General features: G+C 59.4%; 57 protein-coding genes (2 of these 57 cut by a window edge). 37 read left to right on the top strand and 20 right to left on the bottom strand.

Annotation, left to right across the window (positions count from 1 at the left end; translation table 11 throughout):
- The 3 genes from ACM6IV_RS02155 to ACM6IV_RS02145 all read left to right on the top strand — a co-directional run.
- Positions 1-272 carry the 3' portion of a CheW domain-containing protein gene (locus ACM6IV_RS02155; RefSeq protein ID WP_414868536.1) on the top strand. The gene continues 682 nt to the left of window position 1, outside the view, so the window shows 272 of its 954 coding nt (coding positions 683-954); the start codon falls outside the window, past its left edge; its stop codon occupies positions 270-272.
- 91 nt (positions 273-363) lie between these two features.
- Positions 364-849, top strand: coding sequence for a chemotaxis protein CheW (locus tag ACM6IV_RS02150; protein ID WP_003222936.1), 486 nt, complete (start codon positions 364-366; stop codon positions 847-849).
- Between the two features lies 1 nt (position 850).
- Positions 851-1243: a DUF2802 domain-containing protein gene (locus ACM6IV_RS02145; protein ID WP_093103420.1), complete on the top strand. Its 393-nt coding sequence runs from the start codon at positions 851-853 to the stop codon at positions 1241-1243.
- Between the two features lie 112 nt (positions 1244-1355).
- Here ACM6IV_RS02145 and ACM6IV_RS02140 read toward each other — a convergent pair whose 3' ends face one another.
- A complete protein-coding gene (locus ACM6IV_RS02140; RefSeq protein ID WP_123452755.1) occupies positions 1356-1685 on the bottom strand; it encodes an EscU/YscU/HrcU family type III secretion system export apparatus switch protein in 330 nt (109 codons plus the stop codon).
- Positions 1682-3256, bottom strand: coding sequence for a flagellar hook-length control protein FliK (locus tag ACM6IV_RS02135; protein WP_414868535.1), 1575 nt, complete (start codon positions 3254-3256; stop codon positions 1682-1684). The genes ACM6IV_RS02140 and ACM6IV_RS02135 overlap by 4 nt, the downstream gene beginning before the upstream one ends.
- 197 nt (positions 3257-3453) lie before the next feature.
- Here ACM6IV_RS02135 and ccmA point away from each other — a divergent pair, with 197 nt between their 5' ends.
- The 10 genes from ccmA to ACM6IV_RS02085 all read left to right on the top strand — a co-directional run bounded on the left by ccmA (position 3454) and on the right by ACM6IV_RS02085 (position 10834).
- The gene (gene ccmA / locus ACM6IV_RS02130) at positions 3454-4089 is read left to right on the top strand and encodes a cytochrome c biogenesis heme-transporting ATPase CcmA (RefSeq protein WP_016987486.1); all 636 of its coding nucleotides are present in this window, start codon (positions 3454-3456) and stop codon (positions 4087-4089) included.
- Positions 4086-4754: a heme exporter protein CcmB gene (ccmB, locus tag ACM6IV_RS02125; RefSeq protein WP_034151525.1), complete on the top strand. Its 669-nt coding sequence runs from the start codon at positions 4086-4088 to the stop codon at positions 4752-4754. Before ccmA ends, ccmB begins: the two co-directional genes overlap by 4 nt.
- A gap of 78 nt (positions 4755-4832) precedes the next feature.
- On the top strand, positions 4833-5588 hold the full coding sequence (locus ACM6IV_RS02120; protein WP_016987487.1) for a heme ABC transporter permease: 756 nt from the start codon (positions 4833-4835) through the stop codon (positions 5586-5588).
- Complete coding sequence (gene ccmD / locus ACM6IV_RS02115) at positions 5585-5761, top strand: heme exporter protein CcmD (RefSeq protein WP_003222944.1); 177 nt, start codon at positions 5585-5587, stop codon at positions 5759-5761. Before ACM6IV_RS02120 ends, ccmD begins: the two co-directional genes overlap by 4 nt.
- Positions 5758-6213, top strand: coding sequence for a cytochrome c maturation protein CcmE (ccmE, locus tag ACM6IV_RS02110; RefSeq protein ID WP_034151526.1), 456 nt, complete (start codon positions 5758-5760; stop codon positions 6211-6213). Before ccmD ends, ccmE begins: the two co-directional genes overlap by 4 nt.
- Before the next feature lie 3 nt (positions 6214-6216).
- On the top strand, positions 6217-8205 hold the full coding sequence (locus tag ACM6IV_RS02105; RefSeq protein ID WP_414868534.1) for a heme lyase CcmF/NrfE family subunit: 1989 nt from the start codon (positions 6217-6219) through the stop codon (positions 8203-8205).
- Entirely contained in the window at positions 8202-8738 is a 537-nt protein-coding gene (locus ACM6IV_RS02100; protein WP_414868533.1) for a DsbE family thiol:disulfide interchange protein, read from the top strand. Before ACM6IV_RS02105 ends, ACM6IV_RS02100 begins: the two co-directional genes overlap by 4 nt.
- Entirely contained in the window at positions 8735-9205 is a 471-nt protein-coding gene (locus tag ACM6IV_RS02095; RefSeq protein WP_414868532.1) for a cytochrome c-type biogenesis protein, read from the top strand. Before ACM6IV_RS02100 ends, ACM6IV_RS02095 begins: the two co-directional genes overlap by 4 nt.
- A complete protein-coding gene (ccmI, locus tag ACM6IV_RS02090) occupies positions 9202-10404 on the top strand; it encodes a c-type cytochrome biogenesis protein CcmI (RefSeq protein WP_414868531.1) in 1203 nt (400 codons plus the stop codon). The genes ACM6IV_RS02095 and ccmI overlap by 4 nt, the downstream gene beginning before the upstream one ends.
- A gap of 25 nt (positions 10405-10429) precedes the next feature.
- Complete coding sequence (locus ACM6IV_RS02085) at positions 10430-10834, top strand: hypothetical protein (protein ID WP_414868530.1); 405 nt, start codon at positions 10430-10432, stop codon at positions 10832-10834.
- Positions 10835-10900: 66 nt separating this feature from the next.
- On the opposite strand, the gene ACM6IV_RS02080 is transcribed toward ACM6IV_RS02085, so the two are convergent.
- The 3 genes from ACM6IV_RS02080 to ACM6IV_RS02070 form a co-directional block, all read right to left on the bottom strand.
- Entirely contained in the window at positions 10901-11779 is an 879-nt protein-coding gene (locus ACM6IV_RS02080; protein WP_414868529.1) for a LysR family transcriptional regulator, read from the bottom strand.
- A 145-nt stretch (positions 11780-11924) separates the two neighbouring features.
- Complete coding sequence (locus ACM6IV_RS02075) at positions 11925-12644, bottom strand: SDR family oxidoreductase (RefSeq protein ID WP_414868528.1); 720 nt, start codon at positions 12642-12644, stop codon at positions 11925-11927.
- A 27-nt stretch (positions 12645-12671) separates the two neighbouring features.
- The gene (locus tag ACM6IV_RS02070) at positions 12672-13328 is read right to left on the bottom strand and encodes a peroxiredoxin-like family protein (protein WP_414868527.1); all 657 of its coding nucleotides are present in this window, start codon (positions 13326-13328) and stop codon (positions 12672-12674) included.
- 225 nt (positions 13329-13553) lie between these two features.
- Here ACM6IV_RS02070 and ACM6IV_RS02065 point away from each other — a divergent pair, with 225 nt between their 5' ends.
- Positions 13554-13766: a type II toxin-antitoxin system HicA family toxin gene (locus tag ACM6IV_RS02065; protein WP_414868526.1), complete on the top strand. Its 213-nt coding sequence runs from the start codon at positions 13554-13556 to the stop codon at positions 13764-13766.
- On the top strand, positions 13766-14170 hold the full coding sequence (locus ACM6IV_RS02060) for a type II toxin-antitoxin system HicB family antitoxin (protein ID WP_414868525.1): 405 nt from the start codon (positions 13766-13768) through the stop codon (positions 14168-14170). The genes ACM6IV_RS02065 and ACM6IV_RS02060 overlap by 1 nt, the downstream gene beginning before the upstream one ends.
- A gap of 67 nt (positions 14171-14237) precedes the next feature.
- Here ACM6IV_RS02060 and ACM6IV_RS02055 read toward each other — a convergent pair whose 3' ends face one another.
- On the bottom strand, positions 14238-15425 hold the full coding sequence (locus ACM6IV_RS02055) for an MFS transporter (RefSeq protein ID WP_414868524.1): 1188 nt from the start codon (positions 15423-15425) through the stop codon (positions 14238-14240).
- Positions 15426-15667: 242 nt separating this feature from the next.
- On the opposite strand from ACM6IV_RS02055, the gene ACM6IV_RS02050 reads away from it, so the two are divergent.
- Positions 15668-16288: a hypothetical protein gene (locus tag ACM6IV_RS02050; protein ID WP_414868523.1), complete on the top strand. Its 621-nt coding sequence runs from the start codon at positions 15668-15670 to the stop codon at positions 16286-16288.
- A 240-nt stretch (positions 16289-16528) separates the two neighbouring features.
- On the opposite strand, the gene ACM6IV_RS02045 is transcribed toward ACM6IV_RS02050, so the two are convergent.
- The 8 genes from ACM6IV_RS02045 to gcl form a co-directional block, all read right to left on the bottom strand.
- Positions 16529-17527: a sulfate ABC transporter substrate-binding protein gene (locus ACM6IV_RS02045; RefSeq protein WP_126361321.1), complete on the bottom strand. Its 999-nt coding sequence runs from the start codon at positions 17525-17527 to the stop codon at positions 16529-16531.
- A gap of 104 nt (positions 17528-17631) precedes the next feature.
- Positions 17632-18456 (bottom strand): ion transporter, encoded by an 825-nt coding sequence (locus ACM6IV_RS02040; RefSeq protein WP_414868522.1) that lies wholly within the window; start codon positions 18454-18456, stop codon positions 17632-17634.
- A gap of 21 nt (positions 18457-18477) precedes the next feature.
- Positions 18478-19392: an urea transporter gene (locus ACM6IV_RS02035; protein ID WP_414868521.1), complete on the bottom strand. Its 915-nt coding sequence runs from the start codon at positions 19390-19392 to the stop codon at positions 18478-18480.
- 147 nt (positions 19393-19539) lie between these two features.
- Entirely contained in the window at positions 19540-20955 is a 1416-nt protein-coding gene (gene pyk / locus ACM6IV_RS02030; protein ID WP_414868520.1) for a pyruvate kinase, read from the bottom strand.
- Entirely contained in the window at positions 20952-22226 is a 1275-nt protein-coding gene (locus ACM6IV_RS02025) for a glycerate kinase type-2 family protein (RefSeq protein WP_414868519.1), read from the bottom strand. Before ACM6IV_RS02025 ends, pyk begins: the two co-directional genes overlap by 4 nt.
- Before the next feature lie 155 nt (positions 22227-22381).
- The gene (locus ACM6IV_RS02020; RefSeq protein WP_414868518.1) at positions 22382-23275 is read right to left on the bottom strand and encodes a 2-hydroxy-3-oxopropionate reductase; all 894 of its coding nucleotides are present in this window, start codon (positions 23273-23275) and stop codon (positions 22382-22384) included.
- 160 nt (positions 23276-23435) lie between these two features.
- Positions 23436-24218, bottom strand: a complete 783-nt coding sequence (gene hyi / locus ACM6IV_RS02015) for a hydroxypyruvate isomerase (protein WP_095050211.1) — start codon at positions 24216-24218, stop codon at positions 23436-23438.
- A 193-nt stretch (positions 24219-24411) separates the two neighbouring features.
- Complete coding sequence (gcl, locus tag ACM6IV_RS02010; protein ID WP_041479607.1) at positions 24412-26187, bottom strand: glyoxylate carboligase; 1776 nt, start codon at positions 26185-26187, stop codon at positions 24412-24414.
- 268 nt (positions 26188-26455) lie between these two features.
- Between gcl and ACM6IV_RS02005 the strand changes: the two genes are divergently transcribed.
- The gene (locus tag ACM6IV_RS02005) at positions 26456-26896 is read left to right on the top strand and encodes a GlcG/HbpS family heme-binding protein (RefSeq protein WP_414868517.1); all 441 of its coding nucleotides are present in this window, start codon (positions 26456-26458) and stop codon (positions 26894-26896) included.
- A 212-nt stretch (positions 26897-27108) separates the two neighbouring features.
- Positions 27109-27567 carry an REP-associated tyrosine transposase gene (locus tag ACM6IV_RS02000; RefSeq protein WP_150692209.1) on the top strand — a complete coding sequence of 153 codons (459 nt, stop codon included), beginning with the start codon at positions 27109-27111 and terminating at the stop codon, positions 27565-27567.
- A gap of 112 nt (positions 27568-27679) precedes the next feature.
- Here the strand turns inward: ACM6IV_RS02000 and ACM6IV_RS01995 are convergent, their stop codons facing one another.
- Positions 27680-28285 (bottom strand): TetR/AcrR family transcriptional regulator, encoded by a 606-nt coding sequence (locus ACM6IV_RS01995; protein WP_414868516.1) that lies wholly within the window; start codon positions 28283-28285, stop codon positions 27680-27682.
- Positions 28286-28420: 135 nt separating this feature from the next.
- Between ACM6IV_RS01995 and ACM6IV_RS01990 the strand changes: the two genes are divergently transcribed.
- A complete protein-coding gene (locus ACM6IV_RS01990) occupies positions 28421-29335 on the top strand; it encodes a DUF808 domain-containing protein (protein ID WP_414868515.1) in 915 nt (304 codons plus the stop codon).
- A 176-nt stretch (positions 29336-29511) separates the two neighbouring features.
- Here ACM6IV_RS01990 and ACM6IV_RS01985 read toward each other — a convergent pair whose 3' ends face one another.
- The gene (locus ACM6IV_RS01985; RefSeq protein WP_414868514.1) at positions 29512-30300 is read right to left on the bottom strand and encodes a VacJ family lipoprotein; all 789 of its coding nucleotides are present in this window, start codon (positions 30298-30300) and stop codon (positions 29512-29514) included.
- Entirely contained in the window at positions 30293-31591 is a 1299-nt protein-coding gene (locus tag ACM6IV_RS01980) for a serine/threonine protein kinase (RefSeq protein ID WP_414868513.1), read from the bottom strand. Before ACM6IV_RS01980 ends, ACM6IV_RS01985 begins: the two co-directional genes overlap by 8 nt.
- A gap of 224 nt (positions 31592-31815) precedes the next feature.
- On the opposite strand from ACM6IV_RS01980, the gene ACM6IV_RS01975 reads away from it, so the two are divergent.
- On the top strand, positions 31816-32184 hold the full coding sequence (locus ACM6IV_RS01975; RefSeq protein WP_414868512.1) for a hypothetical protein: 369 nt from the start codon (positions 31816-31818) through the stop codon (positions 32182-32184).
- A 98-nt stretch (positions 32185-32282) separates the two neighbouring features.
- Here ACM6IV_RS01975 and ACM6IV_RS01970 read toward each other — a convergent pair whose 3' ends face one another.
- Positions 32283-33878, bottom strand: coding sequence for a glycosyl hydrolase family 17 protein (locus tag ACM6IV_RS01970; protein ID WP_414868511.1), 1596 nt, complete (start codon positions 33876-33878; stop codon positions 32283-32285).
- 288 nt (positions 33879-34166) lie between these two features.
- On the opposite strand from ACM6IV_RS01970, the gene ACM6IV_RS01965 reads away from it, so the two are divergent.
- The 3 genes from ACM6IV_RS01965 to ACM6IV_RS01955 all read left to right on the top strand — a co-directional run bounded on the left by ACM6IV_RS01965 (position 34167) and on the right by ACM6IV_RS01955 (position 37226).
- Positions 34167-35018: a glycine betaine ABC transporter substrate-binding protein gene (locus ACM6IV_RS01965; protein WP_414868510.1), complete on the top strand. Its 852-nt coding sequence runs from the start codon at positions 34167-34169 to the stop codon at positions 35016-35018.
- A 241-nt stretch (positions 35019-35259) separates the two neighbouring features.
- Positions 35260-35571, top strand: coding sequence for a DUF485 domain-containing protein (locus tag ACM6IV_RS01960; RefSeq protein ID WP_047600264.1), 312 nt, complete (start codon positions 35260-35262; stop codon positions 35569-35571).
- Positions 35568-37226, top strand: a complete 1659-nt coding sequence (locus ACM6IV_RS01955; RefSeq protein WP_414868509.1) for a cation acetate symporter — start codon at positions 35568-35570, stop codon at positions 37224-37226. The genes ACM6IV_RS01960 and ACM6IV_RS01955 overlap by 4 nt, the downstream gene beginning before the upstream one ends.
- Before the next feature lie 1034 nt (positions 37227-38260).
- On the opposite strand, the gene gltA is transcribed toward ACM6IV_RS01955, so the two are convergent.
- The gene (gltA, locus tag ACM6IV_RS01950; RefSeq protein WP_003222994.1) at positions 38261-39550 is read right to left on the bottom strand and encodes a citrate synthase; all 1290 of its coding nucleotides are present in this window, start codon (positions 39548-39550) and stop codon (positions 38261-38263) included.
- A gap of 362 nt (positions 39551-39912) precedes the next feature.
- Here gltA and sdhC point away from each other — a divergent pair, with 362 nt between their 5' ends.
- The 12 genes from sdhC to ACM6IV_RS01890 all read left to right on the top strand — a co-directional run bounded on the left by sdhC (position 39913) and on the right by ACM6IV_RS01890 (position 54310).
- Positions 39913-40287, top strand: coding sequence for a succinate dehydrogenase, cytochrome b556 subunit (sdhC, locus tag ACM6IV_RS01945; protein ID WP_034156251.1), 375 nt, complete (start codon positions 39913-39915; stop codon positions 40285-40287).
- A complete protein-coding gene (gene sdhD / locus ACM6IV_RS01940; protein WP_007919900.1) occupies positions 40281-40649 on the top strand; it encodes a succinate dehydrogenase, hydrophobic membrane anchor protein in 369 nt (122 codons plus the stop codon). Before sdhC ends, sdhD begins: the two co-directional genes overlap by 7 nt.
- Positions 40650-40652: 3 nt before the next feature.
- Complete coding sequence (gene sdhA, locus ACM6IV_RS01935) at positions 40653-42425, top strand: succinate dehydrogenase flavoprotein subunit (protein WP_414868508.1); 1773 nt, start codon at positions 40653-40655, stop codon at positions 42423-42425.
- Between the two features lie 11 nt (positions 42426-42436).
- On the top strand, positions 42437-43141 hold the full coding sequence (locus tag ACM6IV_RS01930) for a succinate dehydrogenase iron-sulfur subunit (RefSeq protein WP_038364054.1): 705 nt from the start codon (positions 42437-42439) through the stop codon (positions 43139-43141).
- 252 nt (positions 43142-43393) lie between these two features.
- Positions 43394-46225 carry a 2-oxoglutarate dehydrogenase E1 component gene (locus ACM6IV_RS01925; RefSeq protein ID WP_414868507.1) on the top strand — a complete coding sequence of 944 codons (2832 nt, stop codon included), beginning with the start codon at positions 43394-43396 and terminating at the stop codon, positions 46223-46225.
- A gap of 44 nt (positions 46226-46269) precedes the next feature.
- Positions 46270-47496 (top strand): 2-oxoglutarate dehydrogenase complex dihydrolipoyllysine-residue succinyltransferase, encoded by a 1227-nt coding sequence (gene odhB, locus ACM6IV_RS01920; protein WP_024012151.1) that lies wholly within the window; start codon positions 46270-46272, stop codon positions 47494-47496.
- Between the two features lie 97 nt (positions 47497-47593).
- Complete coding sequence (lpdA, locus tag ACM6IV_RS01915) at positions 47594-49030, top strand: dihydrolipoyl dehydrogenase (protein WP_414868506.1); 1437 nt, start codon at positions 47594-47596, stop codon at positions 49028-49030.
- A gap of 182 nt (positions 49031-49212) precedes the next feature.
- Complete coding sequence (gene sucC, locus ACM6IV_RS01910; protein WP_186551046.1) at positions 49213-50379, top strand: ADP-forming succinate--CoA ligase subunit beta; 1167 nt, start codon at positions 49213-49215, stop codon at positions 50377-50379.
- Complete coding sequence (sucD, locus tag ACM6IV_RS01905) at positions 50379-51263, top strand: succinate--CoA ligase subunit alpha (RefSeq protein ID WP_186551045.1); 885 nt, start codon at positions 50379-50381, stop codon at positions 51261-51263. The genes sucC and sucD overlap by 1 nt, the downstream gene beginning before the upstream one ends.
- Positions 51264-51663: 400 nt before the next feature.
- Positions 51664-52977, top strand: a complete 1314-nt coding sequence (gene brnQ / locus ACM6IV_RS01900) for a branched-chain amino acid transport system II carrier protein (RefSeq protein WP_414868505.1) — start codon at positions 51664-51666, stop codon at positions 52975-52977.
- Between the two features lie 194 nt (positions 52978-53171).
- Positions 53172-53909, top strand: a complete 738-nt coding sequence (locus ACM6IV_RS01895; RefSeq protein WP_414868504.1) for a DUF599 domain-containing protein — start codon at positions 53172-53174, stop codon at positions 53907-53909.
- Positions 53909-54310 carry an MAPEG family protein gene (locus ACM6IV_RS01890; protein ID WP_414868503.1) on the top strand — a complete coding sequence of 134 codons (402 nt, stop codon included), beginning with the start codon at positions 53909-53911 and terminating at the stop codon, positions 54308-54310. The genes ACM6IV_RS01895 and ACM6IV_RS01890 overlap by 1 nt, the downstream gene beginning before the upstream one ends.
- Before the next feature lie 77 nt (positions 54311-54387).
- On the opposite strand, the gene ACM6IV_RS01885 is transcribed toward ACM6IV_RS01890, so the two are convergent.
- A complete protein-coding gene (locus tag ACM6IV_RS01885) occupies positions 54388-54624 on the bottom strand; it encodes a hypothetical protein (protein WP_007959016.1) in 237 nt (78 codons plus the stop codon).
- A 158-nt stretch (positions 54625-54782) separates the two neighbouring features.
- Between ACM6IV_RS01885 and ACM6IV_RS01880 the strand changes: the two genes are divergently transcribed.
- Both ACM6IV_RS01880 and ACM6IV_RS01875 read left to right on the top strand, forming a co-directional pair.
- The gene (locus ACM6IV_RS01880) at positions 54783-55259 is read left to right on the top strand and encodes a PaaI family thioesterase (protein WP_414868502.1); all 477 of its coding nucleotides are present in this window, start codon (positions 54783-54785) and stop codon (positions 55257-55259) included.
- Positions 55256-55376, top strand: partial view of a PaaI family thioesterase gene (locus ACM6IV_RS01875; protein ID WP_414868501.1) — the beginning only. It continues 332 nt past the right edge of the window; the window shows 121 of its 453 coding nt (coding positions 1-121); the start codon lies at positions 55256-55258; its stop codon lies off the right edge, out of view. The genes ACM6IV_RS01880 and ACM6IV_RS01875 overlap by 4 nt, the downstream gene beginning before the upstream one ends.

Genomic DNA, 55376 nt, shown 5'->3' with positions numbered 1-55376 from the left:
GCTACCGCGATGACTTCCGTCAGGGCTTGCAGTATGTGATTTCGGTACAAGGTTACGAGTGGGGGCTGGCGGTGCATCAGGTCAGCCGCTCGTTGCGCCTGGACCCGAATGAAATCAAATGGAGAAGTCACCGGGGTCAGCGGCCATGGCTCGCCGGCACCGTGATTGAGCACATGTGTGCATTGCTTGACGTTTCCGCGCTGGCCGAGTTGATCGCCAGCGGTGGGGCAAAGCACTTGGGCGGCCAAAAGCCGCTACATAAACCGACATAGCAGCCGACATAACAATCAGGCGATGGCATTTTTCAATGCCACCACACAGAACACACACCGCCCAGAGCGGTATTTTTCGAGGGGTCAGGGTATGAGTAGTCAGGCGACGAATGCAAAAGGTTCTGAAGATCCGATCCTGCAATGGGTGACCTTCAAACTGGACAATGAAACCTACGGCATCAACGTGATGCGCGTGCAGGAAGTGCTCCGCTACACCGAGATCGCTCCGGTGCCGGGCGCGCCGAGCTACGTGCTGGGCATCATCAACCTGCGCGGTAATGTGGTCACCGTGATCGACACCCGTCAGCGCTTCGGCCTGAACAGCGGCGAGATCAGCGACAACACCCGTATCGTCATCATCGAAGCCGACAAACAAGTCGTCGGCATCATGGTCGACAGCGTGGCCGAAGTGGTTTACCTGCGTCAGTCGGAAATCGAAACCGCACCGAACGTCGGTAACGAAGAGTCGGCCAAGTTCATCCAGGGCGTGTGCAACAAGAACAACGAGTTGCTGATCCTGGTCGAGCTGGACAAGATGATGAGCGAAGAAGAATGGTCGGAACTGGAGAGCATCTGATTTGATTCTCGAGGTTGCGGTTATTGTCCTGTTCCTCTTCTGGGCAGGCACGCTGGCAATGTTTGTGTCGTACATCAAGGCGCAGCGGGTCATCGCTGCGCAACAGGCTCAGGGCGATGCACTGCGTGATCAGCGCATCAAGGACCTGGCCAAGCGTGTCGACGATTACCAGAACGGCAACGTGCGTATGGGTGAAGCCCTGCACGAGTTGCGCGCGGTGGTAAGTCCGTTGCCGGACAAGATTGTTGCGCTTGAACAGCGCGACCCGTCGAGCCTGTCATTCGCCCAGGCGGCGAAACTGGTGGGCATGGGCGCAAGCGTCGATGAACTGACTCAGTCCTGCGGTTTGACCCAGGCTGAGGCGGAGTTGATGCGCAAGTTGCACAAGAACTGATTTTTGCGCTCTGGCTGATGGCCTATTCGCGAGCAAGCCCGCTCCCACGTTAGATTTGGCGTACGCCGAACAATGTGGGAGCGGGCTTGCTCGCGAAGGCGTCTTCGAAGGCTCAGTAATCATCCCCGCGATCGGTGACGTCCTTCTCGACCATCGGCGCGTTCGGGTCCTGCCCCTCGGGAAATTTGCCCTTCAGATTCCACGCAAACGCGATGATCTCGGCGATCGTGCGATATAGCTCCTCGGGAATGCTGTCGCCCAATTCCATCCGCGCCAACAGTCGCACCAACTCGGCATTTTCATAAATCGGCACTTCGCAATCGCGGGCAATGCGCAGGATTTCTTCGGCCAGTTCTTCGTCGCCCTTGGCGGTGAGGGTCGGGGCGTGGTTGCCGTCGTATTTGAGGGCGATGGCCTGGCGTGGTGCGGTGGAGTCGTTCATGCGGTTTCATCAACCCAGCGGTGGTCGAGGCGGGTTTGGTTGCCTTGCGGCGGAGTGCCGTGGTGGCAGTCGATGTCGCCGACGTTCAGTCCGCGATCAAGCAGGCGCTGGCGCAGGGCGAACAGGTTGTTTTCGATCAGGTCGGCGGTGTACGGCCGTTCGGCCCACAGTTGGCCGGACAGGCTGCCGGCGACCAGTTGCGCCTGAATCTGCAGCGGCCCGAGCGGTTCCATGTCGAACGCCAGATCGACGCGCCACAGTTGTTGTTTGGGCTCGCGCTCATCGCGACGTTCGTTCGGTTGCGGTTCTCGCTCTGGCGCTTCCTCACGCTGGAATTTGACCTGCAACGGCACGATGTCCTGCAAGTTGCGCATGGGGATTTCCAGCTGCCAGGTGCTGAGCAGGCGACCGTCGTCGGTGACACCGGTCTGCTCCAGGCTCGACAGTTGATGGCTTTGCAGGCGTGATACAGCCGCAGCGGCGAGGCGCAGCAATTGTTCCAGATCGCCTTCGCCCTCCATGCTTTGCAGCAAACGTTCGGGCAGCGGGAAGCTGCTCGGCACCAGTTTGGCGCTGACCTGGCCAAGCATGCCGAGGGCATTGCGCACGAAGCTGGGCAACGCTTGCGCCAGAGTGTTGGCAGCGATAATCGCGTTGAAACTGGTACTGCTCGGCAGACCCGGGGTCAGTTGTGCGATCAGCTTGAGTAGATCGGCCTTCATATCCGGGGCCAGCGTCGGGTGTTGTCCGGTCAGCAGTTTGGCTTCGAGGAACGCGCCGCTGTTGGCCAGGGCCAGGGCCACGCCTTTGGCGGTGCTCAGTTGTTGCACGTCCGGGAGGCTGGCGAGCAGTTTGTCGACCACTGCGCGCAAATCCGGCGATGTCTGATCGGTGTCGCTCGGCAGATTTTGCAGCGCATTCAGCAAACCTGTCAGTGAGGCCTGGCGACTTTGCTGGCCGAGCAGTTGCTGGCTCACCGCCAGTTGTTCCTGGCGGCTGCTCATCGGCAGGAATTTCAGGGTTTGTGAGTCTTCCACCAACGCCGACAGTAAAGTGCCGATGCGCAGCGGCTGTGGGCTGTCGATGGTCAGTGTGCTGCCGCTCTGTGCGGTATTGAGCAGAGTGACCAGCGAACGGAATACCGCGGCTTGCCCCGGCGTCTGCGGCAGCGCCTGCGAGGTCAGCACTTTGCCTTGCAGCAGCGTGCCGACCGGCAATTGCGCGGTGTCGAGGCGGGTGAGGGCGGCGACGCTGCTGGCAATGGCCTGCTGCACGGTGATCGCCAGGTTGTCCGCCGAGGGCTGCGTGATCGCCAGGCTGGTGCCCTGGAGCAGCGGCAGATTGCTGGTCGCTTGCACGGTGGTCTGGCGGCCACTGTCCAGCGTCACCTTGAGCAGCAGTTGAAAGGTTTGATCCGCCTGCTTGAGCGACAACACCTCGGCCTTGGCGCTTTGCCCGGCGCCGATCAGGCCTTCGACCGGGGTCAGCAGCTTGAGCAGCTCACCGACCTGCGGGCGAACGGTCGCCGGGGTGGAGGGCGGGAGCGGGAGGATGTTCATTTCGCCTGTCATACGCGGACACAACCTGAGGAAATTGCACTCTTGAGAGTAAGGCACGGCATGTATAATGCCGCCCGTCTTGCGCTTCGTTCAAAAAACATAGCAATTGTTTGACCCAGCTCTCTAGATCGAGCCGTCAATGCATCTATGCTGCATCTCTTTAACGGCCGCGCCAGAGCCGACTTGAACCGTATAAGGCCCGTGATCCCTTGACCAGTCCTGTCCTGCAAACCGTTGCCCTCGCGTGTGAACGTGATCTGCGGCTGCTCTTCGAAAATCTCGAATTGAGACTGGCCAGTGGCGATATGGTGCAGATCAGCGGCCCCAACGGCAGCGGCAAGACCAGCCTGTTGCGTCTGCTGTCCGGGCTGATGCAGCCGACCGCCGGGCAGGTGCTGCTCAATGGCCAGCCGCTGACCGAACAGCGCAGCGAACTCGCACGCAACCTGCTGTGGATCGGCCACGCCGCCGGGATCAAGGATTTGCTCACCCCGGAAGAGAATCTTTCATGGCTGTGTGCCCTGCATCATCCCGCCGAACGCGAGGCCATCTGGCAAGCGCTGGCAGCTGTAGGATTGCGCGGCTTCGAAGATGTTCCCTGCCACAGCCTGTCCGCCGGTCAGCAACGCCGAGTGGCGCTGGCGCGCTTGTATCTGGATAGCCCGCCGCTGTGGATTCTCGATGAGCCGTTTACCGCGCTGGACAAGCAAGGTGTGGCGCAGCTCGAAGAACACCTGGCCGGGCACTGCGAGCGCGGCGGTCTGGTGGTACTCACCACGCACCACACGCTGAGCCGGATGCCGGCCGGTTATCGCGACATCGATCTGGGGAACTGGGCAGTATGAGTGTGTTTGGCCTGCTGGTTGCCCGTGAATCCCGACTGCTGTTTCGCCGCCCGGCGGAACTGGCCAATCCGCTGATTTTCTTCGCCATCGTTATCGCGTTGTTCCCGCTGGCCGTCGGCCCGGAAACTCAAGTGTTGCAAAACCTGTCCCCCGGGTTAGTCTGGGTGGCGGCGCTGTTGTCGGTCCTGCTCTCGCTGGACGGGCTGTTCCGCAGTGATTTCGAAGACGGATCCCTGGAACAGTGGGTCCTTTCGTCGCACCCGCTGCCACTTCTGGTCCTGGCCAAGGTGCTGGCACACTGGCTGTTCTCCGGTCTGGCACTGGTTCTGCTCTCACCGTTGCTGGCATTGATGCTCGGTTTGCCTGTCGCCTGTCTGCCGGTTTTGCTGCTTTCGTTGCTGCTGGGAACACCGGTGCTGAGTTTGCTCGGCGCGGTGGGCGCAGCACTGACAGTCGGTTTGAAACGCGGCGGCCTGTTGCTGGCGCTGCTGATTCTGCCGTTGTACATCCCGGTGTTGATCCTCGGCAGTGGCGCCTTGCAGGCCGCCTTGCAAGGCATGCCGGCGACCGGGTATCTGCTGTGGCTGGGTAGCCTGACCGCCCTGGCGATCACCCTGACACCGTTTGCAATAGCGGCTGGCCTGAAGATCAGCGTCGGCGAATAATGAGGTCTGGTTAAAATTTAACCAGCAAAGACCCTGAGACTGCTCACACCGATGAGCGGCACCCGTGATGGAAACAGTATGAACTGGACCTGGTTTCACAAGCTCGGCTCGCCCAAGTGGTTCTACGGCATCAGCAGCAAGTTCTTGCCATGGCTGAGCATCGCAGCGTTGCTGCTGATCGGCGTCGGCGTCGTTTGGGGCCTGGCGTTCGCACCGCCGGATTATCAGCAAGGCAACAGCTTTCGCATCATCTATATCCACGTACCTGCCGCGATGCTCGCGCAGTCGATCTACGTGATGCTGGCGGTGTGCGGGGTGGTCGGGCTGGTGTGGAAGATGAAGCTGGCCGACGTCGCCCTGCAATGCGCCGCACCGATCGGCGCGTGGATGACCGCTGTAGCGCTGGTCACCGGGGCAATCTGGGGAAAACCGACCTGGGGCTCGTGGTGGGTCTGGGATGCGCGCCTGACCTCGATGCTGATTCTGCTGTTCCTGTATTTCGGCGTGATCGCGCTGGGCAATGCCATCAGCAACCGCGACAGCGCCGCCAAGGCCTGCGCCGTGCTGGCCATCGTCGGCGTGATCAACATCCCGATCATCAAATACTCGGTGGAGTGGTGGAACACCCTGCACCAGGGCGCGACCTTCACCCTCACGGAAAAACCGGCGATGCCGGCGGAAATGTGGCTGCCACTGTTGCTGACGGTGCTGGGTTTCTACTGTTTCTTCGGCGCCGTGCTGTTGCTGCGCATGCGCCTTGAAGTGCTCAAGCGTGAAGCCCGCGCCAGTTGGGTGAAAGAAGAAGTGCAGCACAGTCTGGAGGCCGCTCGATGAGTTTCGCTTCATTCGGCGACTTCCTCGCCATGGGCCATCATGGCCTGTATGTCTGGTCGGCCTACGGCATCTGTCTGGCGGTGCTGATCCTCAATGTGGTGGCGCCGATCGCGGCCCGCAAGCGCTATCTGCAACAAGAGGCGCGTCGTCTGCGCCGGGAGAACGGCAAGTGAATCCGCTGCGCAAGAAACGTCTGATCATCATTCTGGCCATTCTGGTCGGGGTCGGTGCTGCCGTCGGCCTGGCCCTCAGCGCCCTGCAGCAGAACATCAATCTGTTCTACACGCCGACCCAGATCGCCAACGGCGAAGCGCCGCAGGACACACGCATCCGCGCCGGCGGCATGGTCGAGAAGGGTTCGCTGCAGCGCTCGCCGGACTCGCTGGACGTCAAATTCGTCGTTACCGACTTCAACAAATCCGTGACCATCGCCTATCGCGGCATCCTCCCGGACCTGTTCCGCGAAGGGCAGGGCATCGTCGCCCTCGGCAAGCTCAACGCCGATGGTGTGGTGGTGGCCGATGAAGTGCTGGCCAAACACGACGAGAAGTACATGCCGCCGGAAGTGACCAAAGCCTTGAAAGATAGCGGTCAATCGGCACCAACGCCTGCGAAGGAGGGCTGATCGATGACCTCGGCGATTTTTATTCCTGAGTTGGGCCATCTGGCGATGATTCTGGCCCTGTGCTTTGCGCTGGTGCAGGCCGTGGTGCCATTGGTCGGTGCCTGGCGCGGCGACCGTTTCTGGATGAGTCTGGCCCAGCCGGCCGCGTGGGGGCAGTTTGCGTTTTTGCTGTTCGCCTTCGGCATTCTGACCTACGCGTTCATGACCGATGACTTCTCCGTCGCCTATGTCGCCAATAACTCCAACACCGCGTTGCCGTGGTACTACAAATTCAGCGCCGTGTGGGGCGCCCACGAAGGTTCGTTGCTGTTGTGGGCGTTGATCCTCGGCGGCTGGACCTTTGCCGTGTCGGTGTTCTCGCGGCAGTTGCCGCAAGTGATGCTGGCACGGGTGCTGGCGGTGATGGGCATGATCAGCACGGGATTCCTGCTGTTCCTGATCCTCACGTCCAACCCGTTCAAACGCATCCTGCCGCAAATGCCGAGCAATGGCGCCGACTTGAACCCGTTGTTGCAAGACATCGGCCTGATCGTTCACCCGCCGATGTTGTACATGGGTTACGTCGGTTTTTCGGTGGCGTTTGCCTTCGCCATCGCGGCGTTGATGGGCGGTCGCCTTGATGCGGCGTGGGCGCGCTGGTCGCGTCCGTGGACCATCGTTGCCTGGGCCTTCCTCGGCATCGGTATCACCCTCGGTTCATGGTGGGCGTACTACGAACTCGGCTGGGGCGGCTGGTGGTTCTGGGACCCGGTGGAAAACGCTTCCTTTATGCCTTGGCTGGTCGGCACCGCGCTGATCCACTCGCTGGCGGTCACGGAAAAACGTGGCGTGTTCAAGAGCTGGACCGTTTTGCTGGCGATTGCCGCGTTCTCCCTGAGCCTGCTCGGTACGTTCCTGGTGCGTTCCGGCGTGCTGACCTCGGTGCACGCGTTTGCCTCCGATCCGGAGCGCGGCGTGTTCATTCTGATCTTCCTGCTGTTCGTGGTTGGTGGCTCGCTGACGTTGTTCGCTCTGCGCGCACCGGTCGTGAAGAGTCAGGTCGGTTTCAACTTGTGGTCGCGGGAAACCCTGCTGCTGGGCAACAATCTGGTGCTGGTCGTGGCCGCGTCGATGATCCTGCTCGGCACGCTGTACCCGCTGATTCTCGATGCCCTGAGTGGCGCGAAAATGTCGGTCGGCCCGCCGTACTTCAATGCGCTGTTCATTCCGTTGATGGCATTGCTGATGATGGTGATGGCGGTCGGTGTGATCGTGCGCTGGAAGGACACCCCGGTGAAATGGCTGGCGAGCATGCTGACCCCGGTGCTGCTCGGCAGCGTTGCGCTGGCGGTGGTGGCCGGAGTTGCTTACGGCGATTTCAACTGGGCGGTGATTGCGACCTTCCTGCTCGCCGCGTGGGTGTTGCTCGCCGGTGCACGCGACATCGTCGACAAGACTCGCCACAAAGGCCTGATCAAAGGTTTGCCGACACTGACCCGCAGCTATTGGGGCATGCAGATCGCCCACCTCGGCATCGCCGTGTGTGCGCTGGGCGTGGTGTTGTCGAGCCAGAACAGTGCCGAACGTGATCTGCGTCTGGCGCCGGGCGAATCGATGGATCTGGCCGGTTATCACTTCATCTTCGAAGGCGCCAAACACTTCGAAGGGCCGAACTTCACGTCGGACAAAGGCACGATTCGGGTGATCCGTGACGGCAAGGAAATCAGCGTGCTGCACCCGGAAAAGCGCCTGTACACCGTGCAAAGCTCGATGATGACCGAAGCCGGGATCGACGCCGGTTTCACCCGCGATCTCTACGTGGCCCTCGGCGAGCCGCTGGACAACGGCGCGTGGGCGGTGCGCGTGCACGTCAAACCGTTCGTGCGCTGGATCTGGTTCGGCGGTTTGCTCACAGGTGTCGGTGGGTTGCTGGCAGCGCTGGATCGACGTTATCGGGTCAAAGTGAAAGCCAAGGTGCGTGAAGCACTGGGCATGACGGGAGCGGCTGCATGAGACGTTGGTTGATGCTGGTGCCACTGGCGATTTTCCTGCTGGTGGCGGTGTTTCTGTATCGCGGTCTGTACCTCGATCCGGCGGAGCTGCCGTCGGCGATGATCAACAAACCGTTCCCGGAGTTTTCCCTGCCAAACGTGCAGGGCGACAAGACCCTGACCAAGGCAGACCTTCTCGGCAAACCGGCGCTGGTCAACGTGTGGGGCACCTGGTGCATTTCCTGCCGGGTCGAGCATCCGGTGCTGAACAAACTCGCCGAGCGCGGCGTGGTGATCTACGGCATCAACTACAAGGACACCAACGCCGACGCCTTGAAGTGGCTGGCCGAATTCCACAATCCGTACGTGCTGGACATCCGTGACGACGAAGGCTCGCTGGGCCTCAATCTCGGCGTATACGGCGCGCCGGAAACCTTTTTCATCGACGCCAAGGGCATCATCCGCGACAAGTACGTCGGCGTGATTGACGAACAAGTCTGGCGCGAAAAACTCGCGGCCAAGTATCAGGCGCTGGTCGATGAGGCCAAGCCATGAAGCGCTTTTTAGCCGCTGCCGTATTGGGCCTGAGTCTGGTCGGTGTCGCCCATGCGGCCATCGATACTTACGAGTTCGCCAAAGAAGGTGATCGCGAGCGTTTCCGCGAGTTGACCAAGGAACTGCGCTGCCCCAAGTGCCAGAACCAGGACATCGCCGACTCCAACGCGCCGATCGCCGCTGACTTGCGCAAAGAGATTTTCCGCATGCTCGGCGAGGGCAAGGACAACCAGCAGATCATCGACTTCATGGTTGATCGTTACGGTGATTTCGTCCGCTACAAACCGGCGCTCAATGCCAAGACCGCTCTGTTGTGGTTCGGCCCGGCCGGTCTGCTGCTCGGTGGATTCGTGGTGATCGCGGTCATCGTCCGCCGTCGTCGCGGCCAGCGTGCCGAGACTCCGCAAGCGCTGTCCAGTGAAGAGCGTCAGCGCCTCGACCAACTGTTGGATAAAAACCAAGAATGATTGATTTCTGGCTTGCCGCAGGGCTGTTGCTTCTGGTCGCCCTGAGTTTTCTGCTGATCCCGGTGCTGCGTGAACGTCGCGCTCAGCGTGAAGAGGATCGTACGGCCCTGAACGTTGCGCTGTATCAGGAGCGTGTCGCCGAGTTGCAATCGCAACAGGCTGAAGGCGTGCTCGACGCCGCGCAAATGGACAGTGGCCGCGCCGAGGCGGCGCGTGAGTTGCTGGCGGATACCGAGGGTGTTGCCGCGCCGCGTGTGTCGAAACTGGGTAAGCCGTTGCCGCTGCTGGCAGCGGTGTTGGTGCCGGTATTGGGCCTGGGCCTGTATCTGCATTTCGGTGCCGCCGACAAGGTTGAACTGACCCGCGAATTCGCCCAGGCACCGCAGTCGATGGAAGAGATGACGCAGCGTCTGGAACGTGCTGTTGCGGCGCAACCGGACTCTGCCGAAGGCCTGTATTTCCTCGGCCGTACTTACATGGCGCAAGAGCGTCCGGCGGATGCGGCGAAGCTGTTCGAACGCGCCGCCAACCTGGCCGGTCGTCAGCCGGAACTGCTCGGCCAGTGGGCGCAGGCGCAGTACTTTGCGGATGGCAAGAAATGGTCGGCGAAGATCCAGGCCCTGACCGACGAAGCGCTGAAGGCTGATCCGAAAGAAGTTACCAGTCTTGGTCTGCTGGGCATCGCCGCGTTTGAAGGCGAGCGTTATCAGGAAGCCATCGATTACTGGAACCGCCTGCTCGCGCAATTGCCGCCGGACGACAACTCCCGCGCCGCGCTGCAAGGCGGGATCAACCGCGCCGCCGAGCGTCTGCAAGCCAGCGGTGGCAAGGTTGCTCAGGCGCCGGTAGCCGCGAAAGCTGCGCTGTTGAAAGTCAGCGTCGATCTGGCCAGCGATCTCAGAAGCAAGGTGCAACCGGGTGACAGCGTGTTCATCTTCGCCCGCGCCACCTCGGGCCCACCGGCGCCGCTGGCGGCCAAACGCCTGACCGTGGCCGATCTGCCGGTGACTGTCGAACTGGGCGATGCCGACGCAATGATGCCGCAGTTGAAACTGTCGAACTTCCCTGAAGTCCAACTGGTTGCGCGCATCTCCCGCGCCGGCCAACCGACTGCCGGCGAGTGGGTCGGTCGCAGCGGCCCTCTGGCCAGCAGCACCACTGCGCTACAAAAACTGATCATCGACAGCCCGGACAAGTAGCCGGACCCAACAGGAAAGCACCGCCATGCACACCATCGCCCGAATCACAGTCCTCACACTGGCCCTGGGCTTGAGTGCATGTGCGGTGCAACGACCGGAACCGACCACCAACCTGCCGCCGATCCCGCCGTCACAACCGAGCCCGACCCCGTCGACCTCGCCGACGCCAGGCAAAAGCATCCCGGCCAAACCGGCGAAACCGGTGCCGCGCACCTCGGCCAGCTTCGCCCCGCCACCGGGCGGTAACAGCCACTGGGACCAGAAACTCGGCGTCTACGTCCTCGACGACCAGACCAACACCTTCTACCGCCAGCGCACCTACTACCGCTGGAACAACGGCTGGAGCCGCTCGATCAGCCCCAACGGCCCGTGGGAAGATACCAACATCCACGGCGTGCCACCGGGATTGGGCAAAAAGTTCGGGCAGTGAATGAAAACGGCGATCTTCGGATCGCCGTTTTGTTGTCCGTTGTTTGAAACTATTCACGGGCATTCGCTAGGTCAACAACCCCTGCACATACTCGACAAACGCCCGCGCCTTGGCGCTCGCCATTCTTCCCGTCGGAAACACCGCCCATAAATCCAGATCGGGCAACGTCCAGTCGTGCATGACGGTTTTCACAGCGCCGCTGGCCAGTTCCGGGGCGAACATCCATTCGGAGGCCAGGGTCAGGCCCTGATCGGCCATTACCGCTTCGCGTACACCCTCGGCCGCGCTGATGCGCAAGCGTCCGCTGAGGATCACCGATTGTTGTTCCGCGCCTTTGGCGAACTGCCAGGTGGTGCCGCCGCCGAGGTTATAGACCACAGCTTGGTGTTTGCTCAGTTCGGCGGGGCAGCTCGGCTCGCCGTGCCTGGCGAAGTAGGCCGGTGTGCCGAGTACCACGCGGCGGCAATCGGCGATCTTGCGTGCGGTCAGACCGGAATCGGTGAGTGCGCCCATGCGCAGGGCGACGTCGATGCCCTCTTCAACCAAATTGATGTTGCGGTCGTCGAGCATCAGGTCGATGTTCAGTTGTGGATGCTGATCAAGGAACGGCCCCAGTTGCGGCACGATGTGCAGGCGGCCAAAGGTCACGGCAGCGCTGATGCGCAAGTGGCCGCTCAGACCACCGGCGGCGCCTCGGGCAGCGTTGTCGGCCTCGTCGGCTTCTTCGAGGGCGCGTTTGGCGCGTTCGAAGAAGGCGAGTCCGGCTTCGGTCGGGGTCAGGCCGCGAGTCGAACGCAGGAGCAGGCTCACCGCCAGGCGTTTTTCCAGGTGAGCGATGGTTTTCGAGACGGCGGGCTGCCCGATATTCAGGCGCCGGGCGGCGGCGGAAAAAGAACCGGTTTCCACAACGCAGATGAAGGTTTCCATGGCGGCGAGGCGGTCCATCAATGCTCCTGTAAAAGTCTGGAAGTTATCGTGGAACCCTGTGGGAGCGAGCCTGCTCGCGAAAGCGGTGTATCAGCAACATCAATGTGTCTGACATACCGTATTCGCGAGCAGGCTCGCTCCCACAGGGGATTCGGTGTGTTGATTAGAATGCGGCTTTGCCGACTGAGGCGCCGCCATCGACAAACAGGGTTTGTCCGGTGATGAAGCCGCTTTGCTCCGAAAGCAAAAACGCAATCGCCGCCGCAATCTCTTCCGGCTGCCCCAGCCGTCCCATCGGCACTGCGGCCAGATACCGCGCTTCACCCTCGCTGCCCGGTGGATTGTTGGCACGGAACAGTTCGGTTTCAGTCGGCCCCGGCGCCACGGCGTTCACCGTAATGCCGGTCTGCGCCAGCTCCAGCGCCCACGAGCGGGTGAAGCTGACCAATGCCGCTTTTGCCGCCGCATACGCCGTGCGCTGAGTGATGCCCAACACCGTCAGGCTGGAGATGTTCACCACCCGGCCCCAACCGCGCGTGCGCATGCCCGGCAACAGCGCCTGCGTCGCCTGCAACGCGGAATGCAGATTCAGCCGCATCACGTCGTCGAAGGCGTCCAGATCGATATCGCCCAACGCTTGCGGGCGCACCAATCCTACGTTATTCACCAACCCGTCGAACTCGTGGGTTCGCGCCAGTTCCGCGAGGACTTCACCCGTCAGCTTGCGATCGCTGAGGTCCAGTGGAAACAGCATGCCCGGAAAGCCCAGGTCTGGCTGGCGAGCAATCCCCACCACGCGATGCCCGGCGCGGTCCAGCTGTTCGGCCAGTGCCCGGCCAATGCCTTTGCTGGCGCCGGTGATAAGGAAAGTACGTCGGGTCATGGCAACTCCAGGGCTTGGGTCATCGGTTCAGCCGCGCAATGCATCCAGCATCGCTTCAGGCTCGGGACGCTGAGTGTAATCCGGGTTGACCTCGGCGTAACGGATCACGCCATCCTGGCCGATCACATAGCGCGCCGGCATCGGCAAGGTCCAGGCGGGATCATCGTTGAAGGTCGGCAGATCATTGCGCAGGTTTTTGTACAGCTCGATCAGGTAGGGCGGCAGTTCGAAGCGCAGCCCGAACGCTGCCGCCACGTCATTGCGCGGGTCGCTGAGGATCGGGAAGTGCAGTTCGTTGATGCGTTGCGACTTGCGGCTGTTGGCGGCGACCTGCGGTGAAATCGCCAGGAGGCTCGCCCCGGCCTGCTGAATGGCTGGCAAAAACGCCTGCAGCGCTTGCAACTCCATGTTGCAGTACGGGCACCAGACGCCACGGTAAAACGTCAGCACCAACGGCCCCTGCGCCAGCCGGTCGGCGGACGATGTCGGATGACCGTCAGGGTCTTTCAGGGTGAACAACGGCGCCAGGTCGCCGACTTTCAACGCCCGGCTGGCAGCGCCGGACGCGATCAATTCGGCAGTGGCGCGTTCCATCACCGGGTGGATGTCGGCCGGGGCGTTATAAGGTGGTTTGCCTGCCTTGAAGTCGGCTTTGAAGGCATCGAGTTTTGCTTGCAGCGTCATGGTCGGAAGTCCTGAAGTAGCGCCGGTAGTGGCTGGGTTCAAGAGTGACCGTCAGGCACGGTGAGGGGAACGCCGCTGCGGGGCATAGCATCCATGCTTGGGGGGAATGGGTTGGCTCGCTCATTACATTCGGTAAAACAACCGGACGTCACTCTGTGGGTTTCTGTGCTTGAGTAAAGATAACTCTAGGGTTACTTTTAATGGGCCGAGGCAAGGAGGCGGTTGGTGCAGAGCAGGCTATTGATCAAGGAGCTGGAGGAGGCGGGCTGGACGCTGGACAGGGTCACCGGCAGTCATCACATTTTCACTCATCGATACAACCCGTACACGATTCCCGTTCCCCACCCCAAAAAGGATTTGCCATTGGAGACGGTCAAAAGCATCAGGCGGCGTGCCGGGTTGTACGACCCGGCAGCCAGTTACGAAGGAGATCCGTAATGCAATATCCAATCTGCATTGAATGGGGGGACGAGAACACCGCCATCGGTATTCAGATCCCCGATATCCCTGGGGCCGTGACAGCCGGGGATAGTTTTGAAGATGCCTATAAGGCTGCGGTTGAAGTCGCCCACATCATGCTGCAGGAGATCGCAGCGGGTGGGCAGCCGATTCCCATGCCGACGTCGGCAGCGACTCATCGCAGTCATCCGGAGTTCGCCGATATGGGATGGGGCATGCTGGAACTGGACGTTTCGCCCTACCTCGGCAAAACCGAAAAGGTCAACGTGACGTTGCCCGGTTATGTGATCCAGCGAATCGATCGTTATGTGCGCGAACACAACGTCAAAAGCCGCTCCTCCTTTCTGGCGGATGCGGCGATGGAGAAACTGGTGCGGTATTGAGTGGCATCGCTCCCACAGGCTCATTTGCTTGACCTGTGGGAGCGTGCTTGCTCGCGAAGCTCTTTGTTCAGGCGGTGGCTAGAGAAGGCTTTTGCGAAACACTCAAAAACCGCAACAACGCCAACAACGGAAACGCGCTGCCGACAATCACGACCCACAACCAGCCGCCATGCTCATACACCGCACTGGCCACCGACGAGCCGAAGGCGCCGCCGATGAAGATGCTGGTCATGTACAGGGCATTCAGCCGGCCACGGCTTTTGGCGTCCAGCGAATACACCGCGCGCTGGCCGAGGACCATGTTCATCTGCACGCAGAAGTCGAGCACCACGCCGGTCACGGCCAGGCCGATGACGCTGTAGGCCGGGTGGATGAACGCCGGCAGGAAGCTCAGGCTGGCAAACAGCATGGCCAGCAGCGAGGCGATGCGGGTGTGGCCAGCGTCGGCCAGGCGTCCGCTGATGGGCGCGGCGATGGCACCGATGGCGCCGACCAGGGCGAAGATCGCGATCTCGCTTTGCGACAGGCCATGGTTACGCGCCAGTTCCAGCGGTACGGCGGTCCAGAACAGGCTGAAGGTGGCAAACATGCAACCCTGATAAAACGCACGCTGACGCAGGACCGGTTGCTGGCGCAGCAGCGTCCACAGCGAGCCGATCAGCTGGCCATACGTGGCGCTGTGATCCGGCTGGCGCTTGGGCACGGTCAGTGCCAGCACCACGCTGATCGCCGCCATCAGTGCGGCAGCGATCATGAACATCGCCCGCCAGCCCAAGTGGTCGGCAACCACGCTCGACACTGGCCGCGCCAACAGAATGCCCAGCAGCAGCCCGCCCATGATCCCGCCGACCACCCGGCCGCGAGACTCTTCCGGCGCCAGATGCGCCGCCAGTGGAATCAGGATCTGCACCGACACCGAGCTGAAACCCACCAGCAACGAGATCAGCAAGAACACGTTTGGCTGATCGGTAAACGCCGCGCCCAGCAGGCTGGCAATCGCCACCACGGTGGTGATGATCATCAACCGACGGTTTTCCAGCAGATCACCAAGCGGCACGAGGAAGAACAGGCCCAGCGCATAACCGATCTGCGTCAGTGAGACGATAAAGCTGGCCATGGTTTCGGACAGGCCGATGTCCGGCGCGATCAGGCCAATGATCGGCTGCGCGTAGTAGATGTTGGCAACAATGGCGCCGCAGCAGAAGGCGAACAGCAGCACCATGCCTCGGGTCATTGCGTGAGTGGTGGTGGTCATAAGGTTTCTCGATCCAGCGAATGGGGATGCGCTAAGGCTATGGGGCAAACCGGACGGGCAGAAGACGCCTTCGGTTGATATCAGTTATTCCGTTGCGGAATGAACGGTGGCTATCGTGTGTCAGCCATCGGCGAACCTTGCGTCCGACCGTTGAGGGGCGATGATACATTCACTTACATCTTCTTCGATAGCGTGCTTATGTTTGTAGCGGCGTGTTCAACCTTGATGACCGGAGGATTGCAATGTTTCGTCAAACGCTTCGCTACACCGCAACGATTACCTTGATCGGCCTGCTCGGCACGATGAGCGCACAGGCCGCCGACGCCCCGGGGATGCGCCTCGGCGTGCGCGGCGAGATCACCGGGGTCAGCACCGACAGCGTGAAAGTCCACGTCAACAGCGGGGAAAACGTGGTGATTCAGTTGACGGGCGACACCAGGGTTCGCGCCGTCACTTTGGCCAATATTGAAGACATCAAACCCGGCAGCTACATCGGCTCGGCAGCGATGCCACAGGAGGACGGCACGCTCAAGGCGCTGGAGGTGCATGTATTTCCGCCGGAACTGGCGGGCAGCGGTGACGGGCATCGGCCGTTCGATCTGGCCAAGGGCAGCAGCATGACCAATGGCAGCGTCGGTGATCTGGTGGTGAGCAACGGGCGGGTGCTGACGGTGAACTACAAGGGCGGGCAACAGAAGATTCTGGTGCCGGAGGATGTGCCGATTGTGAATTTGGTGCCGGGGGATCGGAGCTTGCTGAAGGTTGGGGTGAAGATTGTCTCGTTTGTAACGCAGAGTGCGGATGGCACATTGACGGCGCAATCGATTTCTGCGGGGAAGGATGGGGTGACGCCGCCGATGTAAAAGCACCCTCACCCTAGCCCTCTCCCGGAGGGAGAGGGGACTGATTGGGGGATGCTGAAGGAATACGCCGAGCTGAAACTGCGATGCCGAATCCATAATCGATAAGGTCTCTCAGGTCGATGTAACTCGCCAGACACTTCGGTCGGCCCCCTCTCCCTCTGGGAGAGGGCTGGGGTGAGGGTAAAGCGGCCAAAAAAAAGGCGACCATTGCGGGTCGCCTTTTTCATGACAGGTTATGCCTTACTGCCCGCTGTAAATCTGATCGAAAACCCCACCATCATTGAAATGAGTCTTCTGCACCGTGCGCCAGTCACCAAAGGTCTTCTCCACCGAGAGGAAATCAACTTTCGGGAAGCGGTCGGTGTATTTGGCCAACACCGCCGGATCACGCGGACGCAAGTAGTTCGCCGCGGCAATTTCCTGACCTTGCGGCGACCACAGGTACTTCAGGTACTCATCCGCCGCCGCACGCGAACCTTTCTTGTCGACGACTTTATCAACCACCGATACTGGCGGCTCAGCCTCAGCAGAAACGCTCGGGTAAATCACTTCGAACTGGTCACGACCAAACTCGCGGGCAATCATCTCCGCTTCGTTTTCGAAGGTCACCAGCACGTCGCCGATCTGGTTGGTCATGAAAGTTGTGGTCGCGGCGCGGCCGCCGGTATCCAGCACTGGCGCTTGCTTGAACAGTTTGCCGACGAAGTCCTTGGCCTTGTTTTCGTCACCGCCGTTCTTCAGCACATAACCCCAGGCCGACAGGTAGGTGTAGCGGCCGTTACCCGAGGTTTTCGGGTTAGGCACGATCACCTGCACGCCGTCCTTGAGCAGATCCGGCCAGTCTTTCAGGGCTTTCGGGTTGCCTTTGCGGACGATGAACACCGTGGCCGAGGTGAATGGCGCGCTGTTGTTCGGCAGACGGGTGACCCAATTGTCCGGGACCAGTTTGCCGTTGTCGGCGAGGGCGTTGATGTCGGTGGCCATGTTCATGGTGATGACGTCAGCCGGCAGGCCATCGATCACCGAGCGCGCTTGTTTGCTCGAACCGCCGAAAGACATCTGCACGGTGATGTTTTCGTTGTGCTCGGCCTGCCAGTGTTTCTGGAACGCAGTGTTGTAGTCCTTATAGAAATCGCGCATCACGTCGTAGGAAACGTTGAGCAGCGTCGGTGCTGCCTGAGCAATGTTGGCCAAGGCCAGGCCGGCGGCGAGAAGTGAGGCGCCAAAGAGTTTTTTCACTGCGCATTCCTTGTTTTATCTGTGTGGAAGCAGGGGGTGATGTTCAATTGCCACTGACTATAACGGCGCGCGCATAGTCGTTTAAAGACTAAAAAGATCTTTGCTTATTCCAGTTTCTTAAACAATGCATTGCCACACCGCGAGCAAAACGCTGCGCCCTGTTCATGGCTGTTTTTCTTGCACACCGGGCAATCGTGTTGCAGCTGTTCACCGCGCATGGCGTTGGCCAGTTCGGCGGTGAAAATCCCCGTCGGTACGGCGATGATCGAGTAACCGGTGATCATCACCAGTGACGAAATCACCTGACCCAGCGGGGTCTTCGGCACGATGTCGCCGAAGCCCACGGTGGTCAGCGTGACGATAGCCCAATAGATGCCTTTGGGGATGCTGGTGAAGCCATGCTCCGGGCCTTCGATCACGTACATCAGTGTGCCGAATACCGTCACCAGGGTGCAGACGCTGACCAGAAACACCACGATCTTCTGTTTACTGCCGCGCAGCGCCGACATCAAGTAATTGGCTTGCTTGAGGTACGGACTGAGCTTGAGCACGCGGAAGATCCGCAGCATCCGAATAATGCGGATGATCAGCAGGTACTGCGCATCGCTGTAATACAGGGCGAGGATGCCGGGCACGATCGCCAGCAGATCCACCAGCCCGTAAAAGCTGAAGGCGTAGCGCAACGGCTTGGGCGAGCAGTACAGGCGCAGGATGTATTCGCCGAGAAAGATGATCGTGAAGCCCCATTCGATGTAGGCCAGCACGTCGGCGTAGTTCTGGTGAATGCTGTCGATACTGTCGAGCATCACAATCACCAGACTGGAGAGGATGATCAACAGCAAGATGCCGTCGAAGCGACGCCCGGCGAGGGTGTCGCTCTGGAAAATCATGACGTAAAGCCGTTCGCGCCAATCGTTGCTGCTGTCCATGGATAACGCCTGAATCGAAGATCAGCGCAGCCTAGGTTGATTCTCCCCGTGAGCGCAAGGCGCACGCTCGACGACAGCTTTGCCGAGCATCTGAATCCCGGCGCGGATCAGCCAGCAAGCGAGGATGAATGGCGCGGTCAACGTGGCCAGGCCAATCGCCGCAAACAGCGGTGTAACCAGCAGCGCCAGCACGATGCCGAGCAGCGGCAGCCACGGTTGTTGGCGTTGGCTACTGAAGGCGAGGGCGGCGAGCACGGCGTTATAGCTGCCGAGGCCGAAAAGCGCAGCGCTGTTTTCGTGGTGCAACAGACTGGAGCCGAGGCCGATCGCCGACGCCAGCAGTGCCCAGCAAAATGCCCGACGATCAGCGATCAGCAAACCGATGGCGATCAATGCGCCGGCCAGTGGATGACCGAGAAACATCACCTGGCCCAGGCCACGCAGTTCAGCGGCGAGCAGGTTCAGCGTATTCATTTCGATGGGCGCGACAGGCGCCGACGGTTCGGCGAACAGCAGCAACAGCCAGCTCAGCACCACGAACGGCGAGGTGTAGGCCGGTATGGCGCGGCTGCGGTACACATGTTTGAGCCATTGTTGCGTGACCATCGCGCTCAAGCCACCCGCGGCGAGAATCAGCGGCGGCAGCATCGGTGACCAGGGGAAATAAAGGCTCAGCAGCAGGCCGAGCAGCACGCCGTTATAACTGAACAGTCCGGCCTGACGATCAGCCTTGGCGTAGTTGCGCCGTTGCGCGGTGAGCAATCCCGCAACGGCACCGAGCAGGGCGCCGGCAAACAGCACCGGCGCGGTGAGCAGAATCGCCAACAGGCACAGCAAGCCGCACAGCGGATGGCGCTGGAGGAATATCTGACTGAAACCGTTGAGCAAAGCCTCGGCCCAGTCGGGGCAGTGGGTGTTGAAATGATTGGCAGGCATGGCAGTTCTGAAAGTCAGTGAAACCGAATTGCCTGCATCGCCAGCAGGGCTGGCTCCCACATTGAATCTTTGTTCAGTCATTGAGTTTGTGATGCACACAAATCAACTGTGGGAGCGAGCCTGCTCGCGAAGAGGCCGGTACAGGCGCTAAATCAATGTTTCGATGCGCAGCGAGTTAGTCGAGCCCGGCTGCCCGAACGGCACGCCGGCCGTGATCAGCAGCGTGTCGCCACGCTCGGCCATGCCTTGCGCCTGGGCGATTTCCAGCGCGGTCGAGCACACCTCATCGACCTGGCGCAGGCGATCGTTGACCACCGAATGAATGCCCCACGCCACGCTCAAGCGACGCGCGGTCTGCAGATTCGGCGTCAGGTTGAGAATTGGCGCTTTCGGCCGTTCCCGCGAGGCACGCAAACTCGACGCCCCCGACTCGCTGTAGTTGACCAGCACCGCCACTGGCAGCACGTTGCTGATACGCCGGATCGCGCAGCTGATCGCATCGGACACGGTTGCCTCGGCTTTCGGCCGGCTGACGTCGAGCTGGGTCTGGTAATCCGGGCCGTTTTCCACCTGACGGATGATCTTGCTCATCATCTGCACGGCTTCCAGCGGGTACTCGCCGGACGCGGTTTCTGCCGACAGCATCACCGCGTCGGCACCTTCGGCCACGGCGTTGGCGACGTCAGTCACTTCGGCGCGGGTCGGGGCAGGGGAGAAGCGCATCGACTCAAGCATCTGCGTCGCCACCACCACCGGTTTGCCCAGTTCGCGGCAGGTGGTGATGATGTTTTTCTGGATCTGCGGCACGCTTTCGGCCGGCACTTCGACGCCGAGATCACCGCGAGCGACCATGATCGCATCGCTCAATTCAGCGATTTCACGCAGTTGTTCGACCGCCGACGGCTTCTCGATTTTCGCCATCAGAAAGGCTTTATCGCCGATCAGCGCGCGGGCCTCGACGATGTCTTGTGGGCGCTGCACAAACGACAGCGCGACCCAGTCCACGCCCAGCTCCAGACCGAAGCTCAAATCGCGGCGATCCTTGGCGGTCAACGGGCTGAGGTCAAGCACCGCTTGCGGCACGTTGACGCCTTTGCGGTCCGACAGTTCGCCACCATTGAGCACGGTGGTGTCGATCGCATCGTTGTATTTGCTCACCACGCGCAGACGCAATTTGCCGTCGTCGAGCAGCAGGTCCATGCCCGCTTCCAGCGCGGCAATGATCTCCGGATGCGGCAGATTGACCCGGCGCTCATCGCCCGGTGTCGCGTCCAGATCAAGCCGGAACGCCTGACCACGATGCAACTGCACCTTGCCGTCAGCGAACTTGCCGACGCGCAGTTTCGGCCCCTGCAAGTCCATCAGAATGCCCAGCGGATAGTTGAGCTGGCGCTCGACTTCGCGGATCCATTGATAGCGCTTGGCATGGTCGGCGTGATCGCCGTGGCTGAAGTTCAGGCGGAAGATATTCACCCCGGCCTCGACCAGTTCACGGATATCTTCGATGCCATCAACAGCAGGCCCGAGGGTGGCGAGGATTTTGACCTTTTTATCAGGCGTCATGATTTGCAGTTCTCAAGGATCAGAATGGCGCGGAAGTCGTTGACGTTGGTGCGGGTCGGCTCGGTGACGATCAGCGCATCGAGCGCCGCGAAATAGCCGTAGCCGTTGTTGTTATCCAGCTCGTCGCTGGCGCTCAAACCGAGGGCAGCAGCGCGGGCGTAGCTGTCCGGGGTCATGATCGCGCCGGCGTTGTCTTCCGAGCCGTCGATGCCGTCGGTGTCACCGGCCAGGGCATAAACTCCGGGCTGGCCTTTGAGGTTGTCGGTCAGGCTGAGGAGGAATTCGGCGTTGCGTCCGCCCCGGCCATTGCCGCGCACGGTCACGGTGGTTTCGCCACCGGAGAGAATCACGCACGGCGCTGCCAATGGCTGGCCGTGATTGATGATCTGGCGGGCGATGCCGGCGTGGACTTTCGCCACTTCGCGCGATTCGCCTTCGAGGTCGCCGAGGATCAGTGTGCTGAAACCGGCCTGACGGCATTTCACCGCCGCCGCATCCAGCGATTGCTGCGGGCGGGCGATCAGCTGGAAGTGGCTGCGCGCCAAGGCTGGATCGCCGGGTTTGACGGTTTCCGACTCAGGGCTTTGCAGCCAGATGCGCACCGAGGCGGGGATGTCGATGCCGTAGCGTTTGATGATCGCCAGCGCTTCGGCGGACGTGCTTGGGTCGGCCACGGTCGGGCCGGAAGCAATGACCGTGGCGAGGTCGCCCGGTACATCGGAAATCGCGTAGGTGTAGACAGTGGCAGGCCAGCAGGCCTTGCCCAGACGCCCGCCCTTGATCGCCGAGAGGTGCTTGCGCACGCAGTTCATCTCGCCGATGGTCGCGCCGGATTTGAGCAAAGCTTTGTTGATCGACTGCTTGTCAGCGAGGGTGATGCCTTCGGCCGGCAATGCGAGCAGGGCGGAACCGCCGCCGGAGAGCAGGAAGATTACGCGGTCGTCCTCAGTCAGGTTGCTGACCAGTTCCAGCACGCGTTTGGCCACGGCCAGACCGGCAGCGTCCGGCACCGGATGCGCGGCTTCGACCACCTCGATTTTTTCGCACGGGGCGCCGTGACCGTAACGGGTCACTACCAGGCCTGTGACTTCACCTTCCCAGCAACGCTCGACCACCTGCGCCATGGCGGCGGCGGCTTTGCCGGCGCCGATGACGATCACCCGGCCGCTGCGGTCGGCAGGCAAATGAGCTTCGAGGACTTGGTTCGGATGGGCCGCGTCGATGGCTGTGGCAAACAGCTCACGCAGCAGTTGTTGCGGATCGACCGACATGGCGGGCTCCCGGAATTCTTGTTATTCGAAAGGGCAACTCAGATCCATTGGGAGCGGGCTTGCTCGCGAATGCGGTGGGTCAGTCAATCTCCATGTCGACTGACACGTCCTCTTCGCGAGCAAGCCCGCTCCCACATGGAAAGCGGGGCAGTGGCTTATTTGTTGTCGCGAATCGAGAAGTTGGCCATGTGTTCCAGACCTTTGATCAGCGCCGAGTGGTCCCAGTTGCTGCCACCGATGGCCGCGCAGGTGCTGAACACTTGCTGAGCGTTGGCGGTGTTCGGCAGGTTGATGTTCAGCTCCTTGGCGCCTTGCAGGGCCAGGTTCAGGTCCTTCTGGTGCAGGCTGATGCGGAAGCCCGGATCGAAGGTGCCTTTGATCATGCGCTCGCCGTGCACTTCAAGAATCTTCGAGGAGGCGAAACCGCCCATCAGCGCTTCACGCACCTTGGCCGGATCAGCACCGTTTTTCGAAGCGAACAGCAGGGCTTCAGCGACGGCCTGAATGTTCAGGGCAACGATGATCTGGTTGGCCACTTTGGCGGTCTGACCGTCGCCATTGCCTCCGACCAGGGTGATGTTCTTGCCCATGGCCTGGAACAGCGGCAGGGCACGTTCGAAGGCATCAGCATCGCCACCGACCATGATGCTCAGGGTCGCGGCTTTGGCGCCGACTTCACCACCGGACACTGGCGCGTCAAGGTACTGCGCGCCTTTCTCGTTGATCTTCGCGGCGAAAGCCTTGGTCGCGGTTGGCGAGATCGAGCTCATGTCGATCACGACTTTGCCTTTGCCGATACCGGCGGCAACGCCGTCGGCGCGGAACAGCACGTCGTCGACTTGCGGGGTATCCGGAACCATGACGATGATGAATTCAGCTTCCTGCGCCACTTCGCGCGGGTTGGCCAGGGCGACGGCGCCAGCGGCGATCAGATCAGCCGGAGCAGCGTCGTGGTGTTGCGACAGGAACAGGCTGTGACCGGCTTTCTGCAGGTTCGAAGCCATTGGGTGGCCCATGATGCCGGTGCCGATAAATCCGATTTTAGCCATGAGAAAATCCTCTTGTTTTTGTCTTGCTCAAGCAAATTGGGAGAACTGCTTTTTGTGGGAGCGGGCTTGCTCGCGAATGCGGTGGAACATTCAATATCCGTGTTGACTGAACCACCGCATTCGCGAGCAAGCCCGCTCCCACAGGGGATTTGCTGCGTTCTTAGATTGCGTTGTGGGTTTTCAGCCAGCCCAGGCCTGCTTCGGTGGTGGTTAGCGGCTTGTATTCGCAACCCACCCAACCCTGATAACCGATGCGGTCGAGGTGTTCGAACAGGAAGCGGTAGTTGATTTCACCCGTGCCTGGTTCGTTGCGCCCCGGGTTGTCTGCAAGCTGCACATGGTTGATCTCGCCGAGGTGCGATTGCAGGGTGCGGGCCAGATCGCCTTCCATGATTTGCATGTGATAGATGTCGTATTGCAGGAACAGGTTGGCGCTGCCGACCTGCTCGCGAATCGACAGGGCTTGCGCCGTGTTGTTCAGGTAGAAGCCCGGAATGTCGCGAGTGTTGATCGCTTCCATCACCAGTTTGATGCCCGCTGCCTGCAGCTTGTCGGCGGCGTATTTCAGGTTGGCGACGAAGGTCTTTTCCACGGTGGCATCGTCAACGCCTTGCGGACGGATACCGGCCAGGCAGTTGACCTGGGTGTTGCCCAGCACTTGCGCGTAGGCAATCGCCAGATCGACACCGGCGCGGAACTCTTCGACCCGGTCCGGCAGGCAGGCGATACCGCGCTCGCCCTTGGCCCAGTCACCGGCCGGCAGGTTGAACAGCACTTGGGTCAGACCGTTGGCGTCGAGCCTGGCCTTGATTTCGGCGGAGCTGAAGTCGTACGGGAACAGGTACTCGACACCGCTGAAACCGGCCTTGGCGGCGGCGTCGAAACGGGCAAGGAAATCCTGTTCGGTGAACAGCATGGACAGGTTGGCTGCGAAACGCGGCATGGTGGTCTCCTAAAAACGGATGTGACACGGTTGGTCAGACTGAACGCGATCAGTCCCCTCTCCTGGGGGAGAGGGTTAGGGTGAGGGGGAATCCAGAGTCTGATCCCGATTGTGCGAGCACCGCAAAACCTTTTCCTCACCCCAGCCCTCCCGAAACGTCGGACCGCCCCGAGGGAGAGGGAGCTAGTTACGATCAGTCAAGCAACGAAATCGCCGTCGGCGCGTCATTGCCAACCAGCGCCAGGTCTTCGAATTCGTTGACGGCGTTGATCTCGGTGCCCATGGAGATGTTGGTCACTCGCTCCAGAATGATCTCGACGATCACCGGCACCTTGAACTCCTCGATCATCTGTTCGGCCTTGCGCAGGGCAGGGGCGATTTCCGATGGTTCGAACACACGCAGCGCCTTACAGCCCAGGCCTTCAGCCACTGCGATGTGGTCAACCCCGTAACCGTTGAGTTCCGGCGCGTTCAGGTTATCGAAGGACAGCTGCACGCAGTAGTCCATTTCGAACCCGCGCTGGGCCTGACGGATCAGACCCAGGTACGAGTTGTTCACCACGACGTGGATGTACGGCAGTTTGAACTGAGCGCCGACCGCCAGTTCTTCGATCATGAACTGGAAGTCATAGTCCCCCGACAGGGCCACGACTTTCCGGCTCGGATCGGCCTTCACCACGCCCAGCGCTGCCGGAATGGTCCAGCCCAACGGACCGGCCTGGCCACAGTTGATCCAGTGACGCGGCTTGTAGACGTGCAGGAACTGCGCGCCGGCAATCTGCGACAGACCAATGGTGCTGACGTAGCAGGTGTCCTTGCCGAACACCTGGTTCATTTCTTCGTAAACGCGTTGCGGTTTCACCGGCACATTGTCGAAGTGGGTCTTGCGGTGCAGGCTGGCTTTGCGCTGCTGGCAGTCCTGCAGCCAGGCACTGCGGTTTTTCAGCTTGCCGGCGGCTTGCCATTCACGAGCAACTTCGATGAACACGGTCAGCGCTGCGGCGGCGTCGGAAACGATGCCCAGATCCGGCGTGAATACGCGGCCGATCTGCGTGCCTTCGATGTCGACGTGAATGAACTTGCGGCCTTCGGTGTAAACGTCAACCGAACCGGTGTGACGGTTGGCCCAACGGTTACCGATACCCAGTACCACGTCGGATTTCAGCATCGTCGCGTTGCCGTAACGGTGCGACGTCTGCAGACCCACCATGCCGACCATCAACGGGTGATCGTCAGGGATCGTGCCCCAGCCCATCAGGGTCGGGATCACCGGGATGCCGGTCAGCTCAGCGAATTCAACCAGCAGATCGCTGGCGTCGGCGTTGATGATGCCGCCACCGGCAACCAGCAATGGACGCTCGGCCTGATCCAGCAGCGCCAAGGCCTTTTCGACCTGAACGCGGGTCGCGGTTGGTTTGGCCAGTGGCAGCGGCTGGTAAGCGTCGATGTCGAATTCGATTTCGGCCATCTGCACGTCGAACGGCAGGTCGATCAGCACCGGGCCTGGACGGCCGGAGCGCATTTCATAGAAGGCTTTCTGGAACGCGTAAGGCACCTGGCCCGGCTCCAGAACCGTGGTCGCCCACTTGGTGACTGGCTTGACGATGCTGGTGATGTCGACCGCCTGGAAGTCTTCCTTGTGCATACGGGCGCGGGGTGCCTGGCCGGTAATGCAGAGGATTGGAATCGAGTCGGCCGAGGCGCTGTAGAGCCCGGTGACCATGTCGGTGCCGGCAGGGCCGGAAGTACCGATGCACACGCCGATATTGCCGGCCTTGGTGCGGGTGTAACCCTCGGCCATGTGCGAGGCGCCTTCAACGTGGCGAGCAAGGACGTGATCGATGCCACCGACTTTCTGCAAGGCGGAGTACAGCGGGTTGATGGCAGCGCCCGGGATGCCAAAAGCGGTATCAACCCCTTCACGGCGCATCACCAGAACGGCGGCTTCGATTGCTCTCATTTTGCTCATGGTTTTGTGCCTCTTTACGTTTTGTAATTGTATACAAGTGGCTTTGCGCAGAGTGTATTCACGGCGGACGGCGCAGGTCAATCCATTTTCTCAAGCACCTGTTTCATTCGTCGGAAGTCCGTATGAGTGTGGCTTTTCGTCGCATGTGGCGCTTTTCGAGAATTATTGTATACAAAAAAATAACTCATTGTGTTCTATTTGTTGCCTCGGGCTGCGGCAGAAAAGCGCAGCCCCACGACTTTCCCTATAACAAAATGAGGACGGCACCATGAGCGCTTTAACCTTGAAAGTCGCAGTCAACCTGGTCAACGAAGCCATCAACGCAGGGCGCGGCATCAACGCCGCGCCGCTGACCATCGCGGTACTCGATACCGGCGGCCACCTGATCACCCTGCAACGCGAAGACGGCGCGAGCCTGCTGCGCCCCAACATCGCTATTGGCAAAGCCTGGGGGGCGATTGCCCTGGGCAAGGGCTCCCGCCTGCTGGCCCAGGACGCGCAACAACGCCCGGCGTTTATTGCCGCGCTGAACAGCATGGGCCAGGGCAGCGTCGTGCCGGCACCGGGTGGTGTATTGATTCGGGATCAGGCGGGGAACGTGCTGGGCGCGATCGGGATTAGCGGGGATTTGTCGGATATTGATGAGCAGGTGGCGATCAGGGCGGTGGAGGCGTTGGAGTTGAGAGCGGATGCGGGGGTGGCTGCTTGATTTTTTAGCGTCTGAACTGAAGTCTTCGCGAGCAAGCTCGCTCCCACAGGTTTGTGTTCTGACACATAAAGTGTGAGCACCTCAAATCCCCTGTGGGAGCGAGCTTGCTCGCGAAGGCGATTCAACAGACACATTTGGCCAAAACAGTCTTTCCTCTTCCTTCCTGTACCCAGATCTAACCTTTCAGGTCTTCTCATGAAAGGGGCAAAGGAATGCCAAAACTATCAGTCTCGCATCGCCTACGTCTTGGCCGTTATGCCGAACCCAACCGCTTATATCTACTGACCGCCAATACTCTTTACCGTGAACCTGTTTTCCGTGATTTTGCGTTGGGCAGGTTGGTCGTAGACCAATTTCGACGCGCCCAAGAGCAGGGCTTTGCCGACTCTTTGGCGTGGGTGGTGATGCCTGACCACTTTCATTGGTTGATCGATTTGAAGCGAGGTTCCTTGAGTGACCTGATGCAACGGACAAAATCCTTGAGCGCGCGGGCAGTGAATCTGGCTGCGAATAGAAAAGGCAGTTTGTGGCAGCAGGGATTTCATGACCGCGCGCTGAGGCGGGAAGACGATTTGGTGAAAATGGCACGTTATGTCGTGGCTAACCCATTGCGGGCAGGTTTAGTGCAGAAGTTTGGCGACTATCCGCTCTGGGATGCGATTTGGGTCTGACAGGCTAACCGAGTCGCTCCATTCGCGAGCAAGCTCGCTCCCACATTGGATCTGTGGCGTTCACAAATCCCTGTGGGAGTGAGCCAGCTCGCGAAGCAGTCACCGCGGTGTTTCAGTCCGGCTCACACCCCTTCAACACCAACCGGGTAATCGTTTGCGCTGCGGCTTCATAATCCGCCTCGTCCAGCTTGTCCTTGCCGGTGATCGCAGAAATCTGCCAGTCGAAGTCGGCGTAGGTCTGGGTCGCGGCCCAGATGCTGAACATCAGGTGATGGGGGTCGATCGGGGCGATCTGGCCGCGGTCGATCCAGGTCTGGATGCAGTCGATGTTGTGCCTGGCCTGGCCGTTGAGTTGCTCGACCAGGTCGGCGCTCAGGTGCGGGGCGCCGTGCATGATTTCGCTGGCGAAGACTTTCGAGGCGAAAGGCAGGTCGCGGGAGATGCGGATCTTCGAGCGGATGTAGCCGCTCAGCACTTCGCTCGGCACGCCGTCCGGATTGAATGGCGTCGAGGCCTGCAAAATCGGCACGATGATGCTTTCCAGAACCTCGCGGTAGAGATTTTCCTTGGACTTGAAGTAGTAATAGACGTTGGGCTTGGGCAATCCCGCCTTGGCGGCGATGTCGCTGGTTTTGGTCGCAGCGAAGCCCTTGTCGGCGAACTCCTCACTGGCGGCACGCAGGATCAGTTCTTTGTTGCGCTCGCGGATTGTGCTCATAAACCCGGTGGTTCCTTGCCTGTTCTGGCGGTTGCGCATGGTAGCACCGGCCTCGCGCAGCGCTCAAGAATGCCCCGCGTGGTCTATGGTCGCGTTATGCTTCGCACCATTCATACATAAAAGGAAACAGGATTCATGGCAGGAAGCAGTTTGCTGGTGCTGGTCGACGATATTGCCACCGTGCTGGATGACGTGGCGTTGATGAGCAAAATGGCCGCCAAGAAGACCGCCGGCGTGCTCGGTGACGATCTGGCGCTCAACGCCCAGCAGGTCTCCGGCGTGCGTGCCGAGCGGGAAATCCCGGTGGTCTGGGCCGTGGCCAAAGGCTCGTTCGTCAACAAACTGATTCTGGTGCCGTCGGCGCTGGCGATCAGTGCGTTCGTGCCGTGGCTGGTCACGCCGCTGTTGATGGTCGGCGGTGCGTATTTATGCTTCGAAGGGTTCGAGAAGCTCGCGCACAAGTTTCTGCACAGCAAGGCTGAAGACGAGGCCGGGCATGCGCAACTGACTGAGGCGGTAGCCGATCCGGCGACGGATCTGGTGGCGTACGAGAAGGACAAAATCAAGGGTGCGATTCGCACGGACTTCATTCTCTCGGCAGAAATCATCGCCATCACTCTGGGCACCGTGGCGGATGCTTCGCTGACGCAGCAAGTGATCGTGATGTCCGGCATCGCCATCGTCATGACGGTTGGCGTTTACGGGTTGGTGGCGGGTATCGTCAAACTCGACGACCTCGGCCTGTGGTTGACGCAAAAGCCCGGGCAGTTGGCGAAGAAAATCGGCAGCGCGATCCTCAGTGCCGCGCCGTACATGATGAAAACCCTGTCGGTGGTCGGCACCGCGGCGATGTTCCTGGTCGGTGGCGGCATCCTCACCCACGGCGTGCCGGTGCTGCATCACTGGATTGAAGGCGTTGGCGCCGCGGCGGGGAGTGCCGGGTTTGCAGTGCCGATGTTGCTCAATGGCTTGGCGGGGATTATTGCCGGTGCGGTGGTGTTGGCGGTGGTTTCCGTCGTTGGCAAGATCTGGAAAGCGATCAAAGGCTGAACGCAGTCCCCCTGTAGGAGTGAGCCTGCTCGCGATAGCGGTTTGTCAGCCATGCAAGTGGTGACGGGTACACCGCTATCGCGAGCAGGCTCACCCCTACAATTGGATCTGTGTGACGCCATGAAAAAGGGCCATTCGACTCGCATCGAATGGCCCTTTTTGTTACCCGCCGAAAACTACTCGGCAACCTGCAACTTGCGCGCTTCGGTGTACACGTAACGCACCTTCTCGTATTCGAACGGCGAGTTCATCTGACCGTAACGGAAACTGGTCTGGTAGCGCTTGTCGACCGCACGCAGGGCCCAGATTTCCGGGTGGTTGGAGCTGACTTCCGAGACGTTGAGGAAGTTGATCGCCGATTCGGCGGTGTAATCCACGGCAAGACCGGCGGTGTCGCGGATGTTCGACGGGCCGAAGATTGGCAGCACGAAGTAAGCGCCGCCCGGTACACCGTAGAAGCCCAGGGTCTGGCCGAAATCTTCGCTCTGACGCGGCAGGCCCATGGCGGTGGCCGGGTCCCACAGGCCGGCGATGCCGATGGTGGTGTTGAGCAGCAGGCGCGCGGTGGTTTCCATCGAGCGCTGGCCCTTGAACTGCAGCAGGCTGTTGACCAGGTTCGGCACGTCACCGAGGTTGTTGAAGAAATTGCTCACGCCGGTACGCACGAAGCTCGGCGTGATGTAACGGTAGCCATCGACCACCGGCAGGAACACCCATTGGTCGAAGCGATAGTTGAAGTGGTAGACCCGGCGGTTCCACGATTCCAGCGGGTCGTAGACGTTCAGCGCGTTGAGCGTCGAACGCTCGAATTCGCGTTGATCCAGTCCCGGGTTGAACTTGAGTCTGGACAGCGGCTCCTTGAAGCCATCGCTGTCGACCACTACGGGCGCGTTAGCTTTACTGTTGTCGGCCTGGGCCACGCCTGCACAGAGTAACGCTGCAATCAGCAGGAGATATTTAGCCACGGAAGAACTCCAGCATGGCGTCGCTGTTGACGCGGTAGTTAAGGTTGCCGCAATGGCCGCCCAGTGGATAAACGGTCAGGCGGTCACCGAAGGTTTTACGCAGGAACCCGAGATCGCCCGGGCCGAGGATCACGTCGTCGGCGTTATGCATGACAGCAATTTTCGGGCTGTCGTGCAGGTAATCCTTGAGCGCATACAGACTGACCTGATCGATCAGTTGCAGCAGGCTGCCGCCGTCGGTGCGCGCACGCCACATCGGAATCACTTGTTCGGTGATATAGCAGTCGAAGTCACACTGCAGCGCACGCTTGAGGAATGGCGTGAGGCTGGTGCCCTCGGTGATCGGGAATTTCGGCGGGGTAATCAGGCCGCGACGGTTGATCAGGTCCGATGTGAAGGCAATGTCGGCCGCCGAGAAGCGGAACGAAGTGCCGATCAGCATCGCCATCTGTTCGTTGGTCAGGTGCTGCTTGGACTGCTGGAAGTCGTAGAGCAGCGCATCATTGAGGTCGATGTAGCCTTTCTGCTGGAAGTAGCGGGTCAGCTTGGACAGCACCAGCTCATAGAACGTCGTGCTGCTGTTGATGCCCTTCACCTCGGTCTGCACCAGTTTGTCGAGGTTGGTCACCGAGGTGTAGAGGTTGACCGGCGGATTGAGCAACAGGACTTTCTTGAAGTTGAAGCTGCGACGGGTTTCATCCAGATGCGCGACGAAGGCGGCATCGAGGGCGCCGAGGCTGTAGCCGGTCAGGTAATACTCGGTGACCGGCAGTTTCGGGTTTTGCGCGCGCACGGCCTGCATGACCCGGTACATGTCTTCGGCGTCTTCCTTGGTCACGCCTGGGGTGGCGAAACGTGAGGCGGCGCTGATGAAGTCGAAACTGGTCGGCGACGACAACTGCACGACGTGGTAACCGGCCTTGTAATAAAGCTTTTTCAGGTATTCGTTGAGCGTGCTGTCATAGCGCGCGCCGGTGCCGGCGATCAGGAAGATCAGCGGTGCCGGTTTGTCCTGGGTGGCGATGCGATAGGTGAGCTTTTTTACCGCCCAGAAGTTGTCCGGCAGGATGAACTCGCGCTCCGGGCGCAGCGTCAGGCTGCGGTCCGACTGAGTGATGTCATCGTCCAGCGGCAATTCCGGGCGCAAGTCCGGCGGCGTCGTGGCGATGGTCGCCTCGAACGGGTTGGTCAGGGGGTAGCCATAACTGGCGGCGTCGATATCCACCGCCAGTGCGGACGCACTCAGAATAAGGCCGCTGAACAGCGCGGCGAAGCGCAAGGAACGGAGCATGACTAGATCCCTTAGAGGAAGGTGCCGAATGAAGTTCGCATGCTATGACCACCGGGTTTGCGCCAAAGTGCCATGCTGCGGCACCAAACAGGCAGAATTCGGGGTAATAGTAGCTGGACGATACACTTTGCACGCCCTGAATGAACAGTTAACAGTTGTTAGTTCTTGCACACGGCTGGCGGCAGATTAAGCTGGCCGCCGATTTCCGCACATTGGAGTGTTTCATGTCCCGCCGTTTGCCCGTGATTTTGCTGCTCGTTCTGTTGCCATTGTGGCTGGCCGCCAGTTATGGCGCGCGTTATGGCTTTATGGAAGACGGAAAGTGGGTGGGCATCTGCGTCGACGAGGCGAGCCGCTGGGAATGTCAGGTGCGTTCGAACCTGGGCTTGATGATTCACTTCAAGGTGTTGGGCTGGACGGCGTTAGGCGCGGCGTTGATTGGTTTCGTCGTGCCGGGGCGGGCAGGGTGGTGGCTGGCGGTGCTGGCGCTGGTAATCGGGGTGCCGGCGCTGGCGTTGTACAACACCACGCTGGCGGTTTTTGCGCTGGTGATTGCCGGGTTGCGACTGGTCAGAGCGACTCGCAGCGCCTGATCGTCAGCTATCGCGAGCAGGCTCACTCCTACAAGGGGAGCGCATTTCCAACTGTAGGAGTGAGCCTGCTCGCGATTGGGCATTTCAGCCGATGAAGCTTAAGTCTTGCGAACGCGAAGGCAGCGCCAAAGGGCAGCCACCATTAATAAGCTCACCAACGCCCAGCCCCGCGCCTGCTGATTCTGCAAACCTTCCTGATACAACTGCGGCGCAATCCCCGCACCGACAATAAATGTCAGCAGGGCAATCTCGCGACGCGGCACGCTGACCGGCCGGCACAGATAAACCAGCGCCGGCAGCACAAACGCCATGCTCGCAAAACTGCGATAACGCGGATCGAACACCATCTCCAGCATCATCACCGCTGCAGCAAAACCGGCTGCCGCGACCAGCCAGCCCGCGCGGCGCTCCAGCAGATTGAACGCCCGTTCCCGCCAACCGGTGCGCGCGCTCAGCGTCAGCGCGGCGTGTGCCAATACCAACAGATTCAGCGCTGTCAGCAAGCCGACCCACAGCCACTCACTGGCAAACCGCGTGGTCACCCGCGCCAAGTCACCCCAGGCGCCAATCGAGCAAGCGGCGAGGGCGCCCAGCAGCGGCAACAGCAGCGCTGAACGCGTAGTGCCGACACGGCCACCAAGCAACAGCGTGCCAAGGACAATCAAACCACCGACCGCCAGCCATTCCTTCCAGAACGGCACATTGGTCACCGGCCCGGCGAGTACGCCTTTGTCCTGTCGATCAGCATCGAACAAACCCCAGTAACCGCCGACCGCACCTTCACTGCCACGCTTCCACGGCTGGTCAAAGGCTTCGATCAGGTTGTAATGCCAGCCTTCCTTCTCGGCCATCGCGACAAAACCGCGAACGAACTTCGCTTCGTTGACCCGGCTCGGCAAGGCGGTCTCACGCTGGCGGCCTTCGCTCGGCCAGCCGGTTTCGCCGATCATCACGTCTTTGGGCGCGAATTTATGGCCGAACACCTGGCGCACATCGGCGACATGCTGCAAAGCGACGTCGATATTCGACGGATCATCTTCCCAGTACGGCAGCAAATGGATGGTCAGGAAGTCCACCGCCGGCGCGACCTCCGGGTGCTTGAGCCAGAACTCCCAGACATCGGCGTACGTCACCGGTTGCTTGATCTGGCTTTTGACTTTGTTGATCAGTCGAACCAGTTGCGCGCCGGTGACTTCTTTGCGCAGCAAGGCTTCGTTGCCGACGATCACTGCGCTGACCACGTCGGGGTTGGCATTGGCTGATTTGATCAGCAGGTCGACCTCTTTCTCGGTGTCCACCGGGTTGCTGTTGACCCAGGCACCGATCATCAATTTCAGGCCATGTTTGCGTGCCAGCTCCGGCAGCGCTTCAAGTCCCGTCATCGAATAGGTGCGGATGCATTCAAAGCGTGTCGCCAGTAACGCCAGATCCGCGTCCATGCGCTGCGGGCGCAGCTTGAAGGGCACGTCGAACGGCGATTGGTCTTTATCGAAGGGGGTGTAGGAGGCGCACTGCAATTTATGCGTCGGGGTCGCGGCGTCCGGCAAGATCACCGGTTGGCCAAGGCCATACCAGAAACCCCCGAGGGCAAGCAGCCCCAGCAGGCAAGCGAACAGATAAGGCAGAAAAGGGAAGCGGGAGGTCGCGGACATGGTCAGGCCGAGTGGCTGCAAAGCGACGCATGTTACCTGCATTTATAGAGGGTTGGTGGCCCGCATGATTTTGACATGCAAAGTTCGGGCGGATTATTTGGCGTCATTTATATAGTCGCGATTAATGGCTTTCTGATGTCGTTTCTCGTTGCCTTGAGGTCGCTGACAGAGCAGGTCGCTTCGGGCGTCAGGTTGATGATCGAAAGCGTCAGTACTCCACTGATGTTCGAGTGTGTTTGCGGTCCAGGCGTGATGGGGGCGCTGTGCACCATAACAATACGTTGACGATGCCCGGCATCCGTCGGGCGCAGCATTTCGGGGAAGTAAACGATGAAGATGCGACGACTTTTAGGCGCAGGTGCCGCTCTGGTGCTTGCGATGAGTTCCACTTTCGCCAACGCTGAAAAACAGACCCTGAACATCGGTTACGTTGACGGCTGGTCCGACAGCGTGGCGACCACTCACGTGGCAGCCGAAGTGATCAAGCAGAAACTCGGCTACGACGTGAAGCTGCAGGCCGTCGCCACCGGGATCATGTGGCAGGGTGTGGCCACTGGCAAACTCGACGCCATGCTGTCGGCGTGGCTGCCAGTGACCCACGGCGATTACTGGACGAAGAACAAGGATCAGGTCGTCGATTACGGGCCGAACTTCAAGGACGCGAAAATCGGCCTGATCGTGCCGGAGTATGTGAAAGCCAAGTCGATCGAAGACTTGAAAACCGATGACACCTTCAAAAATCGCATCGTCGGCATCGATGCCGGTTCAGGCGTGATGCTCAAGACAGATCAAGCGATCAAGGATTACGGCCTCGACAAATACACCCTCAAAGCCAGTTCCGGCGCCGGCATGATTGCCGAGCTGACCCGTGCCGAGAAGAAAAACGAATCCATCGCCGTCACCGGTTGGGTGCCGCACTGGATGTTCGCCAAGTGGAAGCTGCGCTTCCTCGACGACCCGAAAGGCGTGTATGGCCAGGCTGAAACCGTTAACAGCATCGGCAGCAAAGGCCTGGAAGCCAAGGCACCGGAAGTGGCCAAGTTCCTGAAGAACTTCCAGTGGGCGTCGAAAGACGAAATCGGCGAAGTCATGCTGGCGATTCAGGACGGTGCCAAGCCTGACGCCGCCGCCAAGGATTGGGTGGCCAAACACCCGGATCGCGTGGCTGACTGGACCAAATAAACGCTTCACCGCCTAACCCTGTGGGAGCGGGCTTGCTCGCGAAAGCGGTCTGTCAGTCGACTTATGTGTTGACTGATACGACGCCTTCGCGAGCAAGCCCGCTCCCACAGTTGTTTTGTGCTGTACCGGAAATTGGCAAAAGGGTCATGGCGTTCTACTACTAAGGTCGTCTGTTACCGCGCTCGCAGCCGCATACATTAGCTATGTTCCAACAATAATCTGTGCTGCGAGGATAAAAACAATGAACGACAGCATTTACCTCTCGATTCAAAACAGTCCCCGATTCAAGGAGCTGGTGCGAAAAAGGGAAAAGTTCGCCTGGATACTCTCGGCGATCATGCTCGGGCTTTACTCTGGCTTCATCCTGTTGATCGCTTACGGGCCGCACATACTGGGTGCAAAACTCAGTCCGGAATCCTCGATTACCTGGGGCATTCCAATCGGTGTCGGACTCATTCTTTCAGCGTTCATTCTTACCGGTATCTACGTGCGCCGCGCCAATGGCGAATTTGACGACCTGAACAATGCGATTCTCAAGGAGGCTCAGCAATGATCCGGCGTCTACTGGCTCTATTGAGCGTCGCAATGTTCGCCCCGGGTGTCTGGGCAGCTGACGCGCTGACTGGTGAAGTGGCCAAACAGCCACTGAACATCCCGGCGATCCTGATGTTCGTCGCCTTCGTTGGCGCGACCCTGTACATCACCTACTGGGCCTCGAAGAAGAACAACTCGGCGGCCGACTACTATGCAGCGGGCGGCAAGATCACCGGTTTCCAGAACGGTCTGGCGATTGCCGGTGACTACATGTCGGCGGCGTCCTTTCTGGGGATTTCCGCGCTGGTATTCACCTCCGGCTACGATGGCCTGATCTACTCGATCGGCTTCCTGGTGGGCTGGCCGATCATTCTGTTCCTGATCGCCGAGCGCCTGCGTAACCTGGGTAAATACACCTTTGCCGACGTGGCGTCCTACCGCCTCGGGCAAACCCAGATCCGCACGCTGTCCGCCTGCGGTTCGCTGGTGGTGGTGGCGTTCTACCTGATCGCGCAAATGGTCGGCGCCGGCAAGTTGATCCAGCTGCTGTTCGGTCTGGACTACCACGTCGCGGTGATCCTGGTCGGTGTGCTGATGTGCATGTACGTGCTGTTCGGCGGCATGCTGGCGACCACTTGGGTGCAGATCATCAAGGCTGTGCTGCTGCTGTCCGGCGCATCGTTCATGGCGCTGATGGTGATGAAGCATGTGGGCTTTGACTTCAACACGCTGTTCTCCGAGGCGATCAAGGTTCACGCCAAAGGCGAGGCGATCATGAGCCCGGGCGGTCTGGTCAAGGATCCGGTTTCCGCGTTCTCGCTGGGTCTGGCGCTGATGTTCGGTACGGCTGGCCTGCCGCACATCCTGATGCGCTTCTTCACCGTGAGTGACGCAAAAGAAGCGCGCAAGAGCGTGCTCTACGCGACTGGTTTCATTGGTTACTTCTATATCCTGACCTTCATCATCGGCTTCGGCGCGATCCTGCTGGTCAGCACCAACCCGGCCTTCAAGGATGCTGCTGGCGCGCTGTTGGGCGGCAACAACATGGCGGCGGTGCACCTGGCCAACGCGGTCGGCGGCAGCATCTTCCTCGGCTTTATCTCGGCGGTGGCGTTCGCGACCATTCTCGCGGTGGTAGCCGGTCTGACCCTGGCGGGTGCTTCGGCGGTTTCTCATGACCTGTACGCCAGTGTGATCAAAAAGGGCAAGGCCAACGAGAAGGATGAGATTCGCGTTTCGAAGATCACCACCATTGCCTTGGCGGTGCTGGCGATTGGCTTGGGCATCCTGTTCGAAAGCCAGAACATTGCGTTCATGGTGGGCCTGGCGTTCTCCATCGCGGCGAGCTGTAACTTCCCGGTATTGCTGCTTTCGATGTACTGGAAGAAGCTGACCACCCGCGGCGCGATGATCGGCGGCTGGCTGGGGCTGGTGAGTGCAGTGGGCCTGATGATCCTCGGCCCGACCATCTGGGTGCAGATCCTGCATCATGAGAAGGCGATCTTCCCTTACGAGTATCCGGCGTTGTTTTCGATGATCATTGCCTTTATCGGGATCTGGTTCTTTTCGATCACTGACAAGTCGGCGGCTGCGGACAATGAGCGGGCGCTGTTCTTCCCGCAGTTTGTGCGTTCGCAGACGGGGTTGGGGGCGAGTGGGGCGGTTTCGCATTGATGGTTTGATGGTTTTGTAATGTTGTGCTGAATGCCCCGGTTGAGAGATCGGGGCATTTTTTGTGGGCGGTTATCGGACTTGGGTGGGTTTTTTGATTGGGTGTATATCCGTTGCTGCGGTAACGGCGGCTTAGGGTTTCGCCCTTACGGCGACTCACTTTTTTTCAAACGCCAAAAAAAGTAAGCAAAAAACGCTTGCTCCTACGTGCGGCCCGCTCGCTGGGGCTCGGGGTTCCTTCGCTGCGGGATTGATCCGGGCGCAGCGTCTCCGGTTTGCTTCGCTGCACCTCCTCTCGCTGTGTTTGGCTGCGCCAAACGGTCGCTGCGCTCCCACGCCCGGATCAATCCCTCCGCTCAGCCTTCCGACGTCGCCCGTGGATCAAGATCAAAAGCAGGCGAGCTGACACTCGGCCTATTGAGTGGTGAAGAGCGCGGGTGTTCGGCTTTTGATTTGCGTTGTGGCTGCCCCTCACCCCAGCCCTCTCCCGAGGGAGAGGGAGCCGATGGTGGGCCTTTCAGAATCCGAGTTCGGCTCGATATCTCAGGTCGGCGTAGCTCTACCAAACAACTCGGTCAGTCCCCTCTCCCTCCGGGAGAGGGCTAGGGTGAGGGGCTCTTGATCTGGCTTGTGATCTTGCTTTGGTTTTTGATCTTTTGCCCCATCGGCAGGCCGAGCGAAGGTGTTCATCCGGGGGGAGGCGCGCAGCGCCGTGCGGCGAAGCCGCATTCATCGAGAGGAGGTGCAGCGAAGCAAACGGTAGGCGATGCCCCCGGATGGACACCGTAGCGAGGGAACACTGAGCCTCAGCGAAGTGCCGTACGCCAGGGGCAAAGCCTTTTGGTTCCTTTTTGGCGTTTGAAAAAGGGACTCGCTGTAAGAGCGAAACCGCCAGCGGCAACACCCGCAGCAACGGATATGCCCCCAAACCCCGAAAAAACAGTCGGCCCACAGGCCGCTGAGACCAAACAAAAACGGCCCCTATATAAATAGAGGCCGTTCCCGGTACAACTCAAGACTTCATCGCAAGACAAATCTTATTTGCGGTCTTCCAGCTTGGTAATGTCACGCGACTCGTAGCCGGTGTACAGCTGGCGCGGACGGCCAATCTTGTACGGGCTGGAGAGCATTTCTTTCCAGTGGGAGATCCAGCCAACCGTACGCGCCAGCGCGAAAATCACGGTGAACATGCTGGTCGGAATGCCGATCGCCTTGAGGATGATCCCCGAGTAGAAGTCGACGTTCGGGTACAGCGAGCGTTCGATGAAGTACGGGTCGGTCAGGGCGATCTCTTCCAGGCGCATGGCCAGTTCGAGTTGCGGATCGTTGTTGATGCCCAGTTCCTTCAGTACTTCGTCGCAGGTCTGCTTCATTACAGTCGCGCGAGGGTCGCGGTTCTTGTAAACGCGGTGACCGAAGCCCATCAGTTTGAACGGATCGTTCTTGTCCTTGGCCTTGGCGATGAACTTGTCGATGTTCGACACATCGCCAATCTCGTCAAGCATGGTCAATACGGCTTCGTTCGCACCGCCGTGGGCAGGGCCCCACAGTGCGGCGATACCGGCGGCGATACAGGCGAACGGGTTGGCACCCGAAGAACCGGCCAGGCGCACGGTGGAAGTCGACGCGTTCTGCTCGTGGTCGGCATGGAGGATAAAGATCCGGTCCATGGCCTTGGCGAGCACCGGGCTGATCGGTTTGATCTCGCACGGGGTGTTGAACATCATGTGCAGGAAGTTTTCCGCGTACGTCAGGTCGTTGCGCGGGTACATCATGGGTTGGCCCATGGAGTACTTGTAAACCATCGCTGCCAGGGTCGGCATCTTGGCCACCAGACGGATCGCGGAGATTTCGCGATGCTGCGGGTTATTGATGTCCAGGGAGTCGTGGTAGAAGGCCGAGAGGGCGCCGACTACACCGCACATGACGGCCATCGGGTGGGCGTCGCGACGGAAACCGTTGAAGAAGGTTTTCAACTGCTCGTGAACCATGGTGTGGTTTTTCACGGTGCTGACGAACTGGGCCTTCTGTTCTGCGGTCGGCAGTTCGCCGTTAAGCAACAGGTAGCAGGTTTCCAGGTAGTCCGACTTTTCAGCCAGTTGTTCGATCGGGTAGCCGCGGTGCAACAGAATGCCGTTGTCGCCGTCGATATAGGTGATCTTCGACTCGCACGAGGCGGTCGACATGAAGCCTGGGTCGAACGTGAAGCGGCCCGTGGCCGTCAGGCCCCGAACATCGATTACATCGGGACCAACGGTGCCGGTTAAAATGGGCAGCTCGACGGGGGCTGCGCCCTCGATGATCAACTGCGCTTTTTTGTCAGCCATGTGGCCTCCTATTTATGCTTGAACCATCAGACAGACCCCCCACGCAGGGCCCGCACCACTATAGTGAGATAAATTCGAATGTCAATTTGCCTAAAGTCTTGCTCCAGAAGGCTTTAAGCGCACTTTTTCCTCGAAATTGACTGCCATTTACGCCTTTTATGCGACTTGTGCAATCAGCTATTAGGGCTAGGTGATTGCGTTGTCATTAGTAGCCTAACTGTCTATACTCGGCCACCGACCGCCAAGGGCTTTTGGGCCTGCTTTATTGGGGGTCGCATCCCTGGGTGGTGGTTACCTGACCAGTGCACTCCCCAACAACTTTGCCCTGATTGTTAGGGGCTCTTCAGTGTGAAAAAAAAGCCGTGAAAAGCCAACGACCTGTAAACCTAGACCTAAGGACCATCAAACTCCCCATCACCGGCGTTACGTCGTTTCTTCACCGTGTTTCCGGCATCATCCTCTTCCTGGGTATCGGCTTCATGCTTTATGCATTGGGCAAATCTCTGGGTTCCGAGGAAGGTTTTGCCGAGGTGAAGGCATGCTTGACCAGCCCGCTGGCCAAGTTCGTAGCATGGGGCCTCCTGTCCGCTCTGCTGTATCACCTGGTAGCCGGTGTGCGCCACTTGATCATGGATATGGGCATCGGTGAGACGCTGGAAGGCGGCCGCCTGGGCTCGAAAATTATCATCGCCGTTTCCGTGGTGCTGATTGTTCTGGCAGGAGTTTGGATATGGTAACCAGCGTTACGAACCTTTCGCGTTCGGGCCTCTATGACTGGATGGCGCAACGTGTGTCTGCGGTTGTTCTCGCGGCTTATTTCATCTTCCTGATCGGATACCTTGCAGCGAATCCGGGCATTGGCTACGACCAGTGGCACGGCCTGTTCGCTCACAACGGGATGCGTATCTTCAGTCTGCTGGCCCTCGTTGCCCTTGGCGCTCACGCCTGGGTCGGCATGTGGACCATCGCGACCGACTACCTGACGCCAATGGCGCTGGGCAAGTCCGCGACCGCAGTACGTTTCCTTTTCCAGGCAGTTTGCGGCATCGCGATGTTCGCTTACTTCGTCTGGGGTGTGCAGATTCTCTGGGGTATCTGATTCATGGCTAACATTCCAACGATTTCTTTCGACGCCATCATTATTGGTGGTGGCGGTGCCGGCATGCGCGCTGCGCTGCAACTGGCGCAGGGCGGTCACAAGACTGCCGTGATCACCAAGGTTTTTCCGACCCGTTCGCACACTGTATCCGCCCAGGGCGGCATCACGTGCGCAATCGCGTCTGCTGACCCGAACGATGACTGGCGCTGGCACATGTACGATACCGTCAAGGGTTCCGACTACATCGGTGACCAGGACGCTATCGAATACATGTGTCAGGAAGGCCCGGCCGCTGTTTTCGAGCTGGACCACATGGGTCTGCCGTTCTCGCGTACCGAGCAAGGTCGTATCTACCAGCGTCCGTTCGGTGGTCAGTCCAAGGACTACGGTAAAGGCGGCCAGGCTGCACGTACTTGCGCGGCATCCGACCGTACCGGTCACGCACTGCTGCACACCCTTTATCAGGGCAACCTGAAAGCCGGTACCACGTTCCTGAACGAGTACTACGCTGTCGACCTGGTGAAAAACCAGGAAGGCGAATTCGTCGGTGTGATCGCCATCTGCATCGAAACCGGCGAAACCACCTACATCCGCGCCAAGGCCACTGTATTGGCTACAGGCGGTGCAGGTCGTATCTACGCGTCCACCACCAACGCCCTGATCAACACCGGTGACGGCGTCGGCATGGCTCTGCGTGCTGGCGTACCGGTACAAGACATTGAAATGTGGCAGTTCCACCCGACCGGTATCGCCGGCGCCGGTGTACTGGTGACCGAAGGTTGCCGTGGTGAAGGTGGTTACCTGATCAACAAGCACGGCGAGCGTTTCATGGAGCGTTATGCTCCGAACGCCAAAGACCTTGCCGGTCGTGACGTGGTTGCGCGTTCGATGGTCAAGGAAATCATCGCCGGCAACGGTTGCGGTCCGAATGGCGACCACGTAATGCTCAAACTCGACCACCTGGGCGAGGAAGTGCTGCACAGCCGTCTGCCAGGCATCTGCGAACTGTCGAAGACTTTCGCTCACGTTGACCCGGTGGTTGCGCCGGTTCCGGTTGTTCCGACCTGCCACTATATGATGGGCGGCGTTGCCACCAACATTCATGGTCAGGCGATCACCCAGGACGCCGACGGCGTGGATCAGATCATTCCAGGTCTGTTCGCGGTAGGTGAAGTGGCTTGCGTATCGGTACACGGTGCCAACCGTCTGGGCGGCAACTCGCTGCTCGACCTGGTGGTATTCGGCCGCGCTGCCGGCCTGCACCTGGAAAAGGCACTGACCGACGGCATCGAATACGACGACGCTACCGAAGCCGACATCGAAGCTGCCCTGTCGCGCCTGAACGCACTGAACAACCGTACTGACGGCGAAGATGTTGCTACCCTGCGTCGCGAGCTGCAAAGCTGCATGCAGAACTACTTCGGTGTGTTCCGTACCGGCGAATACATGCAGAAAGGTATCGCTCAGCTGGCTGACCTGCGTACCCGCATCGCCAACGTGAAGATCAACGATAAGTCGCAGGCGTTCAACACTGCCCGTATCGAAGCGCTGGAGCTGCAAAACCTGCTGGAAGTGGCTGAAGCTACCGCCATCGCGGCCGAAGTACGTAAAGAGTCCCGCGGCGCGCACGCCCGTGAAGACTTTGAAGACCGTGATGACGAAAACTGGCTGTGCCACACCCTGTACTTCCCGGGTGACAAGCGCGTTACCAAGCGTGCCGTGAACTTCTCGCCGAAGACTGTTCCGACTTTCGAACCTAAAGTCCGGACTTATTAAGGGTGACCGCCATGTTGCAAGTCAGTGTTTATCGCTACAACCCTGATCAGGACGCTGCGCCGTTCATGCAGGAATTCCAGGTCGATACCGGTGGTAAAGACCTGATGGTGCTGGACGTGCTGGCCCTGATCAAAGAGCAGGACGAGGGTTTCTCCTATCGTCGCTCTTGCCGTGAAGGCGTCTGTGGCTCCGACGGCATGAACATCAACGGCAAGAACGGTCTGGCGTGCATCACGCCACTGTCCGCCGTTGTAAAAGGTAACAAGCTGATTGTTCGTCCGCTGCCAGGTTTGCCGGTTATCCGTGACCTGGTCGTCGATATGAGCATCTTCTACAAGCAATACGAGAAGGTGAAGCCTTACCTGCAGAACGACACGCCGGCTCCGGCCATCGAGCGTCTGCAGTCCCCTGAAGAGCGTGAAAAGCTCGATGGTCTGTACGAGTGCATCCTGTGTGCTTGCTGCTCGACCTCTTGCCCGTCCTTCTGGTGGAACCCGGACAAGTTCCTGGGTCCAGCTGCGCTGCTGCAAGCTTATCGCTTCCTGGCAGACAGCCGTGATACCAAGACCAACGAGCGTCTGGCTTCGCTCGATGACCCGTTCAGCGTCTTCCGCTGCCGGGGCATCATGAACTGCGTCAACGTATGTCCGAAAGGCCTGAACCCGACTAAGGCCATCGGTCACATCCGTAACATGCTGCTTTCGAGCGGCGTGTGATTCAGCTGCTGTAACCGCTGTACCCGTAGAGGCTGTGGCGCGGGCTTCAACCCGCGTCATGGCTATAACCAGAGCAGTAGCCACAAGCTGCCGCTCTTATTTTGAAGAAATGAGACAAGCAGGGGCATCCGGGCTGGTACCCGGACTATCAGTGTGATCCTAAGTGGCTTGTTTTAGTCGCTGCATTCGGACTTCTGCAAGTTTGCTCGGTGTCGACGCCGATGGTGTTCCCCTAACCGAGGGTGACCAAGCATGCAAGAAAGCGTGATGCAGCGCATGTGGAACAGCGCCTACCTTTCAGGTGGAAACGCTGCCTATGTGGAAGAGCTTTATGAGCTCTACCTGCACGACCCTAACGCTGTGCCAGAAGAGTGGCGCACCTACTTTCAGAAGTTGCCTGCCGACGGCAACTCTGCCACTGATGTTTCGCATTCCACAATTCGCGATCATTTCGTGCTGCTGGCAAAGAACCAGCGCCGCGCCCAACCGGTTTCCGCCGGCAGCGTGAGCAGTGAGCACGAGAAGAAGCAAGTTGAAGTGTTGCGATTGATCCAGGCCTACCGTATGCGTGGCCACCAGGCAGCCCAGCTTGACCCGCTGGGGCTGTGGCAGCGTCCTGCACCTGCAGACCTGTCGATCAATCATTACGGCTTGACCAATGCCGATCTTGATACGACCTTCCGTGCCGGCGACCTGTTCATCGGCAAAGAGGAAGCGAGCCTACGCGAAATTCACGAAGCGTTGCAGCAGACATATTGCCGCACCATCGGCGCTGAATTTACGCACATCACCGATTCCGAGCAGCGCCAGTGGTTCCAGCAGCGTCTGGAAAGCGTGCGTGGTCGTCCGACGTACTCCGCCGACATCAAGAGCCATCTGCTTGAGCGCGTGACCGCCGGTGAAGGCCTGGAAAAATACCTGGGCACCAAATACCCGGGCACCAAGCGTTTCGGTCTGGAAGGCGGCGAGAGCCTGATTCCGATGCTCGACGAGTTGATCCAGCGTTCCGGTTCCTACGGCACCAAGGAAGTCGTCATCGGCATGGCCCACCGTGGCCGCCTGAACGTGCTGGTCAACACCTTCGGCAAGAACCCGCGCGAGCTGTTCGATGAGTTCGAAGGCAAGAAGAAGGTCGAGCTCGGTTCCGGTGACGTTAAATACCACCAGGGCTTCTCGTCCAACGTGATGACCGCCGGCGGTGAAGTCCACCTGGCCATGGCGTTCAACCCGTCCCACCTGGAAATCGTTTCCCCGGTGGTAGAAGGTTCGGTGCGTGCCCGTCAGGATCGTCGTAACGACCCGACCGGTGAGAAAGTTCTGCCGATCTCCATCCACGGTGACGCTGCATTCGCAGGTCAGGGCGTGGTCATGGAAACCTTCCAGATGTCGCAGACCCGCGGTTTCAAGACCGGCGGTACCGTGCACATCGTGATCAACAACCAGGTGGGATTCACCATCAGCAACCCGTTGGACTCGCGTTCCACCGAGTACGCCACCGACGTTGCGAAGATGATCCAGGCGCCGATCCTCCATGTGAATGGTGATGATCCGGAAGCCGTGTTGTTCGTGACCCAGCTGGCCATCGACTACCGCATGCAGTTCAAGCGTGACGTGGTGATCGACCTGGTCTGCTACCGTCGTCGCGGCCACAACGAGGCCGACGAGCCAAGCGGTACCCAGCCTCTGATGTATCAGCAGATCACCAAGCAGCGCACTACCCGTGAGCTGTACGCTGATCGTCTGACCCAGGGCGGTGTACTGGACGCAGAGCGTGTTCAGGCGAAAGTCGACGAATACCGCAACGCGCTGGACAACGGTCTGCATGTCGTGAAATCGCTGGTCAAAGAGCCGAACAAAGAACTGTTCGTCGACTGGCGTCCGTATCTGGGCCACGCCTGGACGGCGCGTCACGACACGCGTTTCGATCTGAAGACCCTGCAAGAACTGTCCGCCAAGCTGCTGGAAATTCCGGAAGGCTTCGTGGTTCAGCGTCAGGTCGCGAAGATCTACGAAGACCGTCAGAAGATGCAAGCCGGCGGCCTGCCGATCAACTGGGGTTACGCCGAAACCATGGCGTACGCGACCCTGGCGTTCGAAGGTCACCCGATTCGCATGACCGGTCAGGACATCGGTCGCGGTACGTTCTCGCACCGTCACGCTGTGCTGCACAACCAGAAAGACGCGGGCACCTACATTCCGCTGCAGAACCTGTACGACGGTCAGCCACGCTTTGACCTGTACGACTCGTTCCTGTCGGAAGAAGCGGTACTGGCGTTCGAATACGGTTACTCGACCACCACGCCAAACGCGCTGGTGATCTGGGAAGCCCAGTTCGGCGACTTCGCCAACGGTGCGCAGGTTGTGATCGACCAGTTCATTACCAGCGGCGAGCACAAGTGGGGCCGTCTCTGCGGTCTGACCATGTTGCTGCCACACGGTTACGAAGGTCAGGGCCCTGAGCACAGCTCGGCACGTCTTGAGCGTTACCTGCAGCTGTGCGCAGAGCACAACATTCAGGTGTGCATGCCGACCACCCCGGCCCAGATCTACCACTTGCTGCGCCGTCAGGTGATTCGCCCGCTGCGCAAACCACTGGTAGTGCTGACGCCGAAGTCGTTGCTGCGCCACAAGCTGGCCATCTCGACGCTGGAAGATCTGGCCGAAGGTTCGTTCCAGACCGTGATCCCGGAAATCGATGCCCTGGACCCGAAAAAGGTCGAGCGCATTGTTCTGTGCAGCGGCAAGGTCTACTACGACCTGCTGGAAAAACGCCGTGCCGAAGGCCGCGAAGATATCGCCATTGTGCGTATCGAGCAGCTGTATCCGTTCCCTGAGGACGACTTGAAAGAAGTCCTGGCTCCGTACACCAACGTCAAACATGCCGTGTGGTGTCAGGAAGAGCCGATGAACCAGGGTGCCTGGTACTGCAGCCAGCATCACTTGCGTCGCAGCATCGCCAACCTCGACAAGACTCTCGTACTTGAGTACGCGGGCCGTGAGGCTTCGGCTGCCCCAGCATGTGGTTACGCATCGATGCACGCCGAGCAGCAGGAAAAACTGCTGCAAGATGCTTTCACTGTTTAACGCCTTCGCGCTGACTGAAACCGAATTTTAAGGACCCACAGATAATGGCTATCGAAATCAAAGCCCCGTCATTCCCGGAATCGGTTGCCGATGGCACCGTTGCCACCTGGCACAAGAAACCAGGTGAGGCCGTCAAGCGTGACGACCTGATCGTCGACATCGAAACCGACAAAGTCGTGCTTGAGGTGTTGGCTGAAGCGGACGGCGTGCTGGGCGCAATCGTTGCCGAAGAGGGCGCTACCGTTCTGTCGAACCAGGTCCTGGGCTCGATCGAAGAGGGCGGCGCTGCTGCTGCCGCTCCTGCCGCCGCTGCTGCTCCGGCTGCTACTGCCGCTGCCGCACCGGCTGCTGCCGATGGCGAAGATGACCCGATCGCAGCTCCGGCTGCGCGCAAGCTGGCTGAAGAAAACGGCATCAACATCGCCTCCGTTGCCGGCACCGGCAAGGGTGGTCGTGTGACCAAGGAAGACGTTGTAGCTGCTGTAGCTGCGAAGAAAGCCGCTCCGGCTGCCGCGCCTGCCAAGGCTGCTGCTCCTTCGGCTGCCGCTCCGGTGTTCGCCGCTGGCGACCGCATCGAGAAGCGCGTACCGATGACCCGCGTTCGTGCCACCGTGGCCAAGCGCCTGGTTGAGGCACAGTCGAACATGGCGATGCTGACCACTTTCAACGAAGTCGACATGACCGAAGTCATGGCCCTGCGTTCGAAGTACAAGGACCTGTTCGAGAAGTCCCACAACGGCGTACGCCTGGGCTTCATGTCGTTCTTCGTCAAAGCCGCCACCGAAGCGCTGAAACGCTTCCCGGCTGTCAACGCGTCGATCGACGGCGGCGACATCGTTTACCACGGCTACGCGGACATCGGCGTTGCCGTTTCCAGCGACCGCGGTCTGGTTGTTCCGGTTCTGCGTAACGCCGAGCTGATGAGCCTGGCTGAAATCGAAGGCGGCATCGCCACCTTCGGCAAGAAAGCCCGTGACGGCAAACTGTCGATGGACGAGATGACCGGTGGTACCTTCACCATCACCAACGGTGGTACCTTCGGTTCGATGATGTCGACCCCGATCGTCAACCCGCCGCAGGCAGCGATTCTGGGCATGCACAACATCATTCAGCGTCCTATGGCCATCAACGGTCAGGTCGTTATCCGTCCGATGATGTACCTGGCACTGTCCTACGATCACCGTCTGATCGATGGCAAAGAAGCTGTAACCTTCCTGGTGACCATCAAGAACCTGCTGGAAGATCCGGCTCGTCTGTTGCTGGATATCTGATAGAAGCAGTCGCGGGCTTCAAGTTTCAAGCTGCAGGAAAGGGCAGCTTGGCTTGGAGCGCGCGGCTTGAAGCTTTTCGCTAAAGAGGATTTTTTGAATGTCGCAGAAATTTGACGTAGTAGTGATCGGTGCTGGCCCTGGTGGCTATGTGGCTGCCATCAAGGCCGCGCAGCTGGGTCTGAGCACTGCCTGCATCGAGAAGTACACCGACGCTGAAGGCAAGCAAGCCCTGGGCGGCACCTGCCTGAACGTGGGCTGCATTCCTTCCAAGGCTCTGCTCGACAGTTCCTGGAAATACAAGGAAGCGAAAGAAAGCTTCAACGTTCACGGTATCTCGACTGGCGAAGTCAAAATGGACGTCGCTGCGATGGTCGGCCGCAAGGCTGGCATCGTCAAGAACCTGACCGGCGGCGTTGCCACTCTGTTCAAGGCCAACGGCGTTACTTCGATCCAGGGCCACGGCAAACTGCTGGCTGGCAAGAAAGTCGAAGTCACCAAGCCAGACGGCTCGGTTGAAGTCATCGAAGCTGAAAACGTCATCCTCGCGCCAGGCTCGCGTCCGATCGACATTCCACCGGCTCCGGTTGATCAGAACGTCATCGTTGATTCGACGGGTGCTCTGGAATTCCAGACCGTACCTAAGCGTCTGGGCGTGATCGGCGCTGGCGTGATCGGTCTGGAACTGGGTTCGGTATGGTCCCGTCTGGGTTCCGAAGTCGTGGTTCTGGAAGCGCTGGACACTTTCCTGATGGCAGCGGACACCGCTGTTTCCAAGGAAGCGCTGAAAACCCTGACCAAACAGGGTCTGGACATCAAACTGGGCGCTCGCGTTACCGGTTCGAAAGTCAACGGCGAAGAAGTCGTCGTCAACTACACCGATGCCAACGGCGAACAGACCATCACTTTCGACAAGCTGATCGTGGCCGTTGGTCGCCGTCCGGTGACCACTGATCTGCTGTCTGCCGACTGCGGCGTGGAAATCGACGAGCGTGGTTTCATCGCGGTCGATGACCATTGCGTCACAGCTGTACCGGGCGTCTTCGCCATCGGTGACGTGGTTCGCGGCATGATGCTGGCCCACAAGGCTTCGGAAGAAGGCATCATGGTTGTCGAGCGCATCAAGGGCCACAAGGCTCAGATGAACTATGATTTGATCCCTTCGGTTATTTATACTCACCCGGAAATCGCGTGGGTTGGCAAAACCGAGCAGGCCCTGAAGGCCGAAGGCGTTGAAGTCAACGTCGGCACCTTCCCGTTCGCCGCTTCCGGCCGTGCCATGGCCGCCAACGATACCGGTGGTTTCGTCAAGGTCATCGCAGATGCCAAGACTGACCGCGTATTGGGCGTGCACGTGATTGGCCCGAGCGCTGCAGAACTCGTTCAGCAGGGCGCGATCGGTATGGAATTCGGCACCAGCGCTGAAGACTTGGGCATGATGGTTTTCTCCCATCCGACCCTGTCCGAAGCCTTGCACGAAGCTGCTCTGGCAGTGAATGGCGGCGCCATTCACATTGCCAACCGCAAGAAGCGTTAAGACATAATAAGAAACCACGGCGGCAACGGCCCGTCGTGAGCCTTGCGAGCAAGACTCACCGCGGAATGTCCGCCGGACGCAGTCTTGCGTAGCCCAGCTACGCAAGCAGCAGTCACAGGTGGCGCGGCACTCAAACGAGCGCAGCGCCGAATGCGCAGTACCTAACGAAGACGGTAAAAAGCATGAATCTTCACGAGTATCAGGGTAAGCAGCTGTTCGCTGAATACGGCCTGCCAGTTTCCACTGGTTACGCAGTAGACACCCCGGAAGCAGCAGCAGAAGCTTGCGACAAAATCGGCGGCAACGAGTGGGTCGTCAAAGCCCAGGTTCACGCCGGTGGTCGCGGTAAAGCGGGCGGCGTCAAGCTGGTTCGCAGCAAAGAAGACGCCAAAGCCTTCGCACAGCAGTGGCTGGGCAAGCGTCTGGTGACTTACCAGACTGACGCCAATGGCCAGCCAGTCACCAAGATCCTGGTTGAATCGTGCACTGATATCGCTAAAGAGCTGTACCTGGGCGCTGTCGTTGACCGTTCGAGCCGTCGCATCGTGTTCATGGCTTCCACCGAAGGTGGCGTGGACATCGAGAAAATCGCTCACGACACTCCAGAAAAAATTCTCAAGGCCACTATCGATCCACTGGTTGGCGCTCAGCCATCCCAGGGTCGCGAGCTGGCATTCCAGCTGGGTCTGGAAGGCAAGCAGGTCACTCAGTTCGCCAAGATCTTCGTAGGTCTGGCCAAGCTGTTCAAAGACCACGACCTGGCTCTGCTGGAAGTGAACCCGCTGGTGATCAAGGCTGACGGCGATCTGCACTGCCTGGATGCCAAGATCAACATCGACGCCAACGCCATGTACCGTCAGCCTAAGCTGAAGGCTTTCCACGATCCGTCGCAGGACGATCCGCGCGAAGCGCACGCTGCCAAGTTCGAACTGAACTACGTAGCACTGGAAGGCAACATCGGTTGCATGGTCAACGGTGCTGGCCTGGCCATGGGTACCATGGACATCGTCAACCTGCATGGCGGCAAGCCAGCCAACTTCCTCGACGTAGGTGGTGGCGCTACCAAAGAACGCGTTACTGAAGCGTTCAAGATCATTCTGTCCGACACCAACGTCGCTGCAGTACTGGTCAACATCTTCGGCGGCATCGTTCGCTGCGACATGATTGCCGAAGGCATCATCGGCGCTGTGAAAGAAGTCGGCGTGAAAATCCCGGTTGTTGTTCGCCTTGAAGGCAACAACGCTGAGCTGGGCGCTAAAGTACTGGCAGAAAGCGGTTTGAACATCATCGCTGCTACCAGCCTGACCGACGCTGCTCAACAAGTTGTCAAAGCTGCGGAGGGCAAATAATGAGCGTCCTGATCAATAAAGACACCAAAGTTATCTGCCAGGGTATTACCGGTTCGCAAGGTAGTTTCCACACCCAGCAAGCCATCGAATACGGCACCAAGATGGTTGGTGGCGTAACTCCTGGCAAAGGCGGCACCGAGCACCTGGGTCTGCCAGTGTTCAACACCGTTAAAGACGCAGTAGCAGCCACTGGCGCTACCGCCAGCGTGATCTACGTTCCGGCTCCTTTCTGCAAGGACTCGATCCTGGAAGCGGCCTTCGGCGGCATCAAGCTGATCGTCTGCATCACCGAAGGCATTCCTACCCTGGACATGCTGGACGCCAAAGTTAAGTGCGACGAGCTGGGCGTAGTCCTGATCGGCCCTAACTGCCCAGGCGTGATCACCCCCGGCGAATGCAAGATCGGCATCATGCCAGGTCACATTCACTTGCCAGGCAAGGTCGGTATCGTTTCGCGTTCCGGCACCCTGACCTACGAAGCTGTGAAGCAGACCACTGACGCCGGTTTCGGTCAGTCGACTTGCGTCGGCATCGGTGGTGACCCGATCCCGGGTTCGAACTTCATCGACATCCTGAAGCTGTTCCAGGAAGACCCGAAGACCGAAGCGATCGTGATGATCGGTGAGATCGGCGGTTCGGCTGAAGAAGAAGCGGCTGCCTACATCAAGGCACACGTGACCAAGCCGGTTGTTTCCTACATCGCTGGTGTGACTGCTCCTCCGGGCAAGCGCATGGGCCATGCTGGCGCAATCATCTCTGGCGGCAAAGGCACTGCAGACGAGAAATTCGCTGCGCTGCAAGACGCAGGCGTTAAAACCGTGCGTTCGCTGGCAGACATCGGCAAGGCCCTGGCCGAGCTGACTGGTTGGGAAGTAAAGAAGTAAGCCACGGCTGACTTTTTAGCTCCAGCAACAAAGGCCACCTTCGGGTGGCCTTTGTCGTTTCTGGCACCTGCGTCATCAGTGATATCGCCTTCGCGAGCAAGCTCGCACACATTTGTACGCATTCCCCAGTGGGAGCGAGCTTGCTCGCGAAGGCGATTTATAGGCATTTACCCAATTACATGCAAAAACGCGACACTGAAACGTCGTGTATCGGATAGTTCGCCCTCTAACAGTGCGTTTGTCTGCCGAATTCGTTAGGCTGGCAGCCATTTTTGCGTCCGCCGCCCACAAGGTAGCCACGCGCTTTAAGGGTCAGTCCCATACGGATCGACAGCATTTCCCTAATCCCACAGGGCAATCCCCCTCTAAATTCCGATTTCAGTAGTGTGGTATTACCTTAATGAAAGTTTTGAAAGGTCAGGACATCCTGGCACTTGGCTTTATGACATTTGCCCTGTTCGTTGGGGCTGGCAACATTATCTTCCCGCCTATCGTGGGCTTGCAGGCCGGACCTCATGTCTGGATGGCTGCGCTGGGCTTTCTGATCACTGCGGTGGGTCTGCCGGTGATCACCGTCGTTGCACTGGCAAAGGTCGGTGGGGCGATGGATGCATTGAGCAGCCCGATCGGCAAGATTGCCGGCGGCATTCTGGCGGCGGCGTGCTACCTGGCGGTCGGCCCGTTGTTCGCCACCCCGCGTACCGCAACCGTATCGTTTGAAGTCGGCCTGGCGCCGCTGACTGGCGAAAGTCCGCTGGCACTGTTCCTCTACAGCTCGGTGTACTTCCTGCTGGTGTTCTTCATTTCGCTCTACCCTGGGCGTTTGCTGGACACCGTGGGCCGTTTCCTCGCGCCGCTGAAGATCATCGCCCTGGCGGTACTTGGTATCGCGGCATTCGCCTTGCCAGCGGGTGACATTGGCCACGGCACGCCTGAGTACGTGGCCGCACCATTCTCCCAAGGCTTCATCAATGGTTATCTGACCATGGATACCCTGGGCGCGCTGGTGTTCGGCATCGTCATCGTTAACGCGATCCGCTCTCGTGGCGTCGAGTCACCGGCGTTGATCACCCGTTATGCAATCATCGCCGGCCTGATCGCCGGTGTCGGTCTGGCGCTGGTGTATGTCAGCCTGTTCCGCCTCGGTTCCGGCAGTCATGAAGTGGCCGTGGGCGCAACCAACGGCGCCGCGGTACTGCACGCCTATGTGCAACACACCTTCGGTTCGCTGGGCAGCGGGTTTCTCGCGGTGCTGATCTCGCTGGCTTGTCTGGTGACCGCGGTCGGCCTGACCTGTGCGTGCGCTGAGTACTTCAGCCGTGTGCTGCCACTGTCCTACAAGACGCTGGTGATCATTCTGGCGGCGTTCTCGCTGCTGGTGTCCAACCTGGGCCTGACCAAGCTGATTGCCTTCTCGATCCCGGTGTTGACGGCGATCTACCCGCCCTGCATCGTTCTGGTCGCGCTGAGCTTCTGCAAAGACTTCTGGCATGAACATGGCCGCATTATCGGCCCGGTGATGCTGGTGTCGTTCATCTTCGGCACCATCGATGCGCTGAAAGGCGCCGGTCTTGCCGACTGGATGCCGGCGCAGTTGTCCCACCTGCCGCTGAGCGAGCAGGGCCTGGCGTGGCTGGTGCCGTGCGTGATGACCCTGGTGGTTGCAGTGGTTTGCGATCGCCTGCTGGGCAAGCGCAGCGAAGCGGTTGCCTGACGTTGGTTGACCCGCCACAAGCGGGTTTTCAACGCCTAAACAGAAATGCCCCGTATCAATCGATACGGGGCATTTTTTATGTGTGTCGGGCAGTGTCTTTTTCCCTGAGCTAACGTCGAAGGGTTGCCTGATGTCCATGTGGGAGGTCGCACCCACAGTTTTCCGATTCACCGCTCCTCATCACAAGGAATTGCATGTCGTTCATCCAAGCCAATCTGATCCACCTGCTCGCCGCCGTCTGGTTTGTCATCTGCTGGGGTGGTTACACCCGTTACGCCACTTGGAAGGCCCGCGATACCGCGTGTCTGGCCAGTGTGTTGCACCTGTACCGTGAAGACTGGATGCGCCGCATGCTGCTGCGTGACAACCGCATCGCCGATGCCAGCGTGATCGGTAATCTGGAACGCAATGCCTCGTTCTTCGCCTCGAGCACATTGATTATCCTCGCCGGTATTCTCACCGTGCTTGGTGCGTCCGAGCGGGCGGTGTCGTTGCTGGCGGATATCCCGATGGTGCAGCAAGCGTCGCAGGGCATGTCGGAAATCAAGTTGCTGTGTCTGGCGATGGTGTTTGTCTACGCCTTCTTTACTTTCAGCTGGTGCATGCGTCAGTACAACTTTGCTGCCGTGCTAGTGGGCTCGGCGCCGATGATCGGCGAGCGGCAGGTGTCGGAGCAGGAGCGCAAGGCCTTCGCCTTGCGAGCCGCGCGGGTGATTTCGATGGCGGCCAACCAATTCAACTTCGGCTTGCGTTCCTATTATTTCGGCATGAGCATGCTGGCCTGGTTTGTCAGTCCGTGGCTGTTCATGCTGATGAGTGCCGGCGTGGTCGTGGTTCTGTACCGCCGCGAGTTTCATTCCGATGTTCTCGATGTCATGGTCTATACCCCTACAGAGGCTTCGATCCCCGAGGCGAACAAAGAGGCTGCTTGATGAGTATTCCATTCTGGTGTGTGTTTATCAGTGCATTGCTGATCTATATCGCACGTATGCCGGTGGGCAAGGCGATGAAAGAGCAGGGTGGATACAACAACCACTTGCCGCGCCAACAACAAGCGCAACTGACCGGCTATGGCGCGAGGGCGCTGGCGGCTCACCAGAACAGTATCGAAGCATTCATCCTGTTCGCGGTCGGCGTGCTGATGGCGCACACCACGCAAACGGCGGGCTGGCTGATCGATACATTGGCGATCATCTTCGTGATCGCGCGGATCCTCTACTTGTGGTTTTATCTGGCCGATCTACCCAAACTGCGCAGCCTGGTCTGGCTAGTTGGCCTGGTGGTCTCACTGTTGCTGATGATTAGTCCGACTTTTAGAACTGTCTTGCTCTAAGGCAATCTCGGTACTGAATGACAGGCAAAAGAAAACCCGCACTTGGCGGGTTTTCTTTTTCTGCAACAAGAAGCGGATTATTGCTTCTTGGCAGCTTCTTCTTGTGCAGCAGCGTTCGATTCTGCCTGAGCTTTGGCAGCTTCGGCGTTTTCTTTCGCTGCGTCGTTCACCTTATCCTGAGCTTTGTTCATGTCTTGCTGAGCTTGTTCAGCATGTTGGTTGGCATCTTGAGCTTTGTCCTCGGATTTTTTATCGCAGGCAGCGAGACCGAGGGAAGCGGTCAACATCAAGGCAATAGCTAAAGTCTTACGCATGGGGTGTTTCTCCTTATGGAAAATAACTACTGGCCTTAAGAACCTGGCGCTACAGGTTAAGTTCCTCATTTCTTTCAGATATATAAGTTTGTTTTTATACGGAACTTTTGCTGTTTTGCTCACTACTGGCAAAAGGCTTTAACGAGAGTATTTATCAAATGGCCGAAAACACCGTTTTTGAGCGTGCGACACGGTTTCTATCAGCGTTGCGTCACTGTCAGGTGCTTGGTTTACAGGTGCACAGCGCCTCCAGCGAAGGGCTCACGGTGATGTTGCCATATAGCCCGAAAATCGTCGGCAACCCCGAAACCGGAGTGATTCATGGTGGCGCGATTACTTCATTGATGGACACGGCCTGCGGGATGTCGACCTTGTGCGTACTTGCGGAATTCGAGGTGTGCCCGACCCTCGATTTGCGCATCGATTACATGCACGCCGCCGAGCCGCACAAAAATGTCTACGGCTTCGCCCAGTGCTACCGGGTGACCACCGATGTGATCTTTGCCCGGGGCTTTGCTTATCAGGATGACCCTGAGCAGCCTATCGCCCATGTCGTCGGCACATTCATGCGTATGGGCAAAAATATCAAAGGCACAAAAGGATTCGGCGGCGTGATCAAGGGAGAAAAGCAGTGAGCGAAGATCTCAAGCAGCGACTGCAACAGGCCCACGGCCAAGGTGATTACGCGCCATTGCTGGAACTGATCCCGTACGCCGGGCTGATCGGCATCGAATGCTCGCGTGTAGGCGATG

Source organism: Pseudomonas sp. IT-347P (genome assembly GCF_949768005.1).
Taxonomy (GTDB): domain Bacteria; phylum Pseudomonadota; class Gammaproteobacteria; order Pseudomonadales; family Pseudomonadaceae; genus Aquipseudomonas.
This window is presented reverse-complemented; position numbering and strand designations above follow the sequence as displayed.

What these genes read in the sequence shown, in the direction of transcription:
- ACM6IV_RS02150 (WP_003222936.1), top strand. Translation starts at nt 364, where the DNA reads ATGAGTAGTCAGGCGACGAATGCAAAAGGTTCTGAAGATCCGATCCTG.
- ACM6IV_RS02140 (WP_123452755.1), bottom strand. Translation starts at nt 1,685, where the DNA reads ATGAACGACTCCACCGCACCACGCCAGGCCATCGCCCTCAAATACGAC.
- ACM6IV_RS02135 (WP_414868535.1), bottom strand. Translation starts at nt 3,256, where the DNA reads ATGACAGGCGAAATGAACATCCTCCCGCTCCCGCCCTCCACCCCGGCG.
- ccmB (WP_034151525.1), top strand. Translation starts at nt 4,086, where the DNA reads ATGAGTGTGTTTGGCCTGCTGGTTGCCCGTGAATCCCGACTGCTGTTT.
- ACM6IV_RS02120 (WP_016987487.1), top strand. Translation starts at nt 4,833, where the DNA reads ATGAACTGGACCTGGTTTCACAAGCTCGGCTCGCCCAAGTGGTTCTAC.
- ccmD (WP_003222944.1), top strand. Translation starts at nt 5,585, where the DNA reads ATGAGTTTCGCTTCATTCGGCGACTTCCTCGCCATGGGCCATCATGGC.
- ACM6IV_RS02105 (WP_414868534.1), top strand. Translation starts at nt 6,217, where the DNA reads ATGACCTCGGCGATTTTTATTCCTGAGTTGGGCCATCTGGCGATGATT.
- ACM6IV_RS02100 (WP_414868533.1), top strand. Translation starts at nt 8,202, where the DNA reads ATGAGACGTTGGTTGATGCTGGTGCCACTGGCGATTTTCCTGCTGGTG.
- ACM6IV_RS02095 (WP_414868532.1), top strand. Translation starts at nt 8,735, where the DNA reads ATGAAGCGCTTTTTAGCCGCTGCCGTATTGGGCCTGAGTCTGGTCGGT.
- ccmI (WP_414868531.1), top strand. Translation starts at nt 9,202, where the DNA reads ATGATTGATTTCTGGCTTGCCGCAGGGCTGTTGCTTCTGGTCGCCCTG.
- ACM6IV_RS02085 (WP_414868530.1), top strand. Translation starts at nt 10,430, where the DNA reads ATGCACACCATCGCCCGAATCACAGTCCTCACACTGGCCCTGGGCTTG.
- ACM6IV_RS02080 (WP_414868529.1), bottom strand. Translation starts at nt 11,779, where the DNA reads ATGGACCGCCTCGCCGCCATGGAAACCTTCATCTGCGTTGTGGAAACC.
- ACM6IV_RS02075 (WP_414868528.1), bottom strand. Translation starts at nt 12,644, where the DNA reads ATGACCCGACGTACTTTCCTTATCACCGGCGCCAGCAAAGGCATTGGC.
- ACM6IV_RS02070 (WP_414868527.1), bottom strand. Translation starts at nt 13,328, where the DNA reads ATGACGCTGCAAGCAAAACTCGATGCCTTCAAAGCCGACTTCAAGGCA.
- ACM6IV_RS02060 (WP_414868525.1), top strand. Translation starts at nt 13,766, where the DNA reads ATGCAATATCCAATCTGCATTGAATGGGGGGACGAGAACACCGCCATC.
- ACM6IV_RS02055 (WP_414868524.1), bottom strand. Translation starts at nt 15,425, where the DNA reads ATGACCACCACCACTCACGCAATGACCCGAGGCATGGTGCTGCTGTTC.
- ACM6IV_RS02050 (WP_414868523.1), top strand. Translation starts at nt 15,668, where the DNA reads ATGTTTCGTCAAACGCTTCGCTACACCGCAACGATTACCTTGATCGGC.
- ACM6IV_RS02040 (WP_414868522.1), bottom strand. Translation starts at nt 18,456, where the DNA reads ATGGACAGCAGCAACGATTGGCGCGAACGGCTTTACGTCATGATTTTC.
- ACM6IV_RS02035 (WP_414868521.1), bottom strand. Translation starts at nt 19,392, where the DNA reads ATGCCTGCCAATCATTTCAACACCCACTGCCCCGACTGGGCCGAGGCT.
- pyk (WP_414868520.1), bottom strand. Translation starts at nt 20,955, where the DNA reads ATGACGCCTGATAAAAAGGTCAAAATCCTCGCCACCCTCGGGCCTGCT.
- ACM6IV_RS02025 (WP_414868519.1), bottom strand. Translation starts at nt 22,226, where the DNA reads ATGTCGGTCGATCCGCAACAACTGCTGCGTGAGCTGTTTGCCACAGCC.
- ACM6IV_RS02020 (WP_414868518.1), bottom strand. Translation starts at nt 23,275, where the DNA reads ATGGCTAAAATCGGATTTATCGGCACCGGCATCATGGGCCACCCAATG.
- hyi (WP_095050211.1), bottom strand. Translation starts at nt 24,218, where the DNA reads ATGCCGCGTTTCGCAGCCAACCTGTCCATGCTGTTCACCGAACAGGAT.
- gcl (WP_041479607.1), bottom strand. Translation starts at nt 26,187, where the DNA reads ATGAGCAAAATGAGAGCAATCGAAGCCGCCGTTCTGGTGATGCGCCGT.
- ACM6IV_RS02005 (WP_414868517.1), top strand. Translation starts at nt 26,456, where the DNA reads ATGAGCGCTTTAACCTTGAAAGTCGCAGTCAACCTGGTCAACGAAGCC.
- ACM6IV_RS02000 (WP_150692209.1), top strand. Translation starts at nt 27,109, where the DNA reads ATGCCAAAACTATCAGTCTCGCATCGCCTACGTCTTGGCCGTTATGCC.
- ACM6IV_RS01995 (WP_414868516.1), bottom strand. Translation starts at nt 28,285, where the DNA reads ATGAGCACAATCCGCGAGCGCAACAAAGAACTGATCCTGCGTGCCGCC.
- ACM6IV_RS01990 (WP_414868515.1), top strand. Translation starts at nt 28,421, where the DNA reads ATGGCAGGAAGCAGTTTGCTGGTGCTGGTCGACGATATTGCCACCGTG.
- ACM6IV_RS01980 (WP_414868513.1), bottom strand. Translation starts at nt 31,591, where the DNA reads ATGCTCCGTTCCTTGCGCTTCGCCGCGCTGTTCAGCGGCCTTATTCTG.
- ACM6IV_RS01975 (WP_414868512.1), top strand. Translation starts at nt 31,816, where the DNA reads ATGTCCCGCCGTTTGCCCGTGATTTTGCTGCTCGTTCTGTTGCCATTG.
- ACM6IV_RS01970 (WP_414868511.1), bottom strand. Translation starts at nt 33,878, where the DNA reads ATGCAGGTAACATGCGTCGCTTTGCAGCCACTCGGCCTGACCATGTCC.
- ACM6IV_RS01965 (WP_414868510.1), top strand. Translation starts at nt 34,167, where the DNA reads ATGAAGATGCGACGACTTTTAGGCGCAGGTGCCGCTCTGGTGCTTGCG.
- ACM6IV_RS01960 (WP_047600264.1), top strand. Translation starts at nt 35,260, where the DNA reads ATGAACGACAGCATTTACCTCTCGATTCAAAACAGTCCCCGATTCAAG.
- ACM6IV_RS01955 (WP_414868509.1), top strand. Translation starts at nt 35,568, where the DNA reads ATGATCCGGCGTCTACTGGCTCTATTGAGCGTCGCAATGTTCGCCCCG.
- gltA (WP_003222994.1), bottom strand. Translation starts at nt 39,550, where the DNA reads ATGGCTGACAAAAAAGCGCAGTTGATCATCGAGGGCGCAGCCCCCGTC.
- sdhD (WP_007919900.1), top strand. Translation starts at nt 40,281, where the DNA reads ATGGTAACCAGCGTTACGAACCTTTCGCGTTCGGGCCTCTATGACTGG.
- sdhA (WP_414868508.1), top strand. Translation starts at nt 40,653, where the DNA reads ATGGCTAACATTCCAACGATTTCTTTCGACGCCATCATTATTGGTGGT.
- ACM6IV_RS01930 (WP_038364054.1), top strand. Translation starts at nt 42,437, where the DNA reads ATGTTGCAAGTCAGTGTTTATCGCTACAACCCTGATCAGGACGCTGCG.
- ACM6IV_RS01925 (WP_414868507.1), top strand. Translation starts at nt 43,394, where the DNA reads ATGCAAGAAAGCGTGATGCAGCGCATGTGGAACAGCGCCTACCTTTCA.
- odhB (WP_024012151.1), top strand. Translation starts at nt 46,270, where the DNA reads ATGGCTATCGAAATCAAAGCCCCGTCATTCCCGGAATCGGTTGCCGAT.
- lpdA (WP_414868506.1), top strand. Translation starts at nt 47,594, where the DNA reads ATGTCGCAGAAATTTGACGTAGTAGTGATCGGTGCTGGCCCTGGTGGC.
- sucC (WP_186551046.1), top strand. Translation starts at nt 49,213, where the DNA reads ATGAATCTTCACGAGTATCAGGGTAAGCAGCTGTTCGCTGAATACGGC.
- sucD (WP_186551045.1), top strand. Translation starts at nt 50,379, where the DNA reads ATGAGCGTCCTGATCAATAAAGACACCAAAGTTATCTGCCAGGGTATT.
- brnQ (WP_414868505.1), top strand. Translation starts at nt 51,664, where the DNA reads ATGAAAGTTTTGAAAGGTCAGGACATCCTGGCACTTGGCTTTATGACA.
- ACM6IV_RS01895 (WP_414868504.1), top strand. Translation starts at nt 53,172, where the DNA reads ATGTCGTTCATCCAAGCCAATCTGATCCACCTGCTCGCCGCCGTCTGG.
- ACM6IV_RS01890 (WP_414868503.1), top strand. Translation starts at nt 53,909, where the DNA reads ATGAGTATTCCATTCTGGTGTGTGTTTATCAGTGCATTGCTGATCTAT.
- ACM6IV_RS01885 (WP_007959016.1), bottom strand. Translation starts at nt 54,624, where the DNA reads ATGCGTAAGACTTTAGCTATTGCCTTGATGTTGACCGCTTCCCTCGGT.
- ACM6IV_RS01880 (WP_414868502.1), top strand. Translation starts at nt 54,783, where the DNA reads ATGGCCGAAAACACCGTTTTTGAGCGTGCGACACGGTTTCTATCAGCG.